Below are 57,671 nucleotides of genomic sequence, written 5' to 3' on the forward strand. Positions count from 1 at the left end.
GAGCTTCGGATTTGTTAACAGGTCCTAGTACGCGGGGTTCTGATGCCAGGCCCAGGCTGCAGAAAGTATGTCTTCGATCCCGGAATAGCGGGGCCGCCACCCCAGTTCGGTTCGCGCTTTTTCGATGCTGGCCACCAGAATGGCCGGGTCGCCCTTGCGGCGAGGGGCGATCTCATAGGCGATCTTACGCCCTATCACGTGTTCGGCAGCGGCGAGCACCTCGCGCACGCTGAATCCGACTCCGTTACCCACGTTGAACCTGGCTGAACCTTCGTTGTGCGCCAGCCAATGCAATGCCTCCAGATGCGCCTCTGCAATATCATTCACATGCACGTAGTCGCGGATGCAGGTTCCGTCCGACGTCGGGTAGTCGTCCCCGAGAACCGTGAAGCAGGGCGCGTGGCCAAGCACCGAGCGGAACATGTTTGGAATGACGTGTGTCTCGGGGTTGCGTGACTCACCAATGCGTCCGGACGGATCCGCACCTGCCGCATTGAAGTATCGCAGCGCTACCGAGCGTAACCCGTAGGCTGTGGCCGCATCCTCAAGGATCGACTCCACCATGAGCTTGCTTTTGCCGTACGGATTGATGGGGTGACGGGGATGTGTTTCATCTATCAGGTCACGGTCCGGATTGCCGAAGACGGCGGCGGAGGATGAGAACACCAGCTTTCCAATGTGGTGACGCTTCATCGCCTCAAGCAGGTTGAGCGTGCCGACCACATTGGCGTGGTAGTAGTCGTAGGGCGCGCTCACTGATTCGCCTACCAGGGAGCGAGAGCAGAAGTGCATAACGGCGTGGTACCGGTTCGCTGAAAGGGCACGGTCCAGTGAGTCGATCCTGAGAAGATCGGCTTCGATAAGGCGTCCCCATAGCACGGCCTCGCGGTGGCCGGTACTCAGGTTGTCGAGGACATGGACCTCGATACCGTCGTGTGCGAGCCGCTTGGCCACGTGTGAACCGACATAGCCTGCGCCTCCTGCGACCAGAATCTTCATTGTCGCTCCATTCGGGTGTCTATGGCACTGGCTCGCGCCGTCGTCATGGGCCTACCCACGTCATGCAATTCGAACTCACGAAGGACGGACTGGTCCACCGAGTACCTGTCGGTTTGCACGTACACGTGCACGTCTGGCTGGGAGGGCGCTTCGTAAGCGGAGTCGATTCGGGTGAAGTGGGATATCCCCCCCCGCGCCGAGCCGAGCCGAGACAGGCCCTTCATGTTCCGGAATTCCGTACGCTGAGTGGAGCATCCACGAAGACCCCGGAGAAGCGATTAGGGTCGATGCATGTCTTCGCGGAAAGTCTGTCCCTTCGGGATGATGAGATCAGAATGACAATCACCATTAGCTCGGCGTCCACCATCAACCTTGCGACGTGCGCTACTCTCTTGAAGTTTTCCGACCTGTCCTGATCGGTATAGCCAAGATCACTGGACAATCCCTTACGGACCTCGTCGCCGTCAAGAAGCGCCACAGCGATGCCTCTAGAGAATATGCAGCAGCAACGAGCTGTCCTTCCCGTTTGAATACAGCAGAACGGTGCGGCGGAAACACGCCATCACCTCTCGAATGATATAGATGCACTCATCTTCGAGTTCATTCAATCTGCTTGATTAAGCAGACCAACTTCCTCGGGTATCGGTCAGAATATCGTGCTCCAAATCACGGGCATCTGCGAGCATCCGTGCGTCCTGCGCTGTACGACATACGTTGTCACTGAGCTCACTTCCTGTGACCGGGCAAGATGCCGGGGAGTAGTTGGGACGATATCAGAAGCGCCGCGTCGCTGTCTGGTTCGTCGGTGCGCCTACATGTCATTGCTGCAGGCATCCGAGATGGGGCGATCAAGGTGGCGGCGCATCGATAGTGCCTCCTGGAGGCGTCGGTCATCGATCAAGTCTCCTCGTGCCAGACCCGCCTCCAGCGCGGGTGGGGGCGGCCTCAGGCCGGAATAGTATGCCGGCAACGTACCGCGCAGGAGGTGTTGACTGTAAAGGTGTCGCCACGTGTCGCCTACCTTCGGGTCTACGCGCGGATTGGCGATCAGGGACTCGGTTCCCTCCCGGATCTTCCTCTCCAACTGGTCGTAGCGGCGCACGGGAAAATGAAGAATTTCCAGTCCGTCACAAGACGTGGTAGCGAGCGGCTGTCCATCGAGCGTGACAGCGTGGTTGCCATCTCCGATCGAAATCGCGGGGTGCGCGCGATGACATACTTTGGGGGGGAGAGGGCGTCCGCAGCTATTCAGCGACACGCGCTCACGTATCGTCTGCGCCTGATGGAAAGGTAGTGATTCGGCGGCGTCCGGCTCAGGGGGGAGGAAGTTTCGCCGCTCAACGCGCAGAGCCTGCGCCGCCTTAGGGATTGCTGCCAGTTCGGCTTTTAGGTTGCCGCTGGCGGGCCACCAGAACTCGTCGGCGTCGCTGTTGATCACCCAGTCTGCGCCGTGGTGCTCGGCCGCCATTCGAGCCATTCGGGTTACCCACACTGCCTGATCGTGGGTTTGGAGTGGCTGATGCAGGAGCCGCAACACGCCTCGATCCGCGTACGCCTGGAGAACGGTCGCCGTTCCGTCGCTGGAGCCGTTGTCGGTGGCAATGATCAGATCGACACCGCGGCTCAGGTGGAAGTCAAGCATGCTGCCAATGACATCGGCTTCATTGCGGCAGAGCAGGGTGAGTATCAGACGCATGCCTGTCATCTCCTGGATACCTACCGAGGCCCCGCATGCGGCAGGGTGGCGCAGCGGTTCAATACGCTGGCAAAGTGTTCCTCGATCGCGGTGACGCTGAGGAGGGATTCCGCGAATAGGCGGCCCTGACACCCGATGCGCTCGGCCTGCCGCGGATGGGCATCGAGCCAAGCATGGCGCGCCAAGAGATCGGACATGTCATCGCTGATGGGTACATAGTGCTCCCAGGGAGCCAATCCGGGGTAGAAGAACTGACTCCATCTATGCTGCATCAGCAGCACCGAGCCGGTTCGCAACGAATTGGCAACCCGCTTCCAGCTGGACGCTACGCCATCCGTTGAGATCAAGTACTTGTACGACGCGAACTCGGCGGGAGGAATTTCCGGTTCGGTACTCCCCAGTAGCGCATTCAGCTGCTCCTGAAGTTTATTTCCGGCAGGTGTATCAGGGAAATTGTCGTAATGAGTCAATCGGGCATCAAGGACATCCGGGTGCTCCGCCCCCAATCGCAACAGGTGGTATCGGGGAAATCGATGGCAATTCTCTGCATCGGGATAGCCGGGGCCGGTCAGTCGCCCTCGCCATTTGATGAGATTAATCCGGCTTGAGAAGGGTTGGTGTGACGCCGCACGATCGATCGACGCGATTTCATTCCTGTAGTTCTCATCCTGCAGGGTAAAGTCTGGAATGGCCAGCGCGCTGCTGCTCACCGGGTCACCTTCGAGCCAATCCCCCCGCATGAAGGGAACGTGCCTCATGTACTCGATGAACTGGATTCGCTTCGACTCGACGATATAGACGCTGTCACTGAGAAGTACCAGAACGTCAGCCCTACCTCGTAGCCGTTCGCGAACCCGGTCAAGGAAGGGCAGAAATTGTCGTGAGAGCCGTCGATTGAGATGGGGGTTGTCGACGACAATACGGTGCCTCAATGCGCCATCGTCGAATCGGCAGTGAATGATGAGCGGAGACCTCCGAAACGTTCCCGGCGAACGCAGGAACGAAACGAATTCATCCAGCCAACTGTCGCTGGTTCCGTTGGCTTCCAAGTGCGAGAAGCTGCGATCGACCTGCTCCTCGATGCGCGCTTTGGCGGAGCTCGATGTCACTGCGTAGCTTCTTCTGGCTCCGAGGTAGCTGCGTAGCGGATGTGGTAGTCGCGCATCGTCGGCAGCAGGATGTCGCGCAGATTCCGCCGTGGATACCAGTCCAGCAGGGTGTTCGCCTGCGTCAGGTCCGGCATGCGTCGGTCGCAGTCCTCGTATCCCTTTCCGTAGAATTCCTCGCTGGAGACCTCTACGATAGGATGTTCGCGATAGCGCGGATCGTCGGTGATCTCGGCATAGACGTCACGCATCAATTCGGCCAGTCCACGCATTGTCACTTCGTTGTTGCGATTCCCAATATTGAATATCTGGTTCTGCGCCTCGAGCGGCCGATCAAGAATCCGAGCAATGGCTTCAACGGCTTCTTCGATCGCGACTATTGTGCGCCTAGCTTGGCCACCATCTACCAGCTTCATCGGATCGCCACGGAGCAGTGCCGCCATGAAGCATGCCAGTACCCGCGGGATGCCTTCTCCATCGCTACGCGGGATGTAGTCCATCCGCGGGCCGAAGAAGTTCAGCGGGCGGATGATCGTAAAGGGCATTCCGCTCGTGGAATGGTGAGCGTAAACGATACGCTCCATCATCTGCTTGGCGCACGCATACGTCCACCTTTGGTTGGACACAGGGCCCATGATCAGAGGTGTCTGCTCTTCACGAAGCTCGTAGAGATCCGGGTCATCTGATCCGGTCTTGACATAGCTTGACAAGGTGCGGCCGTAAACCTCACTCGTCGAGAAGTAGACGAGCCAAGTGCCCGCCCGCGCGCATGCTTCGACGATGGGATAGGAGTCGAGGAGGTTGGCCCGGATGACGTCGAGTGGCTGCGTATTGTATTGGGCTGGATTGCAGATCGCTGCGAGATTTACCAGCGCGTCGGCTTCGGCCAGCCGTTCCTCTAAGCGACTCAGTTCGACATCATCAATGCACGGAACCTGATGGAACGTGAAGCGCGGATCATCGATGTGTTTGGTGATTTTGCTCGCATCCGGGTCCCAGCCTTCGATTTCCATGTCTGAGCGGCTCAGAAGCCGATCTAGCAGGTGACTTCCGACAAATCCACCGCATCCCAAAATAATCAGTTTCAACACTGACTCCCTTTCCTGAGAAATTGGATTTCGCTGCATGTGCCTCGTTACGCGCTGTGCAGCGCAACTGCGTGCCTGATTCGCCCGGCGACGACTACACTGCTGCGCTGCCCCGACTATAGTCCAGGAAACGACACAGCGCTACCGCTCGCCAGGATCTGCGATGACGCAAGTGTGTGTCGCATTTTGGCGCGAGGAGCGGTCAACCTTTAGTCCGGTAGATGCCCTTGCTGCCGTACATGCCCTGCAAATGTTGCTGAGGTCGATTGCGCACGTGAATTCCAAGTCGAGACATAGGGAGGGTGCCTTTCGCATCTCAAATTAGCTTCTGCGTTTTGCTTCGTCTTTTCGCAGCGAACCGAATCGCTGCACTTATCTCTTCAGGACATCCCAGTCGTCATGGTGCGACGTCCTGTTGATTCCATGGATATCGACTCGTGCCTATGCCGCCTGCCCAAGGCCATGAGGGTGGCGCCAAAGTCGAATCCGGGATCAAGTACGCGGATGCGCCTATCGCGTTGCCGCCTTGCATCAATGAGCGTTGATATGTCGCCCACCAGCTCCTCCAGTTCGTCCAAGCCTCTTGCGCGGAACCGAAGAAGTCTTTCAATCTCTATGACTTCGAGCATCAGTGTGTGGCCGTGCAGTGGTCAGATAAAGGGTCATTGCCAAGATTAGGGATGAGCAATGGTTCGATATGTGTCGAGCAGCTCCGGGGCAATGATCTGTAGAGCCGAGGAGAGCCATTGGTTCCATTTTGGCATTGAACGCACGGGTGTCCCGCCCAGCAGGTCACGCAGTATCTCCTTTGCATCGGCCGAAGCGCCGGACCGATTGAGCATTTTGGCCTTCGATATCAGCAGCGGAGGCCGATTCTCAGCGCTCAACCTGCCGATCATTTGATCAAGGTAATGCAGCGATTGCGCAGGCCTATCGGTTCGTCCCGCCTCTACCAGCGTTGCAGCGTCCGGCGGCGTTCGAAATCTGAAGACGGCCGTCTCGCCTACGCGCTCGGTCAACACATCAACGTGATCCAAGAGCGCCCCCATGCTTGACGCGATCCAGTGATGCGCGGGGGAATAGAAATCCTGTTGGACGACGATGGCCGAATCCGTCAGGTTCGGGAACCAGTGGCGGAGGGCATACGCATTGAGGTAAGGCGACTTGGCGACATCCAGGAATAGAAGTTCGACGGGTCGTTCTAACCGGCCCACTCGAGTTACCTCCCCCGCACGGACCTCTATCCAGGGCAGAAAAGCGGCCACGGTGTCGAGAAAGGTGGTCAGGAAGGATTCTCCATACCTGATGTCCTCGCCGGTCTCCAAGAAATGTTGGGTCAGATAAGTGTCCTCAACGACAAAGCGGTCGATTGCAACCAAGATCTTAGAGTCGGCGGTCTTCAACAAGTCTTCGCGGATGCCGGCGCAGAGCGCCAGCGTAGATGATCCAGCGAAGCATCCCGCATCGACAATAATGCCCCTGCCCGTGTAATGGTCAGCCACGAGGGTGGTCAGGTGCGCGTACTCATCCCGATCGATGAACGAATGTACCGGCATTTCGACCGTTGTATGCTTCGCACCAAAGCGCTTGCCTATGGGTATGTTCAAACCTTCGATACCTTATGAACGGATGGCGTTCAACAAATTTCGATGTCTGCGTCGTTGTGAATCCCAAACCCTGCAAATCGAGAGTAGCCGATAGTCAAACGGCCATCAATCCGCTTTGCATGGATCGGAGCAGAGACTGCAACTGAACCGCCCCCGGAAACTTGGAGGCTTCCAACCTTTTAGAAGATGGAGCCGTGACCAAGCCAAGTGAAGTACTCCCCGGAAGTCCGGGAGCGAGCGCTGCGGATGGTGCTACAGCACCAGGAAGAGTACGGTTCGCAGTGGGCGGTGATCGCGTCGATTGTCGGGAAGGTTGATTGCATTGCCGAGACGTTGCGCCTGTGGGTGCGGCAAGCCAGGGGTTGAGTCCAGGCCTGACGAGCGATGAGCGGGCGCGGATGAGGGCGCTGGAGCATGAGGTACGGGAGTTGTGGCAGACCAACGAGATCCTACGCAAGGCGTCGACGTATTTTGCCCAGGCGGAGCTCGACCGTCGCTTCAAGCCATGACCGGGTTCGTGGCCGACTACCGCCACGCCTACGGAGTCGAGCCGATCTGCCGGCTGCTCGAGATCGCTCCGTAGACTTATCACAGCCACGCGTCACAGTCACGCGGCACGGGAAGCCGCCCCCCCAGCGCGCCCCGATCGCTGGCGGCGGGATCAGCCGCTGGAGGCGGAGGTTCGCCGGGTGTGGGACGAGAACCGTCAGGTCTAAGGTGCTCGCAAGGTCTGGGGGGCAGTTGCTGCAGGAAGGCTGGCAGGTGGCGCGATGCACGGTGGAACGGCTGATCCCTCGGCTGGGCCTGCGGGGTGTGATCCGGGGCAAGGTCGTGAAGGCCACGATCGGTGACAAGGCCCAGCCGTGTCTGCTGGATCGGGTGAACCGGCAGTTCCATGCCGAGCGGCCGAATGCGCTGTGGGTGAGCGACTTCACGTATGTCTCGACGTGGCGGGGCATGGTGTGCGTGGCCTTCGTGATCGACATGCACTCGCGGCGAGTCGTGGGCTGGAAGGCGTCCAGTTCTATGACCACCGACTTCGTACTCGACGCCCTGGAACAGGCCCTGCACGCCCGACGCCGAGAGGGTGAACTGATCCATCACTCCGACCGCGGTTCGCAATAGGCGAGCATCCGCTACAGCGAACGCTTGGCCGAGGCCGGGTGGAGCCGGCGGTTCGCAGCATAGGCGACAGCTACGACAACGCGCTGGCCGAGACGATCAGCGGGCTTTACAAGGCGGATATGATCCACCGGCATTCATGGCGCAACCGCGAGCAGGTGGAATTGGCCGCGCTGGACTGGGTGCACTGGTTCAACTACAAGCGCCTGCTGGGCCGTTAGGCATACCGCTGTCAGCGGAAGCCGAAGCGGCTTACTATCAGCAACGAGCCGTTCAGGCCAAGGCGGCCTGACTCAAACCAAACGGCCTCCAAGAAAATCGGGGCGGTTCACTCTGAAGTTTTATCCGATCTTGTCCAGCGCAACAGCTGAGTTGGGCGAGTGACGTTGGCGTAGTGATTGATTCGTAGCGCGAGTTCAATGGGGTTCTCAATGTCCCGAGGTGAGGTCTAGCCGAAAGAATGCTTCCAGGGGCAGCCTTGGGGCCTTTGATTCCGTGGCGAGATATTATGGTGACTTTGCCGTCGCGAATCGTCCACAATTCCTGCTGTGGAAGTGTGTCGATGCGCCACTCGCAGCATTCACTGAACCTTATGCCAGTAAAAAGGATGAGTCGGCCATCAGCGCCTTGACTGGACAGTGCGACCGCATGCCTAGCATCCAAATTCCCACCACCTCCGGAGTCAGAAGGAAGAACTGGCCTCTAGCAGGGGTTAGGGCCCCTACGCGTGATTCTGCGCTGTGCCTTCTGTCACCGCTGGCGCTTGCTCCTCTTGACGTCGAGGCCGAAACACTATTTGTTACTACATCGGATGGTTCTGTCAGGTCACGAAGTGGATCGCCGGCCAAATAGGGAAATAGCATGCCTCGCTAGAGCGTGTTATGAATTTTGAAGCAGAGACGCGGCATTTCCGAGCATGAGGATGGTCAAGACGACGAAGTGGAGTCCTGCAAGTGTTTGCGGCAGGCGTTCGTAGTCACGTGCCAGGCGTCGGAACCGATTGACCCAACCGAAACTACGCTCCACGACCCAGCGGCGCGGCAGCAACACAAAGCCTTTCTTGGCCTCCGGCAGTTTGACGACGTGCAGTGCGATGCCTTCCTCATGCGCGGCTTCGGCCGGTCCTTCGCCTGTGTAGCCTTGATCGACGAACGCTAGTTTTACCGTCTCGCCCGTGACATGCTGAACGTCCTGTGCCAGCGATCGTACCTGGGCTCATTCCTGCTCGTCGGCTGGCGTAACCTGCACTGCCAGCAGGTGGCCGAGCGTGTCCACCGCCATGTGCACCTTGCTGCCCTTTTTGCACTTGTAGCCGTCGTACCCAGCACGTGGTCCGCTTTCGCAGGTGGACTGCAACGTTCGGCCATCCAGGATCACGGCGCTGGGCTGCCCCGGCTTGCCTTGAGCTAACCGCAAGATCGAACGCAAGTCGTTGACCATAGCCTCAACGCAGCCAGCCTGCAGCCACCGTTGGGTTTGCTGGTAGACCACCTCCCACGGCGGAAACTCGTGGGGAATCAGGCGCCAGGGCGCCCCGGCTCGCGCCATCCAGCGCAATGCGTTGAACATCAGGCGCAGGTCGTACTTGCGTTGCCGTGCATGCGGACCCATGAGTGTCAAGTACAGCGCAGCGAATGCCCATTCTTCATCGGATACGTCGGTCGGATATGGGCGCGGTGGCTTCATCCGGTTACGATGGCCACACGAGCCTCAAGTTCATAACACGCTCTAATCAAAACGTATGCAGCGTCGTTGCTAACTGGTTTGCCCGATTTGGTTGCCTCACCAGAAAGAAGTTTGGGCTGCCATGCCAGTATTAGGTCATCAAAATAGCTGGCTTTTCGCCAATCACGTTTGGTCTCTTCACACCAATCTAGGAACGCTCCGATACGCCAGGCAACGGCAGAGGATGTTTGGGCTGTTGGAAATCGCCTACCGGATCGAGAAGGTGAAGATTCGTTTCCCATCCGTAACTGCCATTCACATAATGAACGGGCTCGAATGTATCTGTTCGTATCGTAAGGGTAGGTCCCGTCTTCGTGAATTGGAAATGGGACGTGGATCAGTGACGGATAGCCTGCAGCTTCTAGCTGGTGTGGATCACGGCCGATTAGATCCAGGCCGGCGGTCTCGCGGAATGTCAATTGAGTCACGGGCGCGGGTGAAACAAGTGGCATCAAATCTTAATTGCCATGATTGATCCGACGTAATTGCGATTCCACGGGCGCTGCCGCAGTTCCACACGCGCGAAGCGATAGTCGGCCGACAACACGGTGACGTGGATCCCCGAGAACAAATAGGGCGGCCACAGGTTGATGCCGAGCTTGAACAGTGAAGCGCGCATGCGGGCCTGGTTCCATGGCGGGTGGAGTCCACAGCATAACATTCGCATGCGTATGGTGGCGGTGCCGCAGGTCGACATCGAGATCGAGGCGGTTGTGTCCGGGTAATGCCGCGTCGCGGCCGGGTCCGCTCCTACGCGTCAGGAGGAGGCTTGAAGACGTCAACGCTGTGCCGGGTGCGGCCTGTGCGCAGCAGGCAGCAGTGCATCGACCCTCGTAGGAGCGGAGCTGGCCGCGACGGTGCGTTACCGATACCCGGGGACCTTGTCGCGACCGGGGCATGACGCGTCGCGGCCAAGTCCGCCTACGCGGGAACAGTGCGTTGCCGCGACCGGATCCGCTGCTACGGGTCCATGTGGCGCCGCAGCGCCACCGGCTGTCAGAACACCAGCGCCGACATCTTGCGGCGGTAGCGGCCGACCAGGTCTTCGTCTTCGATCACGCGGAACGCATCGATCAGGCTGCGGCGCGGCAGGTTCTCCTCGAAGGCGCGATCCTGGCGCAACATTTCCAGGAACTGTTCCAGCGCCGCTTCGTCGTTGCCGTCGAGCAGATGGCGCACGCCGAGCAGATGGCGCGCCTGCAGGTCGGCGCCGTTGGCGTCCACGCGAGCCTGCAACGTGCCGGCGTCCGGGGCGTCCTTGAGCACATTGGCAAAGCCCAGCCGGGCCTTGGCGCGCACCGCACGGTCGTCGGTGGCCAGGTTGGCGGGCAGGGCGTCGATCAGCTGTTCGGCCTCGGCGGTGTCGCCGGTCTTGAGCAGCGCCAGCGCCAGGTCCAGCTTGAGCTCGTCCTTGTCCGGGTCGGCGGCGATCGCCTCGCGCAATGCGGCGGCCTGTGCCTGCGGGTCCAGCGGCGCCTCGGGCTGCAGCGCTTCGGGCGTCTGCGGCTCGGCCGGCAGCACGCCGTGCTGGGTCAGGAATTCGCGCACCTGGCCCTCCGGCATCGCGCCGGGGAAGCCGTCGACGATCTCGCCGCCCTTGACCAAAAACACCGTCGGCACCGAGCGGATCTGGAACGCGGCGGCGATCTGCTGTTCCTTGTCCACATCGACCTTGCCCAGCTCGAATGCGCCGTTGTACTCGCCCGCCAGTTTTTCCAGGATCGGCGTCAGCGATTTGCACGGACCGCACCAGGTGGCCCAGAAGTCCACCAGTACCGGTGTCGTCAACGATTTCTGCAGGACCTCGGTCTCGAAGGTGTCGGTGGTGGCATCGAATACATGCGGCTTGTCGGACATGGGCTTCCTGATGGGCTGACGGCAATAGTTGGGAGGTAATGGTGGCAAACCGGGCCGACACAAGGCCGCGTGCGGACGCCGAAGGGGGTTCACGGCGTGCCCGCCCGGCCCGACAATGCCGCGTCCTGGTGGCGCGTGCGCCCCGCAGCGGAGCACGACAATGGGAAGGACCGACAGCGCGCAGCGCTACCTGGGGCTGATCGCGGCAAGCGTGTTCGTGCTGGCGCTGGTCGGGTTCGGCGCCACGTTGCCGGGTTATCTGCAGGCCAGCCACCCGGTCGCGCTGCTGGGCGCGCAAGGCGTGCCGCATGCGCTGGGCTTCAACCTGCTGGCGTTCGTGCTGGTCGGCGCGCTGGGTATGGTCACCGGCGTCAGCCTGCTGGCGCGCATGCCGCCCAGGGCCGGCTGGAGCCTGCGCGTGGGTGGGCAGCTGATCGTGCTGGCCGGGCTGGCCTTCATCGGCATGGGCATGCTGCCGCTGGATCCCACCGATCTGGACGGCCGCGCCAGTCAGGCCCATGCCACGGCCTGGTTGCTGTGGGCGGTGGCCTTTGTGCCCGGCATGCTGTTGATTGCCGCTGCGCTGCTCAATGCCCCCGAGACCCGCGCGCTGGCCTGGCTCAGTCTGGCGGCCGGGCTGCTGGTGGCGGTGCTGGCGTTCGGCCCGCCCGGCCTGCTGCGGCAGGCCATCGCCCAGCGCCTGGCGTTTCTGGCCTGGGTCGGCTGGCTGGCGGTCGCCGCCTGGATCTGGCCGGCAAGGCCGGCGATCTGAGCGAGCGGTTTGGAGCACCTGCTGCACTGCGGTACCCTGTACCGCTTTGCACCGCCCGAGCATCCGCTCCCAATGTCCACCGTCGAACCGAACGCCTACGACCCGCAACAGGTCGAATCCTCCGCCCAGCAGTTCTGGGATGCCACCCGCGCCTTTCAGGTCGACGAGACTTCGGACAAACCGAAGTTCTATTGCCTGTCGATGCTGCCGTACCCGTCCGGTGCGCTGCACATGGGCCATGTGCGCAACTACACCATCTCCGATGTGGTCAGCCGCTACAAGCGCATGACCGGCCACAACGTGATGCAGCCGATGGGCTGGGACGCGTTCGGATTGCCGGCGGAAAACGCGGCGATCAAGAACAAGACCGCGCCGGCCAAGTGGACCTACGCCAACATCGAGCACATGCGCGGCCAGCTGAAATCGCTGGGCTACGCCATCGACTGGTCGCGCGAGTTCGCCACCTGCACGCCGGACTACTACGTGCACGAGCAGCGCATGTTCACCCGGCTGATGCGCAAGGGCCTGGCCTATCGCCGCAATGCGGTGGTGAACTGGGACCCGATCGATCAGACCGTGCTGGCCAACGAGCAGGTCATCGACGGCCGCGGCTGGCGCTCCGGCGCATTGGTGGAAAAGCGCGAGATTCCGCAGTGGTTCCTGCGCATCACCGACTACGCGCAGGAACTGCTCGACGGCCTGGACCAGCTGGACGGCTGGCCGGACTCGGTCAAGACCATGCAGCGCAACTGGATCGGCCGCTCGGAAGGGCTGGAGATCCAGTTCGACGTGCGCGACACCGACGGTGCGCCGCTCGACCCGCTGCGCGTGTTCACCACCCGTCCGGACACGCTGATGGGCGTGACCTTCGTGTCGATCGCCGCCGAGCATCCGCTGGCGCTGCACGCGGCCAAATCCAGTCCGGAGCTGGCTGCGCTGCTGGAAACGCTCAAGCACGGCGGCGTCTCCGAAGCCGAGCTGGAAACCCAGGAAAAGCGCGGCATGGCCACCGGCCTGACTGCGGTGCATCCGATCAGCGGCGAGCAGGTGCCGGTGTGGGTGGCCAACTTCGTGCTGATGGGCTACGGCACCGGTGCAGTGATGGCGGTGCCGGGTCACGACCAGCGCGATTTCGAGTTCGCCAACAAGTACGGCCTGCCGATCGTGCAGGTAGTCAAGCTGCGCGAGCCGCGCAATGACGATGAACAGACCTGGGACGCCACCCAGTGGCGCGACTGGTACACCGACAAGAGCCGCCAGCTGGAGCTGATCAATTCGGCCGAGTTCGACGGCCTGGATTTCGGCGGCGCCTTCGAGGCATTGGCCGAGCGTTTCGAGCGCAAGGGCCAGGGCCAGCGCCGGGTCAATTACCGCCTGCGCGACTGGGGCGTGAGCCGCCAGCGCTATTGGGGCTGCCCGATCCCGGTGATCTATTGCGCCAAGTGCGGCGCGGTGCCGGTGCCGGAAGACCAACTGCCGGTGGTGCTGCCGGAGAACGTGGAGTTTGCCGGGACCGGTTCGCCGATCAAGACCGACCCCACCTGGCGCCAGACCACCTGCCCGGACTGCGGCGGCCCGGCCGAGCGCGAGACCGACACCTTCGACACCTTCATGGAGTCGAGCTGGTACGTGGCGCGCTACACCAGCCCCAACGCACGCGACATGGTCGACCGCCGCGCCAATTACTGGATGCCGGCCGACCTGTACGTGGGCGGCATCGAGCACGCGATCCTGCACCTGATGTACTTCCGCTTCTATCACAAGCTCATGCGCGACGCGCGGCTGGTGGACAGCGACGAGCCGGTGACCAACCTGCTCACCCAGGGCATGGTGATCGCCGACACCTTCTATCGCGATGCCGACAACGGCGGCAAGGACTGGATCAACCCGGCAGACGTGGAGATCCAGCGCGACGAACGCGGCCGCGTCACCGGCGCGGTGCTGATCGCCGACGGCCGGCCGGTGCAGATCGGCGGCACCGAAAAGATGTCCAAGTCCAAGAACAACGGCGTGGACCCGCAGTCGATGGTGGCCAAGTACGGCGCCGACACCGTGCGGCTGTTCTCGATGTTTGCCGCGCCGCCGGAGCAATCGCTGGAGTGGAACGAGGCCGGTGTCGACGGCATGGCGCGCTTCATGCGCCGGCTGTGGGTGCAGGTGCACAAGCATGTGGGCGAAGGCGCCGCCGCTGCGCTGGACGCCGCCAGCCTGAGCGCCGAGCAGAAGGCGATCCGCCGCAAGATCCACGAAACCATCGGCAAGGTCAGCGACGACTACGGCCGCCGCCACAGCTTCAACACCGCGATCGCCGCGGTGATGGAGTTGTCCAACGCGCTGGCCAAGTTCGACGACGCCAGCGACCAGGGCAGGGCGGTGCGGCAGGAAGCGCTGGAAGCGATGGTGCTGCTGCTCAACCCGATCACCCCGCACGCCAGCCACGCCTTGTGGCAGGTGCTGGGCCGTGGCGAAACGCTGCTGGAAGACGTTGCGTTTCCGCAGGTCGACGCCAGCGCATTGGTGCGCGACGCATTGACGCTGGCGGTGCAGATCAACGGCAAGCTGCGCGGCACCATCGAGGTGGCCGCGGACGCGGCACGCGAGCAGATCGAAGCGCTGGCCCAGGCCGAACCCAATGCCGCGAAATTCCTGGATGGGCTGACGATCCGCAAGATCATCATCGTGCCGGGCAAGATCGTGAACATCGTGGCGGGGTGATCGCCCGGCTCGCCATTGCCGATCCGGGCAATTGCCGGAGCGGCGTGGTGGCGTGGCGGCGCGCTGCAAGCTTGCTGCGGCGGTAGTGGCAATCTGCCGCACTGGCACGTGGTGCTGCGCAGGTCCGGTCGCTGCAGCGGTTCGCTGCGATCAACGGTGCCGGTGCGTCGCAATGCAGGGGTGAAGTTACCGCGATGGTTCCCGGTACTGCATTTCAGTCGCGCTTGGCGACGTGCAGGGGAGATGGTCGGGGTGGCTTGTGGTCATTCGTTTCGCCGGCGCGCAGCGACGCGTTTGTCATTCCTGGGCGCCGCGTTAGGTCTGCGGCGCCCTATCAAGCCCCGTTCACGCGCGCTGCGTCAGGCTAGCCGCCTGTTGCCGCCGCCGGGGCGCTCATCCAGACTGTGCCCATGATTCGATTTCCTACTGCTTTCGCTGCGTCCCTCGTGCTGGTCTCCAGCCTCACCGCCTGCGGCTTCCACCTGCGCAATTCGCTTGCGCTGCCGCCCGATACCCCGGCGGTGAAGGTGCAGTCCGCAGTGCAGTACAGCGAACTGGCCAAATTGCTGCGGCGTGGCCTCAGGGCGGCCGGCGCCACGCTGGCCGACGAAGACGCCAAGACCGGCTTTGCGCAGGTGCAGGTGTTGTCCGAGCGCTGGGGCGATCTGCCGATCGCCATCGACAGCCAGGGCCGTGCGCAGGAATACAGCCTGCGCTACGCCGCCATCTTTACGGTCACCACCGCCAACGGTGCGGTGCTGGTGCCGCAGCAGGTGATCGAGCTGTCGCGTGACTATGTGTCGCCGCCGGTGGATGCCACCGGTACCGCGACCGAACGCGAGATCCTGGCCGACGAGTTGCGCAAGGACATGTCGGCCTCGATCCTGCGCCGTATCGATAGCGTGGTGCGTGCGCGCGTGCAGCGCGGCGAGAGCCTGGAAAGCACGCCGACCGCGCCGCTGCCGCAAGCCACCACGCAGCCGGTGCAGCCGTCGACGCCGGAATCGAGCGTGCCGGCCGCGCTGCCGCCGGCGCCGCAGCCGTCAGGCAACAACTAAGCGCGGATTTCCGTCATGGAACTTCGCCCAGAACAGCTGGCCGGCCAGTCCAGCCAGCCGTTGCAGCCGGCCTATCTGATCGCCGGCCCGGAAACCTTGCGGGTGCTCGAAGCGGCCGATGCGGTGCGCGCACGTGCGCGCGCCGAGGGCATCGGCGAGCGCGAAGTGTTCGATGCCGATGGTCGCGAGTTCGACTGGAATCAGCTCGATGCCAGCTTCAATGCGCCCAGCCTGTTCAGCCCGCGCCGCCTGGTCGAGGTGCGCCTGCCCAGCGGCAAGCCGGGCAAGGACGGTGCCGAGGTCATCACCCGCTTCTGCGCCAATCCACCGCCGGACGTGGTGCTGCTGATCACTGCCAACGACTGGAGCAAGGCGCACCAGGGCAAGTGGGCCGAGGCGATCGGCCGGATCGGCACCATTGCCGTGGCCTGGGCGATCAAGCCGCATGAATTGTCCGACTGGATCGAGCGCCGCCTGCGCGCGCAGGGGTTGCGCGCCGATGCAGCGGCGGTGCAGCGCCTGGCCGAGCGGGTGGAAGGCAACCTGCTGGCCGCCGCGCAGGAGATCGACAAGCTGGCCTTGCTGGCCGATGGCAAGACGCTGGATCTGGAGGCGATGGAATCGCTGGTGGCCGATGCCGCGCGCTACGACGTGTTCCGGCTGGCCGAAACTACCTTCTCCGGTCAGGCCGCTGCGGTGATCCGCATGCTGGCCGGACTGCGTGCCGAAGGCGAAGCGGTGGCGGCATTGATGCCGATCCTGATCAAGGAACTGCTGCGCACCGCTGCCCTGGCCAAGGTGCAGGCCAATGGCGGCAACCTGGCTGCGGAAATGAAATCGCAGGGCATCTGGGAATCCCGCCAGGCCCCGTTCAAGCGCGCACTGCAGCGCCATCCCGAGCCGCGCCGCTGGGAACGCTTCGTCGCCGAAGCCGGCCTGGTGGACCGCATGGCCAAGGGCCGCGCCGACGGCGATGCCTGGGTCGGCCTGGAACGCCTGCTGGTCGCAGTGGCCGAAGCGCGCGCGGTGAGATTGCTGGCGTGAAAGCCGGCGATGCCGCCCCCGGAGACCACGCCTCCGCTAACAGCGACGAGCGCTCCACCTCCCGACACAGCGCAACCTCCGGCCAGGCCGCAAATACGGCCATCCCGGGCAGCGCGGCCCAACCCTCTCCGCCCACCGACTCCCACCCGGCAGCGCCGAACCCACGCTCTTCCGATTCCCCAATCCCGATTCCCGAATCCCGGCTCCACCCCGACTCCCGGCTCCACCTCTACTACGGTGGCACCTTCGACCCGATCCACTTGGGTCACCTGGCCATCGCCTGCGCGGCGCGCGACGAGCTCGCAGCGCTCGTGCACCTGGTGCCGGCTGCCGATCCGCCGCATCGCGCCGCACCCGGCGCCACTGCCGCGCAGCGTGCGCAGATGCTGGAGCTGGCGCTCGCCGGCCAGCCCGGGCTGCAGTTGGACCGCCGCGAGCTGCAGCGCGCCCGCCAACAGCTGGCCCCGTCCTACACCGTGGAGACCTTGCGCGAGCTGCGCCAGGCACTCGGCCCCGCCACGCCAATCGCCTGGTTACTGGGTGCCGATGCCTTCGTGGAACTGCACCGCTGGCACCAGTGGGAGGCGCTGTTCGCGTTGGCGCACTTCGTCATCGCCGCGCGGCCAGGCACGTCCCTGGACCTGAGCGACGCGCCGCAACTGGCGGCGGCTGTGCGGGGCCGCTGGGCTGCCAGTACCGATGCGTTGGTCGCCGCGCCGGCCGGCCGGCTGTGGCAATTGCACCACCCGCTGCGCGGCGAATCGGCCAGCGCCGTGCGCGCGCAGATCGCTGCCGGCGGCGCCTGGCAGGCGCTGGTTCCGGCAGCAGTGGCCAGCTTTATTGCCCGGGAAGGCCTGTACGGCTGCGCCCGCCCGGCTAGCTGAACACGCGTCCGCCCGGACCGGCCTATAATTCACGCCAATTCCATCGAGTTGCCGCTTTGACCAGCCAAGCCCAAGTCATCAAGACCTCCATTCCGAATCCGCCGCCGTCCGTGCCGGCCCTGTTGGCCACCGTGCGCGAGGCCGTCGAAGAGCTGAAAGCCAAGGACGTGGTCGAGATCGATGTACGCGGCAAGTCCAGCGTCTGCGACTACATGGTGGTGGTCTCTGGCACCTCGACCCGCCACGTCAAATCGATCGCCGACGAAGTGGTCAAGTTCGCCAAGCGCCTGGACGTGATGCCGCTGGGCGTGGAAGGCGAGCGCGAAGCCGAATGGGTGCTGGTCGACCTGGGCGATGTGGTGGTGCACGTGATGCTGCCGCGCGTACGCGAGTTCTATGCGCTGGAGCGCCTGTGGACGGTGGGCGATCAGCGTCCGTCCGACCAGGACGACGCCGACGAGCAGCTCTGAGTCACGCACTGCACGGTGTGCAATGCGGAACACACGAACGGCGCCCTGGGGCGCCGTTTTTGCGTCTGCCGTCGCCAACCGCTGCGCGGCTTACAGCGGCCCGCGCTCCCACGGGCCGGTGATGGCCAGGGTGATCCCCGGGGTCTGGATGTTGACGAACAAGGTACGCGCCAGCGGGTCCCAGCAGGCGCCGCAGAACTCGGTATCCCGGTAGTCGCCCTCGGCAATGGTCTTGCCGGCATCGGCGATCTGCTGCGAGGTGAGCTGCACATTGTTCTTGGCCAGGTAGAACGATTCGCCGTTGCGGGTCAGGCCCAGCAGGCGCGCGCCGGGGCCGTATTCGTCGGGACTTTCGCCGCCGTCTTCGCACAGCACCACGCCGCCGCGTGCGCTGACGGTGACATTGTCCGGGTTGTGCGCGGCCAGCTGATTGCCGCTGACGAACAGCGCGCTCAGGCGCTGGGTGAACAGGTCCAGCACCCACACCGCGCCATTGCCGTAACCGCGCCGGCCCTGCGCATCCACGCCGGTGCTGGTGTCGACGATGAACAGCTTGCCGTAGCTGTACCAGATGCCTTCGCCGCGGCTCATGCGCAGCGCGCCGTCGGCCCAGGCCTGCGCAAACGGCCCGCTCAGGGTGTCGTTGGCGCCGATGTCGGCAAAGCCGGCCGGCGCGGCGATGCTGTCCAGATCCGGCTCTTCGATATCGACCCATTCCAGCTGGAACTGCTGGCCGATGCTGGCGACGGTGAGGTCGGCGTTGCGACGTCCGCGCACGCGCGCGGCCTGCAGGCGGCCGCCGTTTTCCAGCGAGCCATTGCGGCCGCGGCGGTCGTTGGGAATGAAGCGATACAGGCCGGCCTTATTGCGGTCGTCCTCGGTGAGATAGACGATGCCGGTACGCGGGTCGATCGCCACCGCCTCGTGGCTGAAGCGGCCCAGCCCGACCAACGGGCGGCCGGTGGTGCGCTGGCTGTCCGGGTCCACTTCGAATACGTAGCCGTGCTTGCGGCCGGTGCTGGACACCGCGTTGGTCTTGATCTCTTCGCAGCTCAGCCAGGTGCCCCACGGGGTCGGCCCGCCAGCGCAGTTGACCAGGGTGCCGCCCAGGCTGGGCTCCAGGCTGCCCCAGCCACGACGACCATAACTCAGCGTGGTGGTGCCGCCGCCGGCGGACTGGGTGCCGCTGACGATGCCGGTGTCGTACATCGCCGGCGCGCGGAACGGACTGCCGGCGCCGCGCTCGTGATTGCGGATCAACACGTACTCCAGGCCGCGCAGCGGGTCGCTGCCCGGCCGCCAGTCGGGACGGCGCAGACCGACCACGGCCATGCCGTCATGCCGGTCGGGGCAGGGCTGGTCATCGTCCATGCGGTCGCCGCTCCAGCCGAACGAGCGGTAGCTGAAACCGCGCGGCAGCTGCAGCAAGGGCAAGCCGGTGCTCTGGTCGGCGACCGGTGCGAGCGGGCCGTAACGGCTGGGCACCGGTGCAAGGCGCACCGACGCAGATGTGGCCGCCTGGGCCTGGCGCGACTGCAAGGCGCCCAAGCTGCCAAGGGCGCCGGCGGCCATGACGGCGGCGCTGCCCTTGAGGACCTGGCGGCGGGCGGGATCGAAAATCGGCATCGAACGACTCCTGCGTGGCTGGGTGGTCGGGCGACACTAATTGCCGGCTGTAACCACGCCATGACACGCAACGACAAATCGTCACGGACTGCGCAGGCTGTGACGCGGATATCATGTGCCGATGAAATGCCGACTTATCGCCACCGGCGAGCGCGCACCGGCCTGGGTGGCGCAAGGTTTTGCCGAATATCAAAAACGTCTGTCGCACTGGATGCCGCTGGAGCTGGTCGAGATCGAACCTGGGCTGCGCGGCAAGGGCCGCGATGGGCAACGCGCCATCGACGACGAAGGCCGCCGCGTCATCGCCGCGCTCCCCAAGAGCGCGCATGTCGTGGCGCTGGATGTGCCAGGCCGGCCGCTGAGTTCGGAGCAACTTGCCCAGCGCATGGAACATTGGCGCGGTCAGGGGCGCGATCTGGCCTTCCTGATCGGCGGCCCGGAAGGTCACGCGGCCGAGGTGCTGAAACACGCACACGAAAGCTGGTCGATCGGCCCGCTCACCTTGCCGCACATGCTGGTGCGGCTGATCGTGGCCGAGCAGCTGTACCGCGCTGCGGCGATGCTTGCCAATCATCCGTATCACCGCGCATAGCCAAGGCGCGCAGGTCGTGCAGATCCACCCGCAAGCTGCGGTGGTGGCCACGCACGGCGCCGCGCTGGTGGCCGGCGTGCTGACCAGCCTGGAATTGCGCGATCTGTGGGAGCAGGAACTGACCGAAATGCGCGAGCGCATCCACTCGCTGCGTGCAGGCCTGGTCGAAAAACTGGCTACGCTGGGCTCGCCGTGGCCCGTACGTCACCAGGGACGAAACCGGGCAGCCAGCAAGACCTGGCGGGCAGTCGTCAGGTGGGTCGGATGGCGCGGACCAACCGCAGTGAGCGAGTGGCGCATGCTGATTCCCAACATCGGCCGCGTCCGCCCGATGGCGGGGCAGGCGTGTTGTGAGCGTTCCAGGTTGCACGCGCGGTGCGGTGTGTCCAGCGCTTGCTGATGCGATGCGCGGTTACCGGCGATCGATGGCGGTTGCGTCTACAAACCGACGCTGTGGCGATTTCGGGTCTTCCCGCCAACCCGGGTGCGCTCGTGTGTGGCGGCATGGCCGGTAGTATTCGCTCGCTAGGTGCGCAGTCGTATTGATGCGGCGGCTGCCGTCGCAGGCCGCCGCATCAGGTCGCCGTTCAATTCAACGAAAAGCTCACCGGCACCAGGCCGTAGGCCTGCACGGCCTGGCCGTTCTGCCTCGCCGGCTGGAAGCGCCAGCTGCGCAGCACCTGGCTGCGTGCGGCCAGGTCGAGTGCGCGATGTCCGCTGCTGGTCTGCACGCTGACGTCGGCCGGGCGTCCATCGGTACCGACCAGCACGCGCAGCAGCACCGTGCCTTGCTGCCCCGCACGCAATGCAGCCACCGGGTAACTCGGTGCGGGCGAGCTCAGATACTGCAGCTGACCTGCCTCGATCGGCCCACTGGGTGCAGCGATGGTGGGCGCGCTGTCCAGCGCGGTGTCGGCTGCCGGCAGGGCAACCGTTGCGCTGTCCACCAGGCTTGTCTGGTCGATGAGGGGAGTCGGCACCGGCACCGGGACTGGCACGCTCTTCGGTGGTGTATGCGTGAGCGGCTTGAACGTCACATCGACCGGGAGTACCAGCGGCGGCGGTGGTGCGGTCGGTATCGTGATCGGCATGACCCAGCGCGGCTCGGGTGGCGCTTGCGGAACCGCCCGGTGCGATAGCGGGATCAGCAACAAACCACCGGCCAGCAGATGCAGCGCCACGGCCGTGCTGATCGCCAGCACGCGTGAGGTGTCGATGCCAAGGGGACGGGAAGAAATCTGCGATTGCGTGCGAACCATCATCCACCTCCAGAACGGAACTGCGGAAAGGACCAGCGCGGCCCGGACGCACTACACCATCCGGTAGCGTAGGTTTACCTCAGCGCGCGCGGCTGCACAAGCGCGGCGCGTGTCTGCGAAGGCGTTGCACATCGCGAGGGATGCCGGAGCGATTCCGCGACCATGTCGATATCGATCGCTGGCCGGCTTTTTCAGGCGCAAACAGACAGGAGTACGCGTAGGCAAACGCCCAGCAGGAGCTGGGCGTTTGCGGTAGAAAAGCCCAGCCCGTTGCGGGGCTGGGGAAACGACGCTGACGGGAGAGTGCGTCAGTAGTCGTACGACACCGAGAACATCGCGTAGCGCGGCTGGGTGAAGAACGCGCCCATGTTGTAGGTGTTGGACAGGGTGAACGGGCTGTCTTCCCAGGTGGAATCGACCTGCAGCGGCTTGCGCTCGTTGAAGATGTTGAAGGCCTGCAGGGTCATGGCAAGCTTGTTGTCGGCGAACGCCGGGCGATAGGTCAGGCCCAGGTCGACGATCTTGGTCCACGGCAGCCGGCCGGCATCGCCCGGACGCGACGGCTGGCCGTTGCAGGTGTGGTAGGAGGAGCCATAGCCCACCGGGTCGCCGGCATCGGAATCTTCGCTGATGCCGTTGATGCTGACATACCCCAGGCAGGACTTCGGCGTGCCGGACAGCACGCGGATATTGCCTGCGATCAGCCATTCCGGCGCGATCTGGTAAGAGCCGTAGATCTTGATCTGATGGCGACGATCGTTGGCCAGGTAGCCACCCGAGTACCACATCAGCGCAGCGGCATCCCAGTCCTGGGTCTTGGAGACATCGGTCTGGCCGATATCGGATTTGATCTGGCCTTCGGTATTGCCGAAATTACGCGACCAGGTGTAATCGATACGGCCTTCCCACTTGCCGTCGAACGGATGCTGCAGGAACAGGTCCACCGCCAGATAGGTGCGCTTGGCCTCCTTGTCGAAGCCCCAGTCCGAGGGCGACATCGACACCGAGGTGCGACCGGACCCATTGAGGTTGGCCAGGCTGAAGGAGTTGGTTTCGCCGGGATTGAAGATGATGCAGCCGGGCACGTTGACGGTGCTCGGGTCGATACCCGATGCAGTCAATTTGGTGCGCATCCGGTCGGCATCGCAGACGTCGTCGATGGTGGCGCCGAGCGTGCGGTAGGTCGCCTTGGCACCGGTGACCCAACTCTCGCCCAGGGTCTTGTCGAAGCCGAGCATGAACTCGTCCTGGTACATCGACTTCAGGTCGGTGGCGGCGATGCCGGCGGCATCCGGTGCCTGACCGCATTCCAGATTGGAGGAGACGACGTTGCCCGAACAGGAGAATCCGGCGGATGGATCGACCGCGACCGGCGTCAGCCCGGTCGGGCTGCCCTGCGCATCGATGCCGGTGTAGGTGAAGTATTCGCGCGTAAACGTGGACGGCGATGCGCCACGGATGGCCACGCTGTTAGGCAACGCCAGGTAGTAGCGACCGGCGTTGCCGTAGACCTTGAGCGAGGAGTCGCCGAACACGTCCCAGCTCAGCCCCAGGCGCGGCGCCCACTGATCGCCACTGGTCACGTAAGGCACGCCCGCGTCGTTGAAGTTGGTGAACTTGTCGTTGCGGATACCCAGCGTCAGCAGCAGCTTGTCGTTGACCTGCCATTTGTCTTCGAGGAAGTAGGCCTTTTGCTCGACCGACATACTGGTGGCGGTATTGAACACGGAGCGATAGGCGTAGTACCCATTGCCACCGGCCGGACCCACGCCCAGCGCAGCGCTGATGGGCGAGGTGGGGCGCGAAGAGCGTCCATAGATCCAGCGGAAGCCGGGGCCGGTGGTGATGACACCTTCGTTATTGGCATTGAAATACATGTTGTCCACACCTGCAGTGAGGGTGTGGCTGCCCAACACATATTCCAGGTCGATGCGCAGACCGCGCGTCTTGTTTTCGCCATCGCGCGCCTGGCTGGAGGTCTGGTTGTTGCGGATCTCGCTGCCACCGGTGATGGCCGGGTCCTGCAGATTGGTATTGCTCAGCAGCGGTGCGGTGCTGGGGTTGTTGCGGAAATCGGTCTGACGGCTCTTGCCATAGGTGGCGCTCAAGGTGAGATCGTCGGTGATGTAGCTGGTGTACTTGCCGATGTAATAGCGGTCGTTGACCTTGACCGTATCGGCGAAGGCGCCGTTGGCGTCGCCGTTGACGCCCTGGTATCCGTTGAAATCGCTGTAAACACCGCCATCGCGCGAATTATTCTTGACGCCGGTCAGTTCGAGGATGTTGCTGTCGTTGATGTTCCAGTCGATCTTTGCATAGACCTTCGGCTCATCGGTGCGGTAGTTGTTGCGGCCGATCACCGGGTCGTCCCTGCGTGCGGTGGAAACGCCTTCGGTGCGTTCCTGCTCTGCGGCGACAAAGACGAACAGGCGGTCTTCGATCAGCGGGCCGCCGCCATAAACGCTATAGACCGTATTCCAAAAGGTGTCGTCCTTTCGGCTACGGTAAAGAGTGCCGGGCAGGCTGTCGTCGCTGTATTCATAGCCGGCAGGTGGGGCGGCATCCGGGTAGAAGACATTTTTGTAGTCGCTGGACAGCGACTTCGGACGCCATAGCACCTGTGCGCCGAAGTGCCATTCGTTGGTGCCGCGCTTGCCGACCTGGCTGAGCACGCCGCCGGCGGAGCGGCCATACCGGGCGCTGTAGCCGCCGGTATAGGTTTCCTGCTGGTCGATAGCGCCGAACGGCAAGGTGACGCCACCGATGTTGGAAAGTGGGTTGGAGCTGAGATAGCCGTTGAGGTAATAGGCGTTTTCGGTCACGCCGGCGCCGCCGAAGGAAATCGCGTTGCCGAAATAGCCGCTGCCCTGCACGGCCCCTGGCGACAGCAGTGCAATGGCTTCGCCAGAGCGCGCCAGCGGCAAACGCTGCAACTGCTCGGCAGTGATCACCGTGCGCGAGGCGGTGGCGGACACATCCACCGGCGAGATGTTCTTGCCGGTCACGGTGATCGTGCCCAGGGTGGCGGTGTCGCCGGCGGCACCGCCGCCGAAGGACACGTCGGTGCCTGCGCCGACGCGCAGGGCGATGTTCTTGCGTGTCTCTACTGCTTGGCCGTCGCGTTGCAAGGTGACCGTATAAGTGCCGACGGGAAGATTGCCGATCGCGTAGCGCCCGTTGGCATCGACGATCGCGGTCCGGGCAAAACCGGTATCGCTTTGTGCCGTGACGGTTGAACCGGCAGCAGCGGGTGCGCTGCCGTAAATACCCGCAGTGGTGCTTTGTGCGGCGGCAGTGCCGGACGCCAGCACGCCGACGGCGCCGCTCAGCGCAAGCGCAAGCACGCTGATGCGGGCATAGCGCGCCCGCGATGCTGGATGGAAGGTGCGCTTTGAAGCAACGTTGCCGGACATCGTCTCTCTCCAGAGGAGCGCCATCACGAATATGACGGTGCGCTGACAACCGATGCTAGAGAGCTGTAGAGGTTGCTTAAAGAACGTTTTCTCTAAATTTCATGTTTTTTTAAGCACAAATGCACAAAACCGCCTATTCATACTGGAGCGATGTGACTTTGGGCACTTGCAAGTCACCGCGGTATAAGTTTTAAAAGAAACTTGATTGCTCGTATCAAGGCGACAAAGCACCACCCGCGATGGGCTGCGGAAACGACACTGCCCTCCGAAGAGGGCAGTGAGCGGCACCCGGCGGGACGAGAGTTGCCTCTTCAGCGACCCAGCTCGAAGGTCACATCCAGGTTGATCGACAGCGTGCTCTCGCCGGGCGCCACCTGGGTGTCCATCTCGGCCTTGGCCGAGCGCATCGATGCGGCCATCATCATCGGGCGTATCACGCCGCCACCGCTGCGGCCTTCGGAGATGCTGACGATACGGCGCACCTTCAGGCCCAGCGACTTGGCATAGGTGTCGGCGCGGGTCTGGGCTTTCTTCAACGCGGCCACGCGGGCCTCGTCGTAGGCCGGTTCGCGCTGGTCGACCGAGAAGCTGGGGCCGTTGATGTCGTTGGCGCCTTGCGCGACCAGGGTGTCGAGTACCTTGCCGAGCTTGGAGATGTCGCGCACCTTCAGGCTGACCGTGTTGCTGGCCTGGTAGCCGTTGATCTTGGGCGCTTCGTTTTCCTTATAGGTGTACTGCGGGCTCAGATTGATGCCGCTGGTCTGCACGTCCCTGTCGGCAATGCCGGCGGCCTTGACCGCAGTCATGACCTTGCTCATCTGTTCGGCGTTCTGGCGCATCGCGGAGTTGCTGTCGGCAGCCTGGGTGACCACGCCTGCGGACAACGTGGCGATATCCGGCACGCGCTTGGCTTCGGCTTCGGCCGAGACGTTGAGCAGGGTGCCGTCGTTGGGGATGGTGTAGTTGGACGCGGATTGAGCGTGTGCGGTCATGGCGGTTCCGGCAGCGATGGACAGGGCCAGCAACAACGGCTTGAGGGTGGTACGCATGGGATCTCCTTGTCTGTGCTGCGAGCGTGTTGGGAGATGCATGAATATGTTGTGAGTCGACCGCTGCCGCGCAACCGCCGCGCGGGGTGCGAAGTCAGCGGGCGAGCACGGCCAACAGGTATGCTGGGCGGATGCTCTATCTCGCCTCCCGTTCGCCACGCCGACAAGAACTGCTGCAACGCCTGGATGTGCCATTCCAGACCCTGGAACTGGACGTGCCCGAGTTGCGCGCGCCCGCTGAATCGCCCGAACACTACGTGCGGCGCGTTGCGCTGGACAAGGCGCATGCCGGCCTTGCGCAGGTGCAGGCGCGCGACCCCGACGCGATCGTGCTGGGCTCCGATACCGAAGTGGTGCTGGGCGAGCGCGTGTTCGGCAAGCCGGTCGATGTCGACGATGCGATCGCGATGCTGCGCGTGTTGTCCGGGCGCACCCACCAGGTACTCACGGCGGTGGTTCTAGTCTGCGCACAGCGTGCCCCTGCGCAGGCATTGGTGGTGTCGGAGGTGACCTTCGACACGCTCGATGACGCGCAGATCGCCGCGTACGCGGCCTGTGGCGAGCCCATGGGCAAGGCCGGCGCCTATGCGATCCAGGGGCGCGCAGAACGTTTTATCAGCCATTTGTCCGGCAGCTATTCCGGCGTGATGGGATTGCCGCTGCATCACACCTCGCAGTTGCTCACAGCCTTCGGAGCGCATTGATGTCGGAAGAGATCTTGGTCAACGTCACCCCGCGCGAAACCCGCGTGGCGGTGATCGAGAACGGCATGCTGCAGGAGCTGCATATCGAGCGCGGTTGGCGCCGGGGCGTGGTCGGCAACATCTACAAGGGCAAGGTGCAGCGGGTGATGCCCGGCATGCAGGCCGCGTTCGTCGAGGTCGGACTGGAGCGTGCGGCGTTCCTGCACGCCAACGACGTGGTGCGCCCGGCACCGGCACCGGCCAGCGTGGTCGATACCGAAGAGACCCCGATCCCGCCGCCGCCGGCCGCGGCGGTGCCGATCGTGGAGCTGCTGCGCGACGGGCAGGACATCGTGGTGCAGGTGGTCAAGGACCCGATCGGCACCAAGGGCGCGCGGCTCACGACCCAGATCAGCATCCCCTCGCGCTACCTGGTGCTGCTGCCGCAGTCCAAGATCGTCGGGGTGTCGGCACGGATCGAGGACGAGGCCGAGCGGCTGCGCCTGAAGACCATCGTCAGCGAGGTGTCTGCCCAGCACGGCGGTTTCGGCTACATCATCCGCACCAATGCCGAAGGCCAGCCGGCCGAGGCGCTGGCCGAGGACATCGCCTATCTGTCGCGGGTGTGGACGGTGGTCGAGCGGCGCGGGCGCGAAGCGCCTCCGTGCAGCATCATCTACGAGGACCTGAGCCTGCCGTTGCGGGCGGTGCGCGACCTGATCCGCAAGGACGTGGAAAAGGTCAAGGTCGACTCGAACGAAACCTTCGTGCAGCTGCAGGCGTTCGTGGCCAAGTACATGCCGGTGCTGGCCGAGCGGCTGGAGCTGTACACCGGCGACCGGCCGATCTTCGACCTGTACGGGGTCGAGGACGAGATCGGCCGCGCGTTGAACAAGCAGGTGCCACTGAAGTCCGGTGGCTATCTGGTGATCGACCAGACCGAAGCGATGACCACCATCGACGTCAACACCGGCTCGTTCGTGGGGCAGCGCAACCTGGAGGAAACCGTCTTCCGCACCAATCTGGAGGCGGCGCAGGCGGTGGCGCGGCAGCTGCGGCTGCGCAACCTGGGCGGCATCATCATTATCGACTTCATCGACATGGACGACCCCGAGCACCGCCGCCAGGTGCTGCGCACCCTGGAAAAGGCGCTAGCACGCGACCACGCCAAGACCACCGTGTACGAGTTCTCGCCGCTGGGCCTGGTGGAAATGACCCGCAAGCGCACCGTCGAAAGCCTGGAGCGGCAGCTGTCGGAAACCTGCGGCCAATGCGGCGGGCGCGGCACCATCAAGACCGCAGAAACGGTGACCTACGAAATCTTCCGCGAGATCACCCGTGCAGTGCGCCAGTTCGATGCCGCGCGGCTGCTGGTGATCGCCTCGTCCAAGGTGGTCGCGCGCATCACCGACGAAGAATCCGCAGCGGTGGCCGAGCTGGAGGAATTCCTGGGCAAGAGCATCCGCTTCCAGTCCGACGATCAGTATCTGCAGGAGCAGTTCGACGTGGTGCTGCTGTGAGTCCGGGATTGGGGAGGCGGGATTCGGGATTGGTCAACGCCGGCTCTGGTAGCGTGGCTTGGTCCGATAATGGCGCTTGACGGCACTTTGCGCGGCTTTGCTTTGACCAATCCCCAATCTCCAATGCCCAATCTCCGCCCCTGATGCCCACCCCGCTGCGCCGCCGTCTGCGCCTGTTCCGCCGCTATGCGATCACTGCCTGCGCGCTCGCGGTGGTGGCGGTCGCGTTGCTGGTGGGCGCGGCGAGCCAGGCATTGCCGTTGGCCGAGGAGCACCCGCAGCAGATCGCCGACTGGTTGAGTCAGCGCGCCGGGCAGCCGATCGCCTTCGATCGTCTGGACACCGAATGGACCCGGCGTGGCCCGCTGCTGCGGCTGGACGGTTTGCGGATCGGCCCGCATGGCGAGGTGCGTGTGGGCCAGGCGGAGGTGCTGCTGGCGATGTACGCCGGCTTGTTGCCCGGGCATTCGTTGACCGAGGTGCGCCTGCGCGGGTTGGCGCTGACCCTGCAACGCAGCGACGACGGCGTGTGGTCGGTGCAGGGCCTGCCGAGCGGGAAGCGTTCCGACCCGCTGGAGGCATTGCGTCGGCTCGGCGAGATCCAGCTGGCCGAGGCGCGCCTGAAGGTGAACGCGCCATCGATCGGCCTGGACACCGCCTTGCCGCGGATCGACCTGCGTCTGCGCGTGAGCGGTTCGACCGTCAAGGTGGGTAGCCGTAGCTGGATCGATCTCAAGCGCGCGCCGCTGACCGCAGTCCTGGAATTCGACCGCGACAGCGGCGACGGCAGCGCCTATGCGCAGGCCGATCCTGCCGATCTGGCGGCATGGGCGTCGCTGCTGCAGGTGGGCGGCATGCGCGTGGACGGTGGCGGTGGGCGCCTGCAGGCCTGGGCGCAGCTGCGTGCGCGCCGTATCACTGGCGTCACCGTCGATGCCGATCTCACCCAGGTTGCGCTGTCCGGCGCGCCGTTGCCGGACGAAACCGCACGCCGCACGCTGCGCTGGGAGCGCCTGCAGGCACGTGCGCGCTGGCACACCATCGACGACGGCGGCTGGCGGCTGGATGCACCATTGCTGCGGCTGGGCCAGGCGGCCGCGCTGCAGCATCTGGACGGGCTGAGCATCGCCGGCGGGCGGCACTATGCGGTGGTTGCCAGGCAGGGCGAAGTCTCCGGCCTGATTGCCGCCGCCGCATTGAGCGATCAGCTGTCGCCTGCGTTGCGCCGCTGGTTGACCCTGTCCAAACCGCAGCTGCGTGTGGCCGATCTGCAGATCGTCGGCGAGCAGGGCGGCGCCGTGCGTGCCCAGGGGCAGATCGAAGAACTCGGGTTCCTGCCGGTGGGCAATTCGCCGGGCATCAGCGGGTTGCGCGGCCGCATCGACGGCGACGCACAGGGCGGCGAGCTGGAAACCGCGCCGGACGCCACGGTGCGCTTCGACTGGCCCACCGGCTTTGGCGTGGTGCATGAGATCCAGTTGGCCGGCAAGATCGTCGGCTGGCGCGAAGGTGCGGGCTGGCAGGTCGCCACCCCGGCCTTGCGCGTGCAGGCCAGGGACTACGGCGCCAACGTGCGCGGCGGGCTGTGGTTCCAGAACGATGGCACCCGCCCACGCATGCAACTGGCCGCGCAACTGGACGATGTGGCGTTGCCGGTGGCGCGCAAGTTCTGGATCCGCTCCAAGATGAGCAAGGCGGCCATCGACTGGCTGGACATGGCCGCGGCCGGCGGCGTGATCACCGGCGGAACCGGCCTGGTCAGCGGCGATCTGGACCAGTGGCCGTTCGACGACAACGACGGGCGCTTCGAAGCCTTCGGTCAGATCCGCGACGGCACGATTCGCTTCAGCCCGGACTGGCCGGCGATCGAGCAGGTGCAGGCCGATCTGCGCTTCATCGGCAACGGATTTTCATTGCAGGGCAGCGGCGATCTTGCCGGCACCCCGATCGCGCAGCTGGATGCCGGCATTCCCAGCTTCAAGACCTCCGAGCTCTACGTGCGCGCCTCCACCCAGGCCGATGCGGCGCAGCTGCTGGGCATGTTGCGCAAGAGCCCGCTGGAGCAACGCTATGGCGATACCTTGCGTAACCTCAACGTGTCCGGCCCGGCGACGGTGAGCTTCGATTTGCTGCGCCCGTTGCGCACCAAGGGCGTGGGCGGCCATCTGCAGGGCACGGTGGCGTTGCAGGGCGCCAAGTTGGCCGACGCGCGCTGGAATCTGGCCTTCGACCAGGTCAGCGGGCAGGCCGAGTATCGCGACAGCGGGTTCGCGGCCGAGCATCTGAGCGTGCAGCATCAGGGACGCACCGGCGAGTTGGCGCTGCGTGCCGGTGGCTTTGTGCAGGACCCGAAGCAGGCCTTCGAAGCACGCTTTGGCGCCACCGTGGATGTCAAGGAATTGTTCGACCGCGCCCCGCAGATGGAATGGCTGCGCCCCTACGTGCATGGCAGTGCGCCCTGGCAGGTGGGCGTGGATGTGCCGCTGCCGACGCCGGGACAGGCGGATGCGCAGGCGCTGCTGACGCTGCGCTCGGAGCTGGTGGGTACGACGCTGGACCTGCCTGCGCCGCTGGACAAGGCCGCCGCCCAACCGCTGGACACGCAGGTCAAGGTGGCCCTGCCGGTCGGCGATGGCGACATCGACGTGGCCTTCGGCAAGCTGGTGGCGCTCAAGGCCAGCAGCCATGGCGACCAGACCGGCGTGCGTGTCGTGATGGGCACCGACACGGTGACCGAGCGTCCGCCGGCCAACGGACTGGTGGTGACCGGCCGTACCGCCTCGCTGGACGCGATCGACTGGATCAGCCTGGCGCGCGGCAGCAGCGATGCGGACATGCCACCGCTGCCGGGCCAGCCGGCCACGCCCAAGAAGGATGCTGTACCGCTGCAACAGGTGGACGTGCAGGCGGACAAGCTGCTGATGATCGGCGGGGTATTTCCGCAGACCCGGCTCCGGCTGCGTCCGACCCGCGATGCGGTGGCGGTCACGCTGGACGGTCCCTCGCTGGCCGGCCAACTCAGCGTGCCCAACGCCGACGGCGGCATCGTGCAGGGCAAGCTCAGCACCGTGCGCTGGCAGCCGGTGGCCGACGCGCCCGAGCCTGCGGCCCCCGAGCCCGGCGACCCGCTGGCCGGCGCCCTGCCGGAACCGGCACGCCGTGCGGTCGCCGAGTTCGACCCGGTCTCCATCCCGCCGCTGGCGCTGGATATCGACGACCTGCGGGTGGGCAAGATGACCCTGGGCGCGGCCATCCTGCGCAGCAGCCGGCTCACCGATGGCATGCAGGTGGATCAGCTGCAGCTGCGCTCGAACGACCAGAGTATCGGCCTGACCGGTGCCTGGCGCGGTAAGGGCGACGACGCCAGCACGCGGCTGTCGGCACGTGTGGATAGCCGCAACCTCGGCAACCTGTTGCAGAATCTCACCCTGGGCGGCCAGCTGCGCGGCGGCGAAGGTCAACTGGAGCTCAACGCCGGTTGGCAGGGGTCGCCGACCGGCTTTGCGCTCGGCTCGCTGGACGGCAACCTGAAAGTGGATGTCCGTAACGGTCAGCTGCTGGAAGTGGATCCGGGCGCCGGCCGCGTGCTGGGCCTGCTCAGCGTGGCGCAGTTGCCGCGCCGGTTGATGTTCGACTTCCGCGATTTCTTCTCCAAGGGCCTGGCCTTCAACACGCTGGATGGCGAGGTGCGTTTCGGCGACGGCTTCGCGCGCACCGACGCGATCCGCATCGCAGGGCCCGCTGCCGAGATCGCCATCCGTGGCCAGACCGATCTGCGCGCGCAGACCTTCGACCAGACCGTGGATGTGAACCCCAAGGCCGGCAACCTGCTGACCGTGGTCGGCGCGGTGGCCGGCGGGCCGGTGGGCGCGGCGGTCGGCGCGGCCGCCAACGCGGTGCTCGGCAAGCCGCTGGGCGCGATCGGCGCCAAGACTTACCACGTCACCGGGCCGTGGAAGGATCCGCAGGTGGACGTGGTCGAGCGCGAAGCGCGCGAGCGTGCGCCGAGCAGACCTGTGCCCGCCGGCAAGCCCGCCGCGCCGCCGCGCTGAGGAACTCAGTCGGCGGCAGCGTCATCGTCGCTATCGGCACGCGTGAACAGCGGCAGCCGCAGCCGCGCGCGGTGACCCGGCACCACCGGCTGCTCCGGCCCTGCCACGCCGCGGAAATACCCGCGCTGCCATTTCTCGCGCGCCGCGGCCGATTGCGTATCCGGCAGCGCATCCAAGAACCGTGTGCGGCTGCGGGTCCAGTCGGCGTGTTGCTGCGCCAGTTCCGGCGCCTGTGAGAGCGGCATCCACTGCGGCTGCACCTGTTCGATCAGCTGCCGCTGCAGCGGGAACAGATGGCAGAACGGCTCGCCTGCGTCGAAGCGCACCTGGCCGGGCCGGGTGAAACGCCAGTTCATGGTGAAGGTGTACGGGCTCCAGTCGGTTTCCACCAGGCCACTCAACGCGCCGATGCCGTCCTTGGGCCGGTTCAACGGGCCGGTGACGAACAGGTCGACGCCTTCGTCGGTGCGAAACAGGCAGGGCACATGGAAGGTCAGCACCCCGTAGCCGAAGTGGCTGATCGCCGGCGCCACGCTGCCTTGATCGGCAACGATCCGGAGCGCATCCAGCCCATCGCGCCCATCCCAACTGGCCTCGAAACCGGACTGGCACAGCAGCTCCCAGCCATGCGCGTTCGCAATCGCCAGTGGCAGGCAGCGGTACGCATAGCGTTGATCGGTGGCGTCCATCCAGTCGCGCGCATGCGGGGCAGGGCGGATGTCCAGCGTGTGGCCATCCAGAACGTGGGCGATGAGCTTCATGCGCAGGCAGTGATTGAAGAGCGTGCCGGCGATGATAGCCGCGCCGCATGTTCAGCCGGACGACTTGTCTCCCCGGCGCGCGGGCCCCATCCTGACCGCATGACCGATAACGCTCTCACTCTGGCCGAATCCCGGCTGCTGCTCCCCTCCGGCCTGGATGCCGGCCATCTGGACCGCACCTTCGGCGCCCTGTTGGGCCCGGGCATCGACTTCGGCGATCTGTATTTCCAGCATTCGCGACGCGAGAGCTGGAGCGTGGAAGACGGCATCGTTAAGGACGGCGCGCATTCCATCGAACAAGGCGTGGGGGTACGTGCGATCGCCGGCGAGAAGACCGGCTTTGCGTATTCAGACGACATCCAGCGCGAAACCTTGCTGGAAGCGGCGCAGTCGGCGCGTGCGATCTCGCGCGATGGCGGCGCGCAATCCAGCCGCGCGCTGGTGCGCGGCAACGGCCGTGCGCTGTACCCGGCCACCGACCCGATCGACGATATGGACAGCGCCACCAAGGTGGACCTGCTGCGCCGGATCGACCAGTACGTGCGCGCTGCCGACCCGCGCGTCAAGCAGGTGATGGTGAGCCTGTCCGGCGGCGTGGACACGGTGCTGATCGCGCGCAGCGACGGCGTGCTGGCCGCCGACGTGCGCCCGCTGGTGCGCCTGAACGTGCAGGTGATCGTCGAACAGGGCGGGCGGCGCGAGTCCGGTTACTCCGGCGGCGGCGGTCGTTACGGCTATGCCGAACTGTTCGCCGATGGCCGCCCGGAAGGCTTTGCCCGCGAAGCGCTGCGTCAGGCGCTGGTCAACCTGGATGCGATTCCGGCTCCGGCCGGCGTGATGCCGGTAGTGCTCGGCCCGGGCTGGCCCGGCGTGCTGCTGCACGAGGCGGTGGGGCATGGGCTGGAAGGCGACTTCAACCGCAAGGGCACCAGCGTCTACGCCGGCCGCATCGGCGAGCGCGTGGCCTCGCCGGGCGTGACCATCGTCGATGACGGCACCCTGGACGGACGTCGCGGCTCGCTCAACATCGACGACGAAGGCACCCCGACGCAGTGCACCACGTTGATCGAAGATGGCGTGCTGGTCGGCTACATGCAGGACACCCACAACGCGCGCCTGATGGGCGTGGCGCCCACCGGCAACGGCCGCCGCGAATCCTTCGCGCACCTGACCATGCCGCGCATGACCAACACCTACATGCGTGCCGGCCAGCACGACCCGCAGGAAATGATCCGCTCGGTGAAAAAGGGCATCTACGCGGTCAACTTCGGCGGCGGCCAGGTCGACATCACCAGCGGCAAGTACGTGTTCTCGGCCACCGAGGCCTATCTGATCGAAGACGGCAAGGTCACCGCGCCGGTCAAGGGCGCCACGCTGATCGGCAACGGCCCGGAGACCATGCAGAAGGTGCGCATGATCGGCAATGACCTGGCGCTGGACGAAGGCGTGGGTGTGTGCGGCAAGGACGGGCAGAGCGTGCCGGTCGGCGTCGGCCAGCCGTCGCTGCTGATCGACGGCATCACCGTTGGCGGAACGCAGGCCTGAGATGCGGGGATTTGGGAATCGGGATTCGGGATTCGCAACAGCGGGACGTGCAGGGCTTGGCGGGTTCCGCTTGGGTGGATCCGGCGGCCGGGAGTTGGGATTGGCAACGGCCGGGATGGCCGTTGCGGAGCTGGGTGGAGTGGCCGGAGCCTTATTCGTCGGCTTCCGACGCCGATTCGTCGTCTTCCAATCCCGAATCCCCACTCTCCAATCCCTGCTCCTGAGACAGCTCGCGCAGCACCTGGAACAGTTCGCGGTAGGCGCGCGGCGGTTTGTTCTTGGCGCGTTCGTGGATCGCGTTGCGCACCAGTTGGCGCAGTTGCTGGCGATCGGCGGCCGGGTAGGCCTCCAGCAGCTCGGCCAGCGCCACGTCGCCTTCGGCGAGCAGACGCTCGCGCCAGCGCTCGACGCGATGGATCGCGGCCACCTCGCGGCGCGCGGTGTCGCTGTTGGCATCCAGCGCGTCGCGGATGGCGGCCAGCGTTTCGTCGTCCTCGCGGCGCATGTGCTTGGCCAGAAACGCCAGCTGCCGCTTGTGCGCGATATGCGAGGTGATGCGCTTGCTCTCTTCGATATGCGGGATCAACGACTCGGGTACCGGCAATTTGGCCAGCTGCGCCGGGGTGAGCGCCACCAGCTTTTCGCCCAGGTCGAAAATTTCCAGCGCCTCGCGCCGTTGCTGGCTGCGGCTGGCGCCACGAAATTCACCGGTCTCTTCATCGCGTCCGCGCATTGCCACTACATCCCGAAACTTGGTTAGTTAAATTTCCGGCCATGAACGGCCGGACTCCGGCGGAAGACTCCGCACCAAATTCAGACGCTGCGGCCAGGGATCGCCGAGCTTTCTGCGGAAGGATCCGCATCCAAATTCAGACAGCCAGGCCATGATGGCCGGGCTTTCGCGGACGGATCCGCATCCAAAGGATAAAGCATTGAACGCACTCTCCTCAGAAACCCGTGTCACCGACGACAGCCTGCAGCGTCTGGATGCATTGACCGATCTCTCGCAACGCCTGCTCGAGCGCGCCCGTGCGGCCGGCGCCACCCAGGCCGAAGTGAGCTGCAGCGAAGAGCGCGGCCTGGACGTCAACGTGCGCCTGGGCGACGTGGAAACGGTCGAATCCACCCGCGACCGCGGCATCGCGGTGACGGTGTACTTCGGCAAGCGCAAGGGCAGTGCCAGCACCGCCGACCTGCAGGACGCCAGTCTGGAGTCCACCGTGGCGCAAGCCTGCGCGATTGCGCGCTATACCGAAGACGATGCCGCCTCCGGCCTGGCCGACCCGGAGTTGATGGCGCATGACTTTCCCGATCTGGACAGCTGGCACCCGTGGGCGCTGGACGCCGACACCGCGGTGGACCTGGCACTGGCCTGCGAGGCCGCCGGCCGGGATGCCGATGCACGCATCAGCAATTCCGATGGCGCCTCGGCCAGCACCGGGCTCAGCCTGTCGGTGTACGCCAATTCGCACGGATTCATCGGCCGCGAGCGCGGCACCCATCATTCGATCAGCTGCGCGCTGATCGCCGGGCAGGGCGACGGCATGCAGCGCGATGGCTGGTACAGCAGCGCCCTGGCGCGCGAAGACCTGGAAGCGCCGGATGCCATTGGTCGGCATGCCGCCGAGCGCACCCTGGCGCGTCTGGCGCCACGCTCGCTGCCCACCGGCCAGCTGCCGGTGCTGTTCGCGCCGGAAGTGGCGCGCTCGCTGGTCGGCCATCTGCTCGGTGCGGTTTCCGGCGGCGCGTTGTACCGCCGCGCCAGTTTCCTGCTCGACAGCGTCGGCACCAGGCTGTTCCCGGACTGGTTCAACATCGAAGAACTGCCGCATCTGCGCCGCGGGTTGCGCTCGGCCGCCTTCGATGGCGAGGGCGTCGCCACGCGACGTTCGGCGCTGATCACCGACGGCGTGCTGCAGCGCTACGTACTGGGCAGCTACTCGGCACGCAAGCTGGGCCTGCAGACCACCGCCAATGCCGGCGGCGTGCACAACCTGCAGGTCGCCGCCAACGCGGGCGACCTGGCCGCGATGATCGGCGGCATGTCGCGCGGCCTGCTGGTCACCGAACTGATGGGCAACGGCGTCAATCCGGTGACCGGCGATTATTCGCGCGGTGCCGGCGGTTTCTGGATCGAAAACGGTGCCATCGCCTATCCGGTCGACGGCCTGACCATCGCCGGCAACCTGCGCGACATGTTCGCCGGCATCGAAGCGGTGGGCAGCGATGTCGACCCACGGTCGCACGTGAAGATCGGTTCGGTGCTGGTCAACCGGATGACCGTGGCCGGCGATAGTTGAGGGGACGGCCGGGGCCAGCCATGCCTGACGGGCATGGCCGGTGGGCCGGGACGGTGGCCTTAGCAGCGCTGGCCCTGCAGCCGGCCGGCGTGCGCGCTCTCTCGATTCCCCGCCGAAGGCGCACGGTGTGGACCTGCCCGGCGCGCAGGAACAAGGCGCTTGGCCCGGCGCCGCTTGCGCCATGCCGCAACGCTATCGCTGGCGTGATCGCCTCGACGCAGCGTGCGCGATATCGCCCCGGGTGGGTGAGCTAAACCAGACCATGTCTTCCCGCACTGGTGGCTGGCTTAATCGTTGTTATAGTCCGCCGCACCACAATCATGTTCGGGGAGATCTATGAGCGAATTCGAGACACATGCCGCGCCGCCACCGCCGCCGGTCGGCACCAGCACACCGTCGGAGGAGCGCACCCTGGCGCTGGCCGCGCATCTGCTGGGCATCCTGACCTACTTCGTCGGCGCGCTGGTGATCTGGCTGATCAGCAAGGACGCCAGCCCGTCCAAGCCATTTGCCACCGATCAGGCCAAGGAGGCATTGAACTTCCAGATCACGGTGATCCTGGCCATGATCGTGGCGGTGATCCTGACCATGGTGTCGTTCGGCATCCTGTTCTTCCTGCCGACCCTGGTCTGGATCGGCAGCCTGGTGTTCTGCATCCTGGCTGCGGTCAAGGCCAACAACGGCGAGCCTTACCGCTACCCGTTCACGCTGCGCCTGATCAAGTAACCCGGCGCGGAGCGATAACAAAGGCCCGGCATCGCTGCCGGGCCTTTGTCGTTTCAGACGCTGACGCGATCAGTTCTGCGCCGGGGTGTTCTCGGCGAAGTATTCGTGGCTGTCGGCATTGGTGATCGCCTGTGCCGGATTGCTTTGGGCCAGGCTGCGCGCGCCGGACTGACCGTAGACGCGGTCCTGCGTGCCGGCCACCACGGTGAAGTGGCTGGTCTCGTGCACCAGGGTGCCGGCCTTGGAGTCGGTGCCGGTGGTCGACGCACTCCAGAACGCGTTGCAGACATGGATCTCGTACGGCTGGTTCGGATAGACGTAGGCGAAGGCGTCCGCCAGATCCGCTTCGCAGCTGCAGTTGATCGTCAGCTGGCCGTTGTTCTGGTCCAGCGCGTTGTCGATATTGACGAAGTTCGAGCTGACCCGGCTGTAGCGCGAGGCGTTGTAGGCGCCAAACCAGGTGGTGTAGCGCGCACCGGTGCTGCCGGCGTTGAGGTAGTTGCGCGCGTTCTGCGAGTAATTACGCGCGGCAGTGACGGCACTGGCGGCCTGGTTGGTGCGCGTGGTGCTGCAGTTGAGATAGTTGATGCCGTTGACCACGGCGGTCGGGCCGACTGCGAGCTGGCGCTGTACGCCACGCCGAGCGCCGTCCAGCCAGACGGTGAGCGGGGTGCTGGTGGCGACGGCCGGCAGGCCGTTGGCCGCCTTCATCAGGCTGCCGTCGGACAGCGACGCGTATTGCAGCGACGAGCGCACCTGGATGGTGTAGTTGCCGCTGGTGGACAGGTCATAGGCACCGGCCAGATCGACCTCGCCCTTGACGCTCTGGCCCGGCTGCAGAATGGTGAAGTCGGCTGCCTTGGGCAGGCCGCGCTTGACCAGGCGCCCGGTGTAGTCCACCGGCTTGCCGTCGCGGCTCACTTCCAGGATGCCATTGTCCAGCGACTTGAGCGGCAACTGGTAGGTCGGAACGCGGGCAACCTGGCTGCCGTTGTTGGTGACGGTGACCGCGATCTTGCCTTGATGTCGTCCGGCCTGGTCGGCCACTGGCGCCAGTTCGATGGTCAACGGAACCGGACCGCGCACGGACTGCGCCTGCGCCGAACCGAGCACGCCGACGACGGCAAGCGTGCCTGCTGCAAACGATGCGAGAAAAACTTTCTTCACCAGTGACTCTCCTTGGTCGGGGGATGCCCGCAAGCGCGGGCAGGCCAAACCTAGGCAGAGCGAGCGGGCGCGACAAGTCGTTCAATTAGCGATATTTCTGGATGTCATGCATTGGTTATGCATCCCGATACATCACCGGTGCAGATAATTCAGCAATAAAGCGTGCCGGCCGTCATGAAATTTTGTCGGTTGTGTGTCGCCGGCTGACACAAAGTCCGGCGACCAATGTGCCGTTTTGTGATCGGGCTCGCTCGTTGCCTGAATGGCCCCGTGCAGTTGACCGTGCGGTGGCGCACGGAATGCGCAAATGTGTCGTGCAACGCGAAGTGTGGGGCGGCATCTGCTGGGTGCAGTGGCCCTGGGAGTTGCCAGGATGTGGCAACGAGCCAATGGCGGATGTCGCCGGATGGCAGCGAATGCTTGCGACAGCGGGGCCGGGGCGTTCTCGGGCAATGGTGGTGACGCGCGCGCCGACTGTGTCCTCGGACTCCGGGCATACCCAATCACTGCCGAGATCAGGCATTCAATCTTGCCTGCATGCGGTGGTCGTCGTCCCAAGCTGCCTGTGCGGGACCTCAGCGGTGGGGACACGCCGGGATGGCGATTGGTGGTGTGAGAGGTGCCCGCAAGCGTGATCCATGCAGGCAGGGCGCTGGATCCAGGCGACGGATGCGCCCGCAGCGCGATCGTGCCATCGCGCTGCCCGTGGCGCCCGCAGCGACTGGCAAGACGTCTGCACGAGCAGCGACAGCAGGCTGGCCAAGCCGTCGCTCAGAATCTCGGCACGCCACTCAGGCACTTCGCCGCCCGCGCGCCGATGACACGCCTGGCCGACGCTCGCAGCGCCCGGTTAGACACGTTTAGTGGGCGCGGTCCACCGCAAACCTGCCCAGGGTCGCCAGGGTTTCGCCGGGCCGACCATAGGGCTGCAGCACGTCGTGCATGCGTGTGGCCAGTTCGGCCAGCTTGGATTTGGCGCCGTCCATGCCGAGCAAGGCGGGGTAGGTGGATTTGGCTTGCGCGGCGTCCTTGCCGGCGGTCTTGCCCAGCTGCGCCGAGCTCGACTCCACATCCAGGATGTCGTCGCGCACCTGGAAGGCCAGGCCCAGCGCATCGGCAAAGTCGTCCACGCGCTGCTGGTCGGCCGCGGCGGCGCTACCGGTCAGCGCACCCATGCGCACCGCCGCGCGAATCAGCGCGCCGGTCTTGAGCGCGTGCATGCGCTGCAGCGCGTGCAGCGACTGCAACTGACCGGTGGCATCGATATCCAGCGCCTGGCCGCCGCACATGCCGGCGGCGCCGGCCGCGCTGGTCAGGCTCTGCAACCAGCCGACGCGCAGCTCGGCACCGACTGGCGCTGCGGCCAGCAGTTCGAAGGCGCGGGTCTGCAGCGCATCGCCGGCCAGGATGGCGGTGGCCTCGTCGAAGGCGATGTGGACGGTGGGCTGGCCGCGGCGCAGCGCGTCGTCGTCCATCGCCGGCAGGTCGTCATGCACCAGCGAGTAGGCGTGGATCAGTTCGACCGCCACGGCCGGGGTATCCAATCGCTCTTCTTCGGCGCCAAACAGCGCACCGGTGGCGTACACCAGCAGCGGCCGCATGCGTTTGCCGCCGCCCAGCACCGCGTGCCGCATCGCCGCGTGCAGACGCTGCGGCGCCAGCGTTGCGCTGGGCAGGGCGGCGTCGAGGCTGCGTTCGGTGCGAGCGATCCAGTGTTCGAACAGCGCGGAACTCACCTCAGCCGCCGTCCGGCGACGGCGGTTCGAAGGCTTCGGCAAGCTCGGGGCGGGCCGGGTCGGTCAGCAGGCGGACGCGCAGCTCGGCCTGTTCCAGCGCCTGCTGGCAATCGCGGTACAGGCCGATGCCGCGTTCGTAAGCGCTGAGCGACTGCTCAAGACTCAGGTCGCCGACTTCCATTTTCTGCACCAGTTGCTCGAGTTCTTCCAGCGACTGTTCGAAGCGGGCAACCGGGGATGTTTCGTTCAAGGACTTCTTGGCCATCGCCAAAGTGTGCGGCGCGCGCGCAGGCGGGTCAATTCGTGTCGGCATCGACGCGCCACTGCAGACGTGCGCCATGGGTTTGCAGCCAGTCGTTTAACGCAGCGGAGACGATGCGATCGCCGGCGGCAAGGACCTGGTCGTCGGCCCACAGGATCGGCAGGCGATCGCGTTGCCATGGCGGCAGATCGGCGGTTTGCAGGACATGCTTGAGCTGATGCGAATGCCTGCGCTGCGGCAGCACGATGCGCTCGCCACCGTGTCGGCCGCGCACCGTCACCGGTGGCGCGAAGCACAGCCCTGCGGGGCCGTGCAGGTGCAGCTGCGCGCCGTCGGGCAACCGCAACGGCTGTGCGCCGTCCCAGTGCGCGCACCACTGCGCCGGCCATGCCGGCGTCGGGCCAAGCAGGTACAGGCACTGTCGCCAGCGCCGCACCTGGACCTGTTGCCAGGCAAAGCAGGCTTGTCGATCCGGTGCGTGATTGTCGATTTCCCGCTCCAGCGCAGCTACGCCCTGGGCGGGCAGCGGCGGCGCACCGGCTGCGGTGGCCCATGCACGCAGCAACCGCAGCCGGCGTGCGGCGGGCTGCGCGCGTAACAGATGCAGGTCCAGTGCGCCGCTTTCGGTCTGCAGTGCGGGTAGCACGGCCAGATCGTCGTGCAGCAGCAGGTCGCTGGCGTCGGCGCTCAGCTGGGCGCTGCGTGCCAAGGCATCGGCGGCCTGCGGCCAGCGTTGCTGCAGCAACGGCAGCACCTGCGTGCGCAGGAAGTTGCGGTCGTAGCGGGCATCGGCGTTGCTGGGATCGTCGATCCAGTGCAAGCCGTGCATGCGTGCATAGGCGTGCAGCTGCGCGCGTGCATGCGACAGCAATGGGCGCCACAAGGTGCCCTGGGCAAACGGGCGCTGTGCCCGCATTGCCGCCAGGCCGTCCGGGCCCGATGCACGCAGCGCGCGCAGCAGAAACGTTTCGGCTTGATCGTCGCGATGGTGGGCCAGCGCCAGCCATTCGCCAGGCGCCAGCCTGTCGGCAAAGGCGCCGTGGCGCGCCTGACGCGCGGCCGCCTCCAGTCCCTGGCCGCTATCGCGTGCGACCCGTACCCGCACGATGTGCAGCGGAACCTGCAGCGCCGCGCAGCTGCGCTGGCAATGCGCCGCCCAGGCGTCGGCATCGGCATGCAGGCCGTGGTGCACGTGCAGCGCGCGCAGGCCACGCTCGCGGTACGCCGGCATGGCGGCCAGCGCGTGCAGCAACACCTGCGAATCCATGCCGCCGCTGTAGGCGATCAGCACCGGGCCGGGCGGGGGGGCTGGCAGCAGTGGCGGGGTGTCGGTCACCGGGTGCTCACTCGATGCGGATCGTTGCTGGAGGGACACGCCACCGATGTGCGCGAACAGTGGCGGGCGCCGGATCGCGCCGCCCGGGATGGGAAACCGCAGCCCATCGTCGTCCTCGCCATCGCAGCACGTGGTGCACCGGGCACCTCGTGATCCTGCAGCAGAACGATCAGGCCGCCGCGCATCATCCCGGACGCGGTCCGCCCCATGCGGCAGGCGTGTCCGGCAAGGTGGCATCGCTGGCGGACCCGTCCGTCGCCATCGCGCAGCCATCTGCACATCACCGCTTTGCCGCTGCCTCGAACGTGGCCGGGGCGGGCAACTGCACCGGCACGCCGGCGCTGTCGCAGGTGCCGGCCTTGCACAGGCGCTCGCGCAGACGCGGGGTGGCCTGGACGATGACGTGGTAGATCACGTTCTCTTCCAGCGTGCCGCGGAATGCCGCGCTGCCCGGGCCGGTGGCCCAGATGCCGACGTCTTCGCCGCCGTGGCTTTCGGACTTGGTCGGCACCAGCGATTCCTGCATGTAGCTGGGCGCTTCGGTGTCGACATGGGTGAGGTCGGGCCGGCCGTGGGCCGGCTCGCTGCTGCTGGGTTCGTGCGGGTACTTTTTCGGTCCGGCCGGCTGTGCATTGGTCGCGCCGGTGTGGCCGGGGCCATTGGCGTAGCTGAGGGTGGTGTAGGGCTGGCCTGCCAGGTCGGTGGCCAGCTGGCTGCGGTCGCCTTCTTCGCCGCCGGTGCCGCGCACCTTGCCCAGGATCGGGTTGCCGCGCACCGGGTAGCCGACGAAGTTGAGCGTGTGCGAATGGTCGGCGGTGACGATGATCAACGTGTCGGCCGGAGCGGTCTGTACGGCGGTGCGCACCGCATCCGACAGCGACACCGTTTCGTCGAGCGCGCGATAGGCATTGCCGGCGTGGTTGGCGTGATCGATGCGGCCGCCTTCGACCATCAGCACGAAGCCGTTGGGATCGCGCGACAGCGACTGGATCGCGGTGCGGGTCATTTCGGTCAGGCTGGGCTCGCCCTGCGGGCCGCGGTTGCGGTCGTGGTCGAACTGCATGTGATCCGGCTCGAACAGGCCCAGCAGCGCTGGCGCGCCGGCCGCGGCCTGCAGTTGCTGCTCGTTCCAGACATACGCGCCCTGCGGATGCGCCTGTTTCCATTCGGCAACCAGGTCGCGGCCGTCCAGGCGCAGGCCGACCTTGTCGTCGTACTCCGGGTCGCGCTCCTGCACGGTCTGGAACTGGCTGCGGCCGCCGCCCAGCACCACCTGCGGGCCGCGGCCGTAGCGGGCGGTCGACAACAGCTGCTGGGCGATGTCCTGGCAGCCGGCGCTACGCGCGGACTCGGGCAGGTCGGTGTCGTTTTCCCAGTTGCGGTCCGGCGAATGCGCGTAGGTTGCCGCCGGGGTGGCGTGGGTCAGGCGGGTGGTGGTGACTACGCCGGTGGCCATGCCGGCGCTGTCGGCCAGCTGCAACCAGCTCAGCAGCCCCTTGTTCAAACTGTCGGCGCAGTCGCTGCGGTTGCCGCTGCTGACGCCGATCGCGCCCATGTGCGACTTCACGCCAGTGGTGATCGCGGTCATGGTGCCGGCCGAATCCGGGGTCTGCGAATCGGTGTTGTAGGTCTTGCTGAAGGCGGTGGCCGGGAATTGCTCCCAGGACAGCAGGTTCTCTTCGCCGGGCCCGCCCTTGCGCTGTCCATCCAGGATGCGCGCGGCCGCCACCGTGGTCAGGCTCATGCCGTCGCCCAGGAACAGGATGACGTTGCGCGCCTTGCCGGCCATGGCGCCATTGCCGGCCGCACGTGCGGCGCCGGAGCGGTACCACCACTGCGGGGTCTCGCCGGCCGGGTGCGTCACCGGCGGCACGTCCACGCGGACGGCGGCCGGTGCGGACGCGGTGGTTCCGGCGCTGGAGGCGCAGGCGGCCACGCACAGGGTGGTCAGGGCGGCGAGGGCAGGCAGGCGGTAACGCATCGGGTTCGAACTCGTGACTGAATCGGCCCCCATTATGCCGGCCCGGGTCCGTCGCACAGATGACACGCCGCTGTTCCAGTCGTGGCCTCGCGGGCAAGGCAGGCCTGCGCTAAGGTGCATGCACTCTCCCCCGGATGATTGGACGACATGAGACTGGTTGCGGCCTGGTTGCGCATTCCGTTCTGGCAGCGCGTGGTGGCCGGCTTCGCTCTTGGCGCGATTGCCGGGGCGGCGATGGGCCCGGCGGCCGATGTGTGGTTCGGCCCGCTCGGCGACCTGTACGTCACCCTGATCAAGATGATTGCGATCCCGCTGGTGTTCTTCGCGGTGATCAATGCGATCTCGTCGTTGCACGGGCAGAAGTCGGTCGCCGCGCTCGGCGGACGCACCTTCCTGTGGTTCGTGATCACCGCCGCGCTGGCGGTCGGCATCGGCCTTGCGGTGGGCACGATCATGCAGCCGGGCGCCGGGCATTTCAGCCTGAGCGTGGACTCGGCGTGGACGCCGCGCGATGTGCCCAGCCCGATCAAGGTGTTGCTGGACGTGGTGCCGTCCAACCCGTTCTATGCATTGACCGGCATCGGTACCAAGACCAATGCGGCCGGCGAAACCGTGCTGGCGGCCGGGCGCGGGTCGATCCTCCCGGTGATCTTCTTCGCCGCGTTGCTCGGCTTTGCGATGGTCAAGCTCGGCGAGCGGGTGGCCGAGGCGCGCAAGCTCACCGGGCAGCTGAGCGACATCATGATCCAGGTGACGCGCTTCGTGCTGGAGATGACCCCGCTGGGCACCTTCGGCCTGATTGCCGGCCTGGTGGGCAGCTACGGCTTCGCAAAGCTGCTGCCGTTCGGCAGTTTCGTGCTCGCGCTGTATGTGGCCTGCGCCCTGCATATCCTGGTGGTCTACAGCAGCCTGTTGCTGGCGCACGGGCTCAATCCGTGGAAGTTCTTCCGTGGTGCGGCGCCTGGCATGCAGGTGGCCTTCGTCAGTTCGTCGAGCTTTGCCGCGATGCCGGTGGCGATGCGTTCGATCACCCACAATCTGGGGGTCAGCAAGGACTACGCCGCGTTTGCGGTGCCGCTGGGCGCCAGCATCAAGATGGATGGCTGTGGCGCGATCTACCCGGCGCTGTGCGCGGTATTCATCGCGCAATACACCGGGGTGCCGCTGACCGCCAATCAGTATTTCGTGGTGTTGATCGCCTCGGTGCTGGGCAGCTTCGGCACCGCCGGTGTGCCAGGCACTGCGGTGATCATGGCCACGGTGGTGTTGAGCGCGGCCAACCTGCCGCTGGAAGTGATCGGGTATCTGTACGCCATCGACCGCATCCTCGACATGATGCGCACCATGACCAACGTCACCGGACAGATGCTGGTGCCGGTGCTGGTGGCCAAGGAAACCGGTTTGCTGGACAAGGCGGTCTATGACGCTGCATCCACCAATGTGGGACTGGAAGATCCGCCCGCCGACAGCGCCAAGCCGCTTCGCTGAGCGCGGCGCATGACGGTTGGATTGCCCGTGTTGCGTGAGCGCCTGGCGCAACTGCCCGAGCTGGACAGCGTGGACGGTGTATTCGTTCAACGCACGCTTGCCGAAGATCCGTTCGAGGATCGCTATCTGGAGGTGCGGCGCCAGGAAGGCCGGCTGTATACCGACGCGCAGGTGCGCAGCCTGCCGCGCCCCAGCGGCAAGCTCGGTACCAGCCTGGAGTGGCAGGTGCGCGCGCTGTCCAGCAGATTTCTGGTGCGGCACCTGCAGGCACGCGGTGGTGAGGGCGCCATTCTCGAGCTGGGATGCGGTAACGGCTGGCTATCGCAGCTGCTGGCGCAATCGCTGCAGCGCGACGTGTGCGGCGTCGACGTCAATCGCACCGAGCTTACGCAGGCCGCGCGCGTGTTTGGTCACGACCAACGGCTGAGTTTTGTCGCTGCCGACATCCAGACCTTTGCGCTGCCGCACGATGTCTTCGACGTCATCGTGGTGCCGGCGTGCATCCAGTATTTCCCGCATCCTGCCGCCCTGGTGCGTCACCTGCTTGCGCAGCTGCGCGACGGCGGCGAGTTGCACATCCTCGACAGCCCGCTGTATCCGGACCGGCAACGTGCCGACCAAAGCGCTGCACGCAGCCTGCGCTATTTCACCGGCCTGGGCGTGCCGGCATTGGCCGAGCAGTATCACCAGCACACCTACGCCGCCTTCGACCCGCTCGTGGTGCAGTGGCTGTTCGATCCGCGCCAGCTGCGCGCGCGCATACGCCGCATGCTCAAGCTGCGGCAACCGCATTTCCCATGGTTGTGTCTTCGCAGGCAGGACAACCAGGGGCGGTAACTCGGTACGGTCATCGCACCTGTACGGCCTCCAGCAACGTCGTTGCGTGCGGCGCCGCGTGCTGGGCGACTGCGCCGACCACGATGAAGAACGTCAGCACGCCGAGCAGCGGCCACAGCGTATGGCGAACGCATAACCACCACCAGCCTTGCGCCTGCACGCCGCGCATGCGGCGATACAGCCCGCCTGCCAGCGCCGCGTCGACCAGAAGCTCGGCCATCAACACCGGCGCCGACCACACCACCCAGGCGCCAGCAACGATGGCGGCTGCGGCCGCGACCAGCACTGCCAATAGCGCCAAGATCGGCAGTCCGGCCTCGCCATCGATGAAGTCCGGGAGTGCGCCGTCGCCCGAGGCATCCGAGGTGGATCCGGATGGCGCGCTCCACGTGCCCGAACGCCCCGCGCCGCTGGAGTTGCCGCCGTTGCCGGTCCATCCCGAGTCCTGCGCCGCGCTGCTGCCGAGATCGACGCAGTCGCTCACCAGCTCGCCATCCACCTCGTTGCGCCAGCGCACCCATGCCCACATCAGCAGCAGGAACAGGCCATAGGCGATCAGCGTCGCCATCGGGTAGCGCACCACCATCGCGTCCACGCCGGCATTGCGCAGCAGGAACGAGGCCAGCAAGCCGCCTGTTGCCGTGATCAGCACGATGGCGCTCATCTGCAGGCGCGGCCACCCGGCGCGTTCCAGATGCTGCCGTGCCTGCTCGATGCTGAATCGTCTTCGGTCCGACATGACGCGATGCCTCCTGCTGCCGGCGGCCTTGCCCGGATGCCGAGGGTAAGTGACTTTCGATGACGCGTGCACGCGCTTGGCTGCAGACGTGCCACATGTCCAGGGACCGGTGGTCGATGAAGAGCTTGCCTCCTGAGCGCGCAAGCGATCGCTCAAAGGCCTTGGGGCTGCGTGCAGGCTTTGGAACCAAAGGCTGCGGGCGTGGGAGACCTGCAAGGCAGGCGCAGGGAGGCGCAGGGAGGCACGGTGCGTGGGCGCATCCGAGTGCGCGGGGCGAATCCCTTCAACGCGCGCGCATGGCACACTTTCGGCTCATCCCCCCGGCGAGAGCGTGCAGTGATTGGCCAACAACGTGACCTGACTTTTCGTTTTCTGGCCGAGCCCAGCGACGTCAACTTCGGCGGCAAGGTGCATGGCGGCGTGGTGATGAAGTGGATCGACCAGGTCGGCTTTGCCGCGGCCAGCGGCTGGAGTGGGCATTACTGCGTGACGGTGGCGGTGGGCGGGATTCGCTTTGTGGCGCCGGTACGGATCGGCGATCTGGTCGCGGTGTCGGCCAAGCTGGTCTACACCGGGCGCAGCAGCATGCATTTCGCCATCGATGTGCGTGCGCGCAGCCCGATGGGCGGCGATTCGCGCTTGTGCACCCACTGCATCATCGTGTTCGTGGCGATGGACCCGGATGGTGTGACGCCGGTGGAAGTGCCGTCCTGGCGGCCGGACACGCCCGAGGATCAGCGCCTGGCCGAATACGCGCTCAAGGTGATGGAGCTGAGCAAGGGCATCGAGGACACCATGGCGCATTACAGGCGCGATGCCGATCACTGACCTGGCTGCGGCAACGAGCTGGCTGGGTTGCCACACGTGACGTTCCCCACGATGCATCATCCGCCACACCACTCCCGGTGCCTGGCGCAATCGTGCCTGCGCAGCGCGCGGAATGCGATGTTTTATCCGGCCGGCAAGTCGCGCGCGTCGTCGGACCAGCCCGTGATCGGCAGGCGCAGCACCATGACCGCGCCGCCTTGTGGACTGTTAAGGGCCTGGATGGAGCCGCGGTGCTCATCGACGATGCGCTGAACGATGGCCAGGCCCAGCCCGGTGCCCTTTCGGCGCCGGGTGAAGAATGGGTCGAATAGCAATGGCAGGTCCTCGGCGGCGAAGCCAGCGCCGCGATCCTGCACACGGCACTCCACAGCGCGATTCCCGTCCTCGACGATCGTGCTGGCGGTGATGGTCACCTCGGTGCAAGCAGGCGCATGCTGGACTGCGTTCTCGATCAGGTTGACGAACACCTGCAGCAGGCGGCCATGGTTCATCGGCAGTACGCCGTCATAGGCGTTGGCCTGGTTGACGATGACAACGGTTGCTGCGTCGGCAGCCGGGCCGCAGATATGGCCGGCCTCGGCGATCACATTGCCCAGGCGTCCGTTGGTGAATTCCTCGGTCGGCGGCCGGCCATATTCGAGCAGGTCCGTCATCAGCTTGTTCAGTCGACGCACCTCGCGGCGCAGCACTTCCCGGTGACGGCCACTTCCGCCGCCGCCGTGTGAGCCTGCCTCCATCGCATCCAGGGTCGATGAAATGCCGAACAACGGGTTGCGCACCTCATGGGCAACGCCGGCCATCAGCGCGCCGATGGCCGCCATCGCCTCGCTACGTCGCAACTCGGCCTGCAGCTTTCCGCGTTCCCGCTCGGACCGTGCGCGTTCTGCGATTTCCTGACGCAGGTCCGATACCGTGAGTCGCAGTTTCTGTTCGCTTTGTTCCAGCAGCGCCTTGGAGACGGTGCTCTCCTGCAGTCGCGCCACCATCAGGTTGAATTGCCGTGCCAGATCGTCGAACTCGTCCTTGCCGCGTTCGGCGATGCGGTAGCCAAGATTGCCGTCGCCAATGGCCTTGGTCCCCGATGCCAGTTTTCGCAATGGCCTGACGACCGTCATGATCAGCAATGCACCCACCACCATTGCAACCAGCAGGTACAGCGGGATCGCGTACCCCAGCATGTTCAGCACCCGTACCGCGATGCGGTCCGCTTCCTTCTGCGGTGCCGTCAGCCCCTTGGCGGCCAACGGTTCGATCTCATCGTCGGAGACATCGTCGAGATGGTTCTGCAATCTGACAAATTGCCTCGCCGATGCATCAATGGCGTCCTCGCCCACAAGCAGTTCATCGACACCGCGTCTGATCTGCACACGCAACGCCTCCACATCATCGCCCAGCCGTTGCTCCTCTGGCGCCAGCGGCAAACGCCGATATTCGGAGATGGCCTCGTCGAGGCCGGCGATTCTTTCCAGTAACTGCCGTGTCGTCAGCGCCGTCGTCCTGCGCTCATACGCCGACAGCCAAAATCCGAGTTTTGCTGCCTGTGCTTCCATGTTTGCGATTGCAGCCAGACTGCGCCGCCGCGCTGGCTCGATTTTCGGCGCAGCCGCCACCATGCGATGGTCTGCAAGCGCGTCGATGTCTTTCAACAGCCCGGTGACACGCTCGAACGTGGCGTCGAGCGCGTCTCTTTTATCCATCAGCGCAGCGCCGATACCGGAAAGATTCTTGAAGTCGGCAGCAAGGTGCCTGCCCAACTCGATTTCCCTGTCGGTGCTGCTCAACTGCATGTAGTTGGCGTGGTAGCGGGAAAAGTCGGCGCTGTCGTTGACGGTTTCCGCGCGGGTATCCGCAAGCGGTTGTGCGATGTACTGCAGCACACCATAGGCATACTCACCGACATTCTTTTCCATCTCGAGGGCAGCGATGCTGAAGGGCGCATCGATCTGCTCGAGTCTGGTCAGATGGCCGACGACCTCGTCGAGTCCGCGCTGGACGTAGAGCATCGACATCACGCCGAAGGCGACGATGATCGCGATGCCTGCATAGATCTTCGCCTTGACCATGTCGCACTCCTCGCGCGCGTGCCAATCTCACCTGTTGAGCGCTCAACCCCGGCATGCGGGCTTAGCCGGGATCGTGCGATGCCGCGCTGATGCCATGCATCTTGATCTTCTGATAGAGCGTGCTGCGTGGAATCCCCAGGCGCAGCGCAGCCTGCTCGACCTTGCCTCCCACATCACGCAAAACGCGCTGGATGTGTTGTCGCTCGAGCTGCTGAAGCGTGAGATTCATCGTGTTTGCCGGCACGTCTTGCGCTGCGGGTAGCTCGAAGCGCAGGTCGCGTCGGGTGATGGTGTCGTCATTGCAGAGCAACGCGGCGCGCTCCAGCACATTGCGCAGTTCGCGGATATTGCCGGGCCATGCATAATCGCGCAGCGCCTGTTGCGCGTCATCGGTCAGTTGTACCTGCCGCGCCGGGTCGGTGACCATGCGGGCCAGCAGCGTGGAAGCGAGCGAGAGGATGTCCTGTTTGCGGTCGCGCAGTGCAGGCATCGTCAACGGAATGCTGCTGATCCGGAAATACAGGTCGCTGCGGAACACGCCTTCCTTCACCTTGCTGGCAAGGTCGTGGTGGGTGGCGGCAATCAGCCGGATATCCACTTCGCGCTCGCGCACCGCGCCCATCCGGCGAAAACGCTTTTCTTCCAGTACCTTGAGCAGCTTGGGCTGCACGCGTGGATCGACATCGCCGATCTCATCCAGGAAGACGGTGCCGCCATCGGCGATGTCGAGCATGCCCTGCTTGCTGGCGCTCGCCCCGGTGAATGCGCCTTTTTCGTGGCCGAACAATTCGGTTTCCAGAAATTCCGGCGACAGCCCGGCGCAATTGAGATCCACGAACGGCTCGTCGGCACGCGCGCTGTGGTGATGCAGCCACTTGGCGAGCATGCTCTTGCCGGTGCCGGTCTCTCCAAGAATCAGGATCGGGCTGTCGCTGCCCATCACCTTGCCTGCCTGTTCGGCCAGCATCCGGATGGCGGGGCTATCGCCCAGCAACGGATCCACCCGTTCACGCTGTTCGCGTTTGCTCACCACTTGCTGCTGTCTGTGCAGCCGCCGATTGGTCAGCAGCCGCTTCACGATGGCGTGCAGCGCGGGCATTTCGATCGGCTTGGTCAGAAATTGTTCTGCCCCCTGCTTGATCGCCTGCACCGCCAGGTCGATCGATCCGTAGGCCGTCAGCACGATCATGGGAACGTCCGGGTCGATCTGCCTGAAGTCGCGAAGCAGGTCGATCGCACTGCCGTCGTGCAGCCGGAAATCGATGACCGCGACATCCGGCGACGATGCCTGGAACAGCTCCCTTGCCCTGCGACAGCTATCGGCGTCGATCACATCGTAGCCACGGGATTCTAGAAAGTCGCGCATGCCAAAACGGATGCTGTCCTCGTCATCGACGATCATGATTCGGGTTCTTGCCAATCTTTTGTCTCCGGCAGCGCCGCGCGCACGTCAGAACGATAGTTGCATGCGGGCCAACAAGATATCGGGATTGTCCGTTCGGCCCCGACGCTCGCTTCGCACATCGATGTAATTGAGCATGATACGCAAGCGGTTGTTGACGTAATAGTTGACCCCGACGGTCACGTTGTTTTCCTCGCCCCCCCGTACCCGGCCGTCGTCCAGGTCGAGATGGCTATAGCGTGCGGTCAGTTCCCAGGCGCCGCGAGGCTGCTGCATCGAAACGCTTCTGAACCTGCCGTTCTTGTACTGGCGCGACTGACCGGTGAGCACCCAGCTGCCTATCACGTACCAGCCTTGCAGCTGCGCATCGGCACTGCCGTGGCTGCGCCTGATGGCAGCACGCATCCATTCGGCCTGCACGGAAACCGGGCCGGCGTTGCCTGCGGCTTCCAGTCCGATACGATCGATGCGATCGACGTTGTCCAGATCGCCGGTGTTCAAGAATCGGACATCCAGGGCTCTGGACTCCGGCCGGGCATTGAACTTGACCTCGCCGCTTGGACGTTCGATGACGACCGCCGCACCCAGATGCAGCATTGTTCCGCCGTTGCCGGTGTTGACCGGCACGAAGGTGGCCCGCAGCGCGGCGCCACGGCCCCTGTCGCGGCCATCGATAGACCTGCCGAACCCCATGGCAGACAGCGTGTAGCGCTGGCGATTGCGGCTCACGCCCACACCCAACCGCCGCGATGGCGCGAAGGCATCGCTGGCCAGGGCGCGTTCGATCAAGGTGATGTTATTGGAACTGTTCAGTTCCTCCAGCCCGAACGGAACCTTGAACTGGCCAAGATCCAGATCGGCCTGCTTCCAGCCGTCGTATCGCAGTGCCACGCCATCGAAGCCTTCCTTGAATGCACCCTGCTTGTGGGTGCCGCTGTCGGTGACGCTGTACACGGCGGCGACGTCATAGGCGACCTCGAACGACCAATCGTCATTGAGCTTGCCATCGGCATCGAGCTTGGCACGCCGCAGTAGAAAGGCATCGTCGAGCTGCCTGACGTCGGCCCGGTAGGTCGCGTAATCCAGATGCAGGCGGCCGCCAAAGTGGATCTCGAGTGCGTGCGTCTCCTGCGTCGCAGCCAGGCAAGCCACCGACAGGCAGACAAGCAGCGGCGTGTTCATGCGACGGTCCCGTCATGCGATTGAACGCTGCTCATGGCCGCCGCACCAACACGAAGGTGGTGCCCTGCGTCACCAGTCCCCCGTTATCGCTCACCAGCAGAATGTGCTGCGGGTCGATCACGGTCATGCCTTCGAAGTTGTCCGGCCCAGCCGGAAGCATTGCGACGGTGTCGGTCGCACAGCTGCCATCGTTGCTGCAGGCGGCAAGGTCCAGCCGGCGCACACTGGCGGCGAAGCTGCCCTTGGCGCCTGCCTTGTCGCGTTCAAGCACCAGCAGGCTGCCGTCGGGCAGTACGTCGATTCCCTTGAGGCGGCTGTCAGGGGAATGTCGCAGGAACGACCAACGCCGGTGTTTCGCGTACACCGTGTGGCGGTCTTCCCGTGGCTCCAGCAGAGGCGACTCGGGCGCCGTCAGAAGACCGTACGCAGGGTGGATCGCCACCGCCTCCAGGCCGCGTCCCTTTTTGCGGTAGCGGCTCAGGTCGTCGGCTGGCGAGGGCACCGCGAGCTCGCCCAAAATGTTACCGGTCGGGCTGAAACGCACGATCCGCGAGGGCTTGTCTTCCAGCGCAACAACCAGTTCGGTGTCGCCCGATACGCCGTTGGCGGCGTTGTTGAGCGCCAGCCCTTCCGCATTGAAGGCATCGGACGTCAAACCCGCCTTTGCGTCCACCAGTGCCGCCGAGTGAATGGGCTCCACGCGCACGATCTCATCGCCATCCAGGGTGAGGCGGAAATGGAACACGTGGCCGTTGTCGGACAGCGCATAGAGCAGCCTCTCGTCCGCATCCCAGGCCAGGGCGGACAGCTCGGTGAGAGGAACGTTTCCCACCCGTGTTGTGGGCGGGAAGGTGAAGCGAGGCCTATCCGATCGTGCATCGATCTGAGGTGGCGCGGTTTCGGTGTGTGCCGGAACCGCGATCCCGGTCGTGACGTGGGCGTCCTGTGTGCACGTTGTCAGCAGCCCCAGGGTGGCCAGGCCCGCAGTCAGAAGAAGGTTCAAGTGCATGGAAGGGTCCTGTCGGAAATGAGGGACGGTGTGATGCAGCGCGGATGCGCGCCGAGCGACGCGTACGTCATGTCGTCGGTATCGCGTGCGTGGGAACCACAGCGAGCTTGCGCAGCGCAGGCAGCAACTTGTTGTACTTGGAGACCTGCCGCAGCGCGGCCAGGCTGACGCAGTACTTGGAAGCGCTATTGGTGGGGTGCTGGTGCAAGCTGCGCAGGATCTTGTCGGCGATGCCGTTGGCGTTGCCCGACTTGGTTTCGACGATCACCAGGTCATCGTCGATCCGGCAGGTGCCAGAGGCATCCATGAAGACCATGCCGCGGTCGATCGTCATCCGCTCGCCCCCTTCCTTGGCCACCAGCGTGGTTCTGCGATACCGCATCCAGCAGATGGGTTCGAGCGCCTGTGTCAGGTCGCGTGCGTAGAGTTCGCGATAGGCCGAACGGATCTGCGACTGGGCGTGCTCGCCCAGTACGCCGTACTGATCCACCGGGCAGGCGATGCGACGTTTCTCGGTCTGGCCGCGTTTGCCTTTGAGTTTGATCTCGGCAAAGCACAGTTGTGCATCGACATAGTTGCGCATGCGAATCTTGCAGCGCTGACGCCGGCCGCGATGGTGATCGAAGTAACTGGTATGGCCCGGATCGTCGAAATAGCAGGTGTCGTAGATGAAATCGCGCTTTCCATCGATTTCCAGGATGTCGAACTGGCCGATCAGCTCCCCCCATGCCGGTGCCAGCCGATCTTCGTGCACCACGTACTTGTTGTCGCGCCGTATCAACATCGATGCGGTGGCGTTGAGTCGCTCCAGACCAATGGCGCGGAACTGCTGCTCCGGGCACGTCATGGAGTTGGCGACGGGGGTTTGAGCGCGCGCGGTAACGAGCGCCGCATCAGTGTGGGACAGCAAGAGCGGAACCCCATCGGCGAGCCGGTGACGCGGCAAAGCGAGTGGACAGGCGAATGTATTCATGGCGGCTTCCTCAAGGTTTGCGGTAAAAAATCCGCATGCTCACGGTGTCGTTGAGGTAATCGATGGCACGGACTTCGTAGGACACGACGTCCACGCCGAGCCGCTCGGCGATGCTGGCGTTCATCGCAGTCGGATTGGAGAGCGCGTGGATATGGATCTGGTCGAAGGTGATCTTGATGTTCTCGACCGAGCGCACGATCCGCGGGTGATCGAAGACATAGGCGCCCGTCAGTACCAGCACCACCGTGGCCGCGATCAGGGCAAGCGTGGTGCCCTGCACCGAACAGATCACCGCGATGGCAACGCTGCCGAAGAAATAGGTGATCTCGATCTTGGTGATCGGCTCGGAGCGAAGCGTAAACAGCGCAAGGATGGCGAATAGACCGAAACCGGCGGCTACACTGAACTGGACACTCGACAGAATAGTGAGCACCGCAAACACGAAGATGTTGAACAGTGCTGCTGCAGTAACGAGTTCCTTGTCTTGATGGCGGCGGTAGTACATGGCGAAGATCAGCACCAGCACTGCGGCAATATCGATGCAGAATCGTGAAAGCAATTCAAACAACGGTGTGTGGATCAATGTGGATAGCAAGGCTCTACTCCGGCACGGGCGGAATGCCGCGTTTACAGAGTGCAAAGCAGAACGCATGCCAATCCGTTCGCTGCGCCTGAATCAATCCTCGGGCGCGTTGCAGATCAAGCAGATGCAGCTCTTTACAGGAGTGTGTTGCGCGTCAGGCAACGCGTGAGCTGACAGCTAGGACGTTGGAAATTCCAGGATCTGGACTGGATTCTGGAATCCATAAAACCTGCGGAACGGACACGCAGAATCGATCGCTGCTTGTCCGGTGGCTACATGCAGCATGTTTGCAGAACGTTGCCTGCAGACACCGTTCAAGCACGCCGCATCGGCGTTGCGTATCGCGCGCGATACCTAATCGGACAGGGACTGCCCGTGGCGACCTTGCGCTGCTGGTGGGTGGGGTGTTTGCATTTCAGGGCTGGTGCATGCCGCCCCCCGGTTAGATCGGGCATTGCACGCCGGGACAATGCCATCGCCCTGTGTTGGCCAGTCGTAGGCGAGGTCGTGTGTGTCGGCAGAGCGAGGAGGCGGCGACATGCCGGCGACTCGCCAAACGCGGTCGACAAGCCCTCGCCAGAAGTGAGTCAGACCAGCTATGAAAAGCTGTCCAGTGCCGCCTGTGATCAGGCGGACCGGGGTGTGGCCTCCGGCAAAGTGCCGACGACCCAAGGCCAACAAAAAAGCCGCGGCAATGCCGCGGCTTTTTTGCGCAGTACGCTGGGCAATCAGAGCACCCGACGCGCCTGGATGAACTTCTCGCTCCAGTAGCCACTGGCGAGCGAATCCACGCGCACGTCCTTGCCGCGGCTGGGCGCATGCAGGAACTTGCCGTCGCCGACCACCAGGCCGACATGATCGATGCGGCCACGCTTGCCGAAGAACACCAGGTCGCCGGCCTTCAGCGCGTTCGGGTCCTTGATCAGTTCGGCCGATTCGTCGCGGGCGATATCGCGCGAGACGCGCGGCAGGTCGATGCCCAGCGCAGTCTTGAACACGTAACCGACCAGTCCGCTGCAATCGAAACCTTCGGTGGACTCGCCGCCCCACACGTAGGGAGTACCGAGCAGGGCCATGGCACGCTGCAGGATCACCTGCACGCGGCTGTCGGCAACGGCGTTCTGGGCAGCATTGGCCGCACTCTGCGAAACATCGTAATTGGCGAGCAGGCGGCTGAGGTCCCCGGCGAACATCGCCGAGCGGTCCATCAGCGGGATGGCGTCATTGGCGGCCAGATGCGGAAGCAGGGCGGCCAGGGTAGCGGTGGCAGCGGCGTCGGCGCGGCTGCGGGTTGCGGCTTTCTCGGCGGCGACGGCGCTGTCTGGCGTGGTCGTCTGCGGAGCGGATGGGGCGGTATTGGCGGTCTGCGCCAGGGCGGGCAGCGCGGCAATCCAGAGAGCGGTGACGCATAGCAGGCGGAGCGGTTTCCGGAGCGGAAGCGGTGCGGCGCCAGTTTTGATCTGTTCGTCGTTCGTCACGCGGGAATCACAATTCTGCTGTCGATGCGGGATGATGCCCTGGTGAACGAATCGTTACGTTCAAAAAAAGTTAACTTTCCGTTTTATTACTTGTGATGAGCATCACATTTCAATGTAAAACCCGCTTTGAACCTGAATAATGGTCACGCCAGTAGGCGCCATCGAGAAAATCCAAGCGGACGGTACCGCCGGTGGTCGGGGCATGCACAAACCGGCCTTCACCCACATAAATACCGACGTGGCTCACGTTTCCGCCGGCGCCGAAGAACACCAGATCCCCGGTGGCCAGCTTCTCGGGCGGGATCCGTGGGCCCTGGATCGCGGCCAGGTCGCGCGAGGTGCGCGGCAACGACAGCGCCAGCACGTCCTTGTAGACATAGGTGACCAGGCCGCTGCAGTCGAAACCGGTCTCAGGCGTATTGCCGCCGAACCGGTATGGCGTGCCGACCAGACCCAGCGCGCGCATCAGGATGTTGTTGGCCGCGGCGGGATCGGCCGGCGGCACCTGCGGCCACACGCGCGCCGACGGCGGCGGGGCGGAAGGTCGCCGAACCGGCGCCTTCGACGAGCAGCCGCCCAGCAGGAACAGGCCCAGCAACAGACAGGCCGTGGCGCGATGGGCGCGGGCGGCGACAACTGGCGTGATATGCATTGAGCCGGGATAATGGGCGGTTCGAAAGGTCGCCATGATGGCGGCGCACCCGGCGGCCGACAAGCCGTCCTCCACCGTCTGCCACCGGGCAGCCCATTCAGAGCCAGGCATGAAGATCGAAAAAGACAGCGTCGTCCGCTTCCACTACACCGTTTCGGAGATTGGCCAGGAGCCGATCGAAAGCTCCAAGGAGCGCGACCCGTTGGCGATCATGATCGGCCACGGCAACATCATTCCGGGTCTGGAAGCGGCCATGATGGACAAGCAAGCCGGCGAGAGCTTCGGC

43 protein-coding genes, 1 other RNA gene, 5 pseudogenes and 1 other annotated feature (1 of these 50 running past the window's edge) are annotated in these 57,671 nt (G+C 65.0%); of the genes and pseudogenes, 19 read left to right on the forward strand and 30 right to left on the reverse strand.

The genetic code is table 11. The features are described 5' to 3' along the window. Positions 1 to 24 precede the first annotated feature (24 nt). From galE to Y887_RS08140, 6 genes and pseudogenes are all read right to left on the reverse strand, one after another. Positions 25 to 999, reverse strand: a complete 975-nt coding sequence (gene galE / locus Y887_RS08110) for a UDP-glucose 4-epimerase GalE (protein ID WP_046963857.1) — start codon at positions 997 to 999, stop codon at positions 25 to 27. Further along, positions 996 to 1,477 (reverse strand): annotated as a pseudogene (locus tag Y887_RS21545) (adenylyl-sulfate kinase). The gene galE and the pseudogene Y887_RS21545 overlap by 4 nt, the downstream one beginning before the upstream one ends. Before the next feature lie 333 nt (positions 1,478 to 1,810). Continuing rightward, positions 1,811 to 2,695, reverse strand: a complete 885-nt coding sequence (locus tag Y887_RS18270) for a glycosyltransferase family 2 protein (RefSeq protein ID WP_162199159.1) — start codon at positions 2,693 to 2,695, stop codon at positions 1,811 to 1,813. A gap of 20 nt (positions 2,696 to 2,715) precedes the next feature. Next, positions 2,716 to 3,804, reverse strand: coding sequence for a glycosyl transferase family 90 (locus tag Y887_RS08125; RefSeq protein WP_046963858.1), 1,089 nt, complete (start codon positions 3,802 to 3,804; stop codon positions 2,716 to 2,718). Further along, a complete protein-coding gene (locus Y887_RS08130; protein WP_162199160.1) occupies positions 3,801 to 4,889 on the reverse strand; it encodes an NAD-dependent epimerase/dehydratase family protein in 1,089 nt (362 codons plus the stop codon). Before Y887_RS08130 ends, Y887_RS08125 begins: the two co-directional genes overlap by 4 nt. Positions 4,890 to 5,563: 674 nt before the next feature. Beyond that, positions 5,564 to 6,496: a hypothetical protein gene (locus tag Y887_RS08140; RefSeq protein WP_146093349.1), complete on the reverse strand. Its 933-nt coding sequence runs from the start codon at positions 6,494 to 6,496 to the stop codon at positions 5,564 to 5,566. 246 nt (positions 6,497 to 6,742) lie between these two features. On the opposite strand from Y887_RS08140, the pseudogene Y887_RS08150 reads away from it, so the two are divergent. Beyond that, positions 6,743 to 7,910: pseudogene (locus Y887_RS08150) on the forward strand (IS3 family transposase). Next, positions 6,960 to 7,076, forward strand: a sequence feature (AL1L pseudoknot). (Overlaps the previous pseudogene by 117 nt.) A gap of 587 nt (positions 7,911 to 8,497) precedes the next feature. On the opposite strand, the pseudogene Y887_RS08155 reads toward Y887_RS08150, so the two are convergent. From Y887_RS08155 to trxA, 3 genes and pseudogenes are all read right to left on the reverse strand, one after another. Continuing rightward, positions 8,498 to 9,304 (reverse strand): annotated as a pseudogene (locus Y887_RS08155) (IS5 family transposase). 511 nt (positions 9,305 to 9,815) lie between these two features. Further along, positions 9,816 to 9,962: pseudogene (locus Y887_RS18825) on the reverse strand (tetrameric acyl-CoA thioesterase); the annotation flags it as partial. A 377-nt stretch (positions 9,963 to 10,339) separates the two neighbouring features. Then, positions 10,340 to 11,200, reverse strand: a complete 861-nt coding sequence (trxA, locus tag Y887_RS08160) for a thioredoxin (RefSeq protein ID WP_046963862.1) — start codon at positions 11,198 to 11,200, stop codon at positions 10,340 to 10,342. Positions 11,201 to 11,360: 160 nt separating this feature from the next. On the opposite strand from trxA, the gene Y887_RS08165 reads away from it, so the two are divergent. From Y887_RS08165 to rsfS, 6 genes are all read left to right on the forward strand, one after another. Next, entirely contained in the window at positions 11,361 to 11,972 is a 612-nt protein-coding gene (locus tag Y887_RS08165) for a DUF998 domain-containing protein (RefSeq protein ID WP_046963863.1), read from the forward strand. Between the two features lie 72 nt (positions 11,973 to 12,044). Continuing rightward, a complete protein-coding gene (gene leuS, locus Y887_RS08170; RefSeq protein WP_046963864.1) occupies positions 12,045 to 14,687 on the forward strand; it encodes a leucine--tRNA ligase in 2,643 nt (880 codons plus the stop codon). 410 nt (positions 14,688 to 15,097) lie between these two features. After that, positions 15,098 to 15,745 carry an LPS-assembly lipoprotein LptE gene (locus Y887_RS08175; protein WP_046963865.1) on the forward strand — a complete coding sequence of 216 codons (648 nt, stop codon included), beginning with the start codon at positions 15,098 to 15,100 and terminating at the stop codon, positions 15,743 to 15,745. A gap of 15 nt (positions 15,746 to 15,760) precedes the next feature. Beyond that, the gene (holA, locus tag Y887_RS08180) at positions 15,761 to 16,789 is read left to right on the forward strand and encodes a DNA polymerase III subunit delta (protein ID WP_046963866.1); all 1,029 of its coding nucleotides are present in this window, start codon (positions 15,761 to 15,763) and stop codon (positions 16,787 to 16,789) included. Between the two features lie 101 nt (positions 16,790 to 16,890). After that, positions 16,891 to 17,673, forward strand: a complete 783-nt coding sequence (gene nadD, locus Y887_RS08185; RefSeq protein ID WP_245879374.1) for a nicotinate-nucleotide adenylyltransferase — start codon at positions 16,891 to 16,893, stop codon at positions 17,671 to 17,673. A 56-nt stretch (positions 17,674 to 17,729) separates the two neighbouring features. Next, positions 17,730 to 18,143: a ribosome silencing factor gene (gene rsfS / locus Y887_RS08190; RefSeq protein ID WP_046963868.1), complete on the forward strand. Its 414-nt coding sequence runs from the start codon at positions 17,730 to 17,732 to the stop codon at positions 18,141 to 18,143. Between the two features lie 90 nt (positions 18,144 to 18,233). Here rsfS and Y887_RS08195 read toward each other — a convergent pair whose 3' ends face one another. Further along, positions 18,234 to 19,769, reverse strand: a complete 1,536-nt coding sequence (locus Y887_RS08195) for an alkaline phosphatase PhoX (RefSeq protein ID WP_046963869.1) — start codon at positions 19,767 to 19,769, stop codon at positions 18,234 to 18,236. A gap of 121 nt (positions 19,770 to 19,890) precedes the next feature. On the opposite strand from Y887_RS08195, the gene rlmH reads away from it, so the two are divergent. Next, the gene (gene rlmH / locus Y887_RS08200) at positions 19,891 to 20,361 is read left to right on the forward strand and encodes a 23S rRNA (pseudouridine(1915)-N(3))-methyltransferase RlmH (protein ID WP_046963870.1); all 471 of its coding nucleotides are present in this window, start codon (positions 19,891 to 19,893) and stop codon (positions 20,359 to 20,361) included. A 46-nt stretch (positions 20,362 to 20,407) separates the two neighbouring features. After that, positions 20,408 to 20,554: pseudogene (locus tag Y887_RS20215) on the forward strand (aromatic amino acid aminotransferase); the annotation flags it as partial. A gap of 32 nt (positions 20,555 to 20,586) precedes the next feature. On the opposite strand, the gene Y887_RS18830 reads toward Y887_RS20215, so the two are convergent. The 4 genes from Y887_RS18830 to Y887_RS08220 form a co-directional block, all read right to left on the reverse strand. Beyond that, a non-coding RNA gene (locus Y887_RS18830) (sX9 sRNA) lies at positions 20,587 to 20,661 on the reverse strand. 287 nt (positions 20,662 to 20,948) lie between these two features. After that, positions 20,949 to 21,623 (reverse strand): energy transducer TonB, encoded by a 675-nt coding sequence (locus tag Y887_RS08210; RefSeq protein ID WP_046963872.1) that lies wholly within the window; start codon positions 21,621 to 21,623, stop codon positions 20,949 to 20,951. 305 nt (positions 21,624 to 21,928) lie between these two features. Then, positions 21,929 to 25,033 (reverse strand): TonB-dependent receptor domain-containing protein, encoded by a 3,105-nt coding sequence (locus Y887_RS08215; protein ID WP_046963873.1) that lies wholly within the window; start codon positions 25,031 to 25,033, stop codon positions 21,929 to 21,931. 311 nt (positions 25,034 to 25,344) lie between these two features. Beyond that, entirely contained in the window at positions 25,345 to 26,082 is a 738-nt protein-coding gene (locus Y887_RS08220; protein WP_046963874.1) for an SIMPL domain-containing protein, read from the reverse strand. A 131-nt stretch (positions 26,083 to 26,213) separates the two neighbouring features. Here Y887_RS08220 and Y887_RS08225 point away from each other — a divergent pair, with 131 nt between their 5' ends. The 3 genes from Y887_RS08225 (at position 26,214) to Y887_RS08235 (ending at position 32,337) form a co-directional block, all read left to right on the forward strand. Beyond that, positions 26,214 to 26,786: a Maf-like protein gene (locus tag Y887_RS08225; protein WP_046963875.1), complete on the forward strand. Its 573-nt coding sequence runs from the start codon at positions 26,214 to 26,216 to the stop codon at positions 26,784 to 26,786. Beyond that, positions 26,786 to 28,285: a ribonuclease G gene (rng, locus tag Y887_RS08230; protein WP_046963876.1), complete on the forward strand. Its 1,500-nt coding sequence runs from the start codon at positions 26,786 to 26,788 to the stop codon at positions 28,283 to 28,285. The genes Y887_RS08225 and rng overlap by 1 nt, the downstream gene beginning before the upstream one ends. A 143-nt stretch (positions 28,286 to 28,428) precedes the next feature. Further along, a complete protein-coding gene (locus Y887_RS08235) occupies positions 28,429 to 32,337 on the forward strand; it encodes a YhdP family protein (protein WP_046963877.1) in 3,909 nt (1,302 codons plus the stop codon). Between the two features lie 5 nt (positions 32,338 to 32,342). On the opposite strand, the gene Y887_RS08240 is transcribed toward Y887_RS08235, so the two are convergent. After that, positions 32,343 to 33,098, reverse strand: coding sequence for a DUF6065 family protein (locus Y887_RS08240; protein ID WP_046963878.1), 756 nt, complete (start codon positions 33,096 to 33,098; stop codon positions 32,343 to 32,345). A 99-nt stretch (positions 33,099 to 33,197) separates the two neighbouring features. Between Y887_RS08240 and tldD the strand changes: the two genes are divergently transcribed. Beyond that, a complete protein-coding gene (tldD, locus tag Y887_RS08245; protein WP_046963879.1) occupies positions 33,198 to 34,643 on the forward strand; it encodes a metalloprotease TldD in 1,446 nt (481 codons plus the stop codon). A 151-nt stretch (positions 34,644 to 34,794) separates the two neighbouring features. Here tldD and yjgA read toward each other — a convergent pair whose 3' ends face one another. After that, positions 34,795 to 35,376: a ribosome biogenesis factor YjgA gene (gene yjgA / locus Y887_RS08250; protein WP_046963880.1), complete on the reverse strand. Its 582-nt coding sequence runs from the start codon at positions 35,374 to 35,376 to the stop codon at positions 34,795 to 34,797. 199 nt (positions 35,377 to 35,575) lie between these two features. On the opposite strand from yjgA, the gene pmbA reads away from it, so the two are divergent. After that, positions 35,576 to 36,943 (forward strand): metalloprotease PmbA, encoded by a 1,368-nt coding sequence (pmbA, locus tag Y887_RS08255; protein ID WP_046963881.1) that lies wholly within the window; start codon positions 35,576 to 35,578, stop codon positions 36,941 to 36,943. A 336-nt stretch (positions 36,944 to 37,279) separates the two neighbouring features. After that, positions 37,280 to 37,669, forward strand: a complete 390-nt coding sequence (locus Y887_RS08260; RefSeq protein ID WP_046963882.1) for a DUF4870 domain-containing protein — start codon at positions 37,280 to 37,282, stop codon at positions 37,667 to 37,669. A 69-nt stretch (positions 37,670 to 37,738) separates the two neighbouring features. Here the strand turns inward: Y887_RS08260 and Y887_RS08265 are convergent, their stop codons facing one another. From Y887_RS08265 to Y887_RS08285, 5 genes are all read right to left on the reverse strand, one after another. Then, the gene (locus tag Y887_RS08265) at positions 37,739 to 38,836 is read right to left on the reverse strand and encodes a M35 family metalloendopeptidase (RefSeq protein WP_046963883.1); all 1,098 of its coding nucleotides are present in this window, start codon (positions 38,834 to 38,836) and stop codon (positions 37,739 to 37,741) included. 860 nt (positions 38,837 to 39,696) lie between these two features. After that, complete coding sequence (locus tag Y887_RS08270) at positions 39,697 to 40,572, reverse strand: polyprenyl synthetase family protein (RefSeq protein ID WP_046963884.1); 876 nt, start codon at positions 40,570 to 40,572, stop codon at positions 39,697 to 39,699. A 1-nt stretch (position 40,573) separates the two neighbouring features. Next, a complete protein-coding gene (locus tag Y887_RS08275; protein WP_046963885.1) occupies positions 40,574 to 40,837 on the reverse strand; it encodes an exodeoxyribonuclease VII small subunit in 264 nt (87 codons plus the stop codon). 31 nt (positions 40,838 to 40,868) lie between these two features. Beyond that, positions 40,869 to 42,170, reverse strand: coding sequence for a tRNA lysidine(34) synthetase TilS (gene tilS, locus Y887_RS08280; RefSeq protein ID WP_104611529.1), 1,302 nt, complete (start codon positions 42,168 to 42,170; stop codon positions 40,869 to 40,871). A gap of 280 nt (positions 42,171 to 42,450) precedes the next feature. Further along, complete coding sequence (locus Y887_RS08285) at positions 42,451 to 44,151, reverse strand: alkaline phosphatase (protein WP_046963886.1); 1,701 nt, start codon at positions 44,149 to 44,151, stop codon at positions 42,451 to 42,453. A 147-nt stretch (positions 44,152 to 44,298) separates the two neighbouring features. Here Y887_RS08285 and Y887_RS08290 point away from each other — a divergent pair, with 147 nt between their 5' ends. Both Y887_RS08290 and Y887_RS08295 read left to right on the forward strand, forming a co-directional pair. Beyond that, positions 44,299 to 45,639 (forward strand): dicarboxylate/amino acid:cation symporter, encoded by a 1,341-nt coding sequence (locus tag Y887_RS08290; protein ID WP_046963887.1) that lies wholly within the window; start codon positions 44,299 to 44,301, stop codon positions 45,637 to 45,639. Between the two features lie 9 nt (positions 45,640 to 45,648). Next, a complete protein-coding gene (locus Y887_RS08295) occupies positions 45,649 to 46,476 on the forward strand; it encodes a class I SAM-dependent methyltransferase (RefSeq protein WP_046963888.1) in 828 nt (275 codons plus the stop codon). Between the two features lie 10 nt (positions 46,477 to 46,486). On the opposite strand, the gene Y887_RS08300 is transcribed toward Y887_RS08295, so the two are convergent. Further along, positions 46,487 to 47,215 carry a hypothetical protein gene (locus Y887_RS08300; protein WP_046963889.1) on the reverse strand — a complete coding sequence of 243 codons (729 nt, stop codon included), beginning with the start codon at positions 47,213 to 47,215 and terminating at the stop codon, positions 46,487 to 46,489. 336 nt (positions 47,216 to 47,551) lie between these two features. Between Y887_RS08300 and Y887_RS08305 the strand changes: the two genes are divergently transcribed. Next, on the forward strand, positions 47,552 to 48,043 hold the full coding sequence (locus tag Y887_RS08305) for an acyl-CoA thioesterase (protein WP_046963890.1): 492 nt from the start codon (positions 47,552 to 47,554) through the stop codon (positions 48,041 to 48,043). 122 nt (positions 48,044 to 48,165) lie between these two features. Here the strand turns inward: Y887_RS08305 and Y887_RS08310 are convergent, their stop codons facing one another. From Y887_RS08310 to Y887_RS08345, 8 genes are all read right to left on the reverse strand, one after another. Beyond that, positions 48,166 to 50,106, reverse strand: coding sequence for a sensor histidine kinase (locus tag Y887_RS08310; RefSeq protein ID WP_046963891.1), 1,941 nt, complete (start codon positions 50,104 to 50,106; stop codon positions 48,166 to 48,168). Positions 50,107 to 50,167: 61 nt separating this feature from the next. Further along, on the reverse strand, positions 50,168 to 51,508 hold the full coding sequence (locus Y887_RS08315) for a sigma-54-dependent transcriptional regulator (RefSeq protein ID WP_084725968.1): 1,341 nt from the start codon (positions 51,506 to 51,508) through the stop codon (positions 50,168 to 50,170). A 48-nt stretch (positions 51,509 to 51,556) separates the two neighbouring features. Continuing rightward, complete coding sequence (locus Y887_RS08320; RefSeq protein ID WP_046963893.1) at positions 51,557 to 52,690, reverse strand: OprO/OprP family phosphate-selective porin; 1,134 nt, start codon at positions 52,688 to 52,690, stop codon at positions 51,557 to 51,559. A 31-nt stretch (positions 52,691 to 52,721) separates the two neighbouring features. Then, the gene (locus Y887_RS08325) at positions 52,722 to 53,699 is read right to left on the reverse strand and encodes an esterase-like activity of phytase family protein (protein ID WP_084725969.1); all 978 of its coding nucleotides are present in this window, start codon (positions 53,697 to 53,699) and stop codon (positions 52,722 to 52,724) included. A gap of 67 nt (positions 53,700 to 53,766) precedes the next feature. After that, the gene (locus Y887_RS08330; RefSeq protein WP_046963895.1) at positions 53,767 to 54,546 is read right to left on the reverse strand and encodes a polyphosphate polymerase domain-containing protein; all 780 of its coding nucleotides are present in this window, start codon (positions 54,544 to 54,546) and stop codon (positions 53,767 to 53,769) included. 136 nt (positions 54,547 to 54,682) lie between these two features. After that, positions 54,683 to 55,267 (reverse strand): DUF4956 domain-containing protein, encoded by a 585-nt coding sequence (locus tag Y887_RS08335; RefSeq protein WP_245879371.1) that lies wholly within the window; start codon positions 55,265 to 55,267, stop codon positions 54,683 to 54,685. Positions 55,268 to 55,983: 716 nt separating this feature from the next. Beyond that, positions 55,984 to 56,733 carry a C40 family peptidase gene (locus Y887_RS08340; RefSeq protein ID WP_046963896.1) on the reverse strand — a complete coding sequence of 250 codons (750 nt, stop codon included), beginning with the start codon at positions 56,731 to 56,733 and terminating at the stop codon, positions 55,984 to 55,986. A gap of 109 nt (positions 56,734 to 56,842) precedes the next feature. After that, on the reverse strand, positions 56,843 to 57,385 hold the full coding sequence (locus Y887_RS08345; RefSeq protein ID WP_046963897.1) for a C40 family peptidase: 543 nt from the start codon (positions 57,383 to 57,385) through the stop codon (positions 56,843 to 56,845). Between the two features lie 109 nt (positions 57,386 to 57,494). On the opposite strand from Y887_RS08345, the gene Y887_RS08350 reads away from it, so the two are divergent. Further along, positions 57,495 to 57,671, forward strand: partial view of an FKBP-type peptidyl-prolyl cis-trans isomerase gene (locus Y887_RS08350; RefSeq protein ID WP_046963898.1) — the 5' end (the start) only. 303 nt of this gene lie beyond the right edge of the window; the window shows 177 of its 480 coding nt (coding positions 1-177); the start codon lies at positions 57,495 to 57,497; its stop codon lies beyond the right edge, outside the window.

The organism is Xanthomonas pisi DSM 18956 (assembly GCF_001010415.1).
GTDB lineage: Bacteria > Pseudomonadota > Gammaproteobacteria > Xanthomonadales > Xanthomonadaceae > Xanthomonas > Xanthomonas pisi.

Coding starts and splice junctions, on each gene's coding strand:
- galE (WP_046963857.1), bottom strand. CDS start 999: ATGAAGATTCTGGTCGCAGGAGGCGCAGGCTATGTCGGTTCACACGTG.
- Y887_RS18270 (WP_162199159.1), bottom strand. CDS start 2,695: ATGCGTCTGATACTCACCCTGCTCTGCCGCAATGAAGCCGATGTCATT.
- trxA (WP_046963862.1), bottom strand. CDS start 11,200: ATGTCCGACAAGCCGCATGTATTCGATGCCACCACCGACACCTTCGAG.
- Y887_RS08165 (WP_046963863.1), top strand. CDS start 11,361: ATGGGAAGGACCGACAGCGCGCAGCGCTACCTGGGGCTGATCGCGGCA.
- leuS (WP_046963864.1), top strand. CDS start 12,045: ATGTCCACCGTCGAACCGAACGCCTACGACCCGCAACAGGTCGAATCC.
- Y887_RS08175 (WP_046963865.1), top strand. CDS start 15,098: ATGATTCGATTTCCTACTGCTTTCGCTGCGTCCCTCGTGCTGGTCTCC.
- holA (WP_046963866.1), top strand. CDS start 15,761: ATGGAACTTCGCCCAGAACAGCTGGCCGGCCAGTCCAGCCAGCCGTTG.
- Y887_RS08195 (WP_046963869.1), bottom strand. CDS start 19,769: ATGCCGATTTTCGATCCCGCCCGCCGCCAGGTCCTCAAGGGCAGCGCC.
- rlmH (WP_046963870.1), top strand. CDS start 19,891: ATGAAATGCCGACTTATCGCCACCGGCGAGCGCGCACCGGCCTGGGTG.
- Y887_RS08210 (WP_046963872.1), bottom strand. CDS start 21,623: ATGATGGTTCGCACGCAATCGCAGATTTCTTCCCGTCCCCTTGGCATC.
- Y887_RS08215 (WP_046963873.1), bottom strand. CDS start 25,033: ATGTCCGGCAACGTTGCTTCAAAGCGCACCTTCCATCCAGCATCGCGG.
- Y887_RS08220 (WP_046963874.1), bottom strand. CDS start 26,082: ATGCGTACCACCCTCAAGCCGTTGTTGCTGGCCCTGTCCATCGCTGCC.
- Y887_RS08225 (WP_046963875.1), top strand. CDS start 26,214: ATGCTCTATCTCGCCTCCCGTTCGCCACGCCGACAAGAACTGCTGCAA.
- rng (WP_046963876.1), top strand. CDS start 26,786: ATGTCGGAAGAGATCTTGGTCAACGTCACCCCGCGCGAAACCCGCGTG.
- Y887_RS08235 (WP_046963877.1), top strand. CDS start 28,429: ATGCCCACCCCGCTGCGCCGCCGTCTGCGCCTGTTCCGCCGCTATGCG.
- Y887_RS08240 (WP_046963878.1), bottom strand. CDS start 33,098: ATGAAGCTCATCGCCCACGTTCTGGATGGCCACACGCTGGACATCCGC.
- tldD (WP_046963879.1), top strand. CDS start 33,198: ATGACCGATAACGCTCTCACTCTGGCCGAATCCCGGCTGCTGCTCCCC.
- yjgA (WP_046963880.1), bottom strand. CDS start 35,376: ATGCGCGGACGCGATGAAGAGACCGGTGAATTTCGTGGCGCCAGCCGC.
- Y887_RS08260 (WP_046963882.1), top strand. CDS start 37,280: ATGAGCGAATTCGAGACACATGCCGCGCCGCCACCGCCGCCGGTCGGC.
- Y887_RS08275 (WP_046963885.1), bottom strand. CDS start 40,837: ATGGCCAAGAAGTCCTTGAACGAAACATCCCCGGTTGCCCGCTTCGAA.
- Y887_RS08285 (WP_046963886.1), bottom strand. CDS start 44,151: ATGCGTTACCGCCTGCCTGCCCTCGCCGCCCTGACCACCCTGTGCGTG.
- Y887_RS08290 (WP_046963887.1), top strand. CDS start 44,299: ATGAGACTGGTTGCGGCCTGGTTGCGCATTCCGTTCTGGCAGCGCGTG.
- Y887_RS08295 (WP_046963888.1), top strand. CDS start 45,649: ATGACGGTTGGATTGCCCGTGTTGCGTGAGCGCCTGGCGCAACTGCCC.
- Y887_RS08300 (WP_046963889.1), bottom strand. CDS start 47,215: ATGTCGGACCGAAGACGATTCAGCATCGAGCAGGCACGGCAGCATCTG.
- Y887_RS08310 (WP_046963891.1), bottom strand. CDS start 50,106: ATGGTCAAGGCGAAGATCTATGCAGGCATCGCGATCATCGTCGCCTTC.
- Y887_RS08315 (WP_084725968.1), bottom strand. CDS start 51,508: ATGATCGTCGATGACGAGGACAGCATCCGTTTTGGCATGCGCGACTTT.
- Y887_RS08320 (WP_046963893.1), bottom strand. CDS start 52,690: ATGAACACGCCGCTGCTTGTCTGCCTGTCGGTGGCTTGCCTGGCTGCG.
- Y887_RS08325 (WP_084725969.1), bottom strand. CDS start 53,699: ATGCACTTGAACCTTCTTCTGACTGCGGGCCTGGCCACCCTGGGGCTG.
- Y887_RS08330 (WP_046963895.1), bottom strand. CDS start 54,546: ATGACGTGCCCGGAGCAGCAGTTCCGCGCCATTGGTCTGGAGCGACTC.
- Y887_RS08345 (WP_046963897.1), bottom strand. CDS start 57,385: ATGCATATCACGCCAGTTGTCGCCGCCCGCGCCCATCGCGCCACGGCC.